The sequence below is a fragment of the Paucibacter sp. KBW04 genome, assembly GCF_003852425.1.
GTDB lineage: Bacteria > Pseudomonadota > Gammaproteobacteria > Burkholderiales > Burkholderiaceae_C > Paucibacter_A.
In genome coordinates, this window is sequence record NZ_QAJN01000002.1 from 1 (window position 1) to 57341 (window position 57341).

Here is a 57341-nt window from a genome sequence, read left to right on the forward strand (position 1 = left end):
GTGATTCTGGCCGGCCGCCGTATCAACGACGGCATGGGCAAGTTCATCGCCGAGCAGACCATCAAGCAGATGATTGCCGCGGGCTGCGCCATCAAGGGCGCCAAGGTCAATGTGCTGGGCCTGACCTTCAAGGAAGACTGCGCCGATCTGCGTAACTCCAAGGTCATCGACATCATCCATGAGCTGCAAACCTATGGCGTGGAAGTAATCGTGACCGACCCGGATGCCGACGCGGACGAGGCCGTGCATGAGTACGGCGTGCGCCCGGTCAAGTGGGCCGAACTGCCCAAGGCCGACGCCATCGTCGCGGCGGTTGCACACAAGAGCTACAAGGCTTTGAGCGCGGCCGACTTGGCGGCCAAGGTCGTCGCAGGCGGCGCCTTCATCGACGTGAAGGCGGCCTTTGATCAGAAGGCGCTGGAGGCTGCGGGCCTGCGGGTCTGGCGCCTGTAACTGAGCCTCCCAAAATTGCCATTGATTTAGCAAGGCTGCTCCCATGACCATCCTCGTCACCGGCGCAGCCGGCTTTATCGGCAGCAACTTCGTGCTGGACTGGCTCAAGTCCTCGGATGAGCCCGTCGTCACGCTGGATGCGCTGACCTATGCCGGCAATCTGGAGAACCTGGCCTCGCTGCAAGGTGACGCCCGCCACACTTTCGTGAAGGGCGATATCTGCGACCGCGCTTTGGTGGATCAACTGCTGAGCCAGCATCGCCCCCGTGCTCTGATCCACTTTGCAGCCGAGAGCCATGTGGACCGCTCCATCAGCGGCCCCGGTGCCTTTATGCGCACCAATATCGAAGGCACTTACACCCTGCTAGAAGCGTCGCGAGCTTACTGGAGTGGCCTGAGCGATGCCGACAAGGCAGCCTGGCGCTTCCATCATGTCTCGACCGACGAGGTCTACGGCTCGCTTTCGGCTGAAGACCCTCCCTTCGCTGAAACCAAGACCTACGAGCCCAACAGCCCTTACTCGGCCAGCAAGGCCGCCAGCGACCATCTGGTGCGCGCCTGGCACCACACCTACGGCCTGCCGGTGCTGACCACCAACTGCAGCAATAACTACGGGCCCTATCACTTCCCCGAGAAGCTGATCCCGCTGATGATCGTCAACGCCTTGGCTGGCAAAGCCTTGCCCATCTATGGCGATGGCAAGAATGTGCGGGACTGGCTCTTCGTCACCGACCACGCCAGCGCCATCCGTGCCGTGCTCAAGGGCGGCCGCGTGGGCGAGACCTACAACATCGGCGGTTGGAACGAGATGACCAATCTGGAGATTGTGCACACCGTGTGCGAGCTTCTTGATGAGTTGCGCCCCGATGCAGCCGGCAGCTACAAGCGCTTGATCACCTATGTGAAGGACCGCCCCGGCCACGACCGGCGCTACGCCATCGATGCCCGCAAGATCGAGCGCGAGCTGGGCTGGCGCCCGGCCGAGACCTTTGCCACAGGCATCCGCAAGACCGTGCAGTGGTACTTGGACAACCCTGAGTGGGTGGCACGCGTGCAAAGCGGCGCCTATCGCGACTGGATCGCTCAGCAATACCAAGCCTGAGCGCTGCCTCCATGAAAATTCTTCTGCTGGGCAAGAACGGCCAAGTGGGCTGGGAGCTGCAACGCGCCTTGGCCCCCTTGGGCGAGGTGATCGCGCTGGACCGCAGCGAAGGTGCGGACCTCGCCAAGCCCGAAGCGCTACAAGCCAAGGTGCGCGAGATCGCCCCTGAAGTCATCGTCAATGCCGCGGCCTACACAGCCGTGGACAAGGCCGAGTCAGAGCCAGACCTAGCCCTGGCCATCAACGCCCATGCGCCAGGGCTGCTGGCCCAAGAGGCCAAGCGCTTGAACGCCTTGTTGGTTCACTACAGCAGCGACTATGTGTTTGACGGCAGTGGCAACACGCCTCGGACTGAGGAAGCGGCCACCGGCCCCTTGAGCGTCTACGGTCGCAGCAAACTGCTGGGCGAAGACGCGATCCGCGAGAGTGGCTGCCAACACCTGATCCTGCGCACCAGCTGGGTCTACGCCGCACGGGGTGGCAACTTCGCCAAGACCATGCTGCGCCTGGCGGCCGAGCGGGATCAGCTCAAGGTCATCGCCGATCAGATCGGTGCGCCCACCGGCGCCGATCTCTTGGCCGACCTGACGGCCCAGATGCTGCCCACCTTGCGCGCCCGGCCCGAGCTCAGCGGCACTTACCACGCCGTAGCCAGCGGCGAAACCAGCTGGCACGCCTATGCGCAATACGTGATCGAATTCGCCCGTGCCCGGGGTCAGGTCTTGCGCGTGGCTCCGGACCAAGTGCTGGCCATCCCCACCCGCGACTACCCCACACCGGCCCAGCGCCCCCTGAACTCCCGCCTGTCCACAGCCAAGTTGCAAGCCGCCTTCGGCCTGCGTCTGCCGCATTGGCAGCAAGGGGTGGAACGCATGTTGATGGAAATCCTCTGAGCGCTAAGAGGCTCGGTCACCATCGACTCACCAAGGAGAGAACCATGACGAATAAAAGCCGCAAAGGCATCATCCTCGCCGGAGGCTCTGGCACCCGTCTGCACCCCGCCACCTTGGCCATGAGCAAGCAGCTGCTGCCGGTCTACGACAAGCCCATGGTGTACTACCCGCTGGCCACCCTGATGCTGGCCGGCATCCGCGACATCTTGCTGATCAGCACCCCGCAGGACCTCCCACGCTTTGAAGCCCTGCTGGGTGACGGCAAGCGCTGGGGTATCAATATCAGCTACTGCGTGCAGCCCAGCCCCGATGGACTGGCGCAAGCCTTTGTTCTCGGCAAAGACTTTATTGACGGCGCCCCGAGCGCGCTGGTTCTGGGCGACAACATCTTTTACGGCCATAACTTCCAAGGCTTGCTGGCCAATGCCAATCAGGCCAAGACAGGCGCCACCGTCTTCGCCTATCACGTGACCGACCCCGAGCGCTATGGCGTGGTGGACTTCGATGCCAACAAGAAGGCCTTGTCCATCGAAGAAAAGCCCGTCCAGCCCAAAAGCAATTACGCCGTCACCGGGCTTTACTTCTACGACGAGCAGGTCTGCGATATCGCTGCCAACATCAAGCCCAGCGCGCGCGGTGAATTAGAGATCACCGACGTCAACGCCCAGTACTTGCGCCAAGAACAGCTGCAGGTCGAGATCATGGGCCGCGGCTATGCCTGGTTGGATACGGGAACCCACGACAGCTTGCTCGAAGCCGGCCAGTTCATCGCCACACTAGAAAAGCGCCAAGGCCTCAAGGTGGCCTGCCCGGAAGAAATCGCTTACCGTGCGGGTTGGATCAGCGCTGATCAATTGGCCGCGCTTGCCCATCCTCTGGCCAAGAACGGCTACGGCCAGTACCTGCAAAAGCTCTTGGCTGACAAAGCCTTCTAAAAATGAAAATCACACCCGCAAACCTGCCGGAAGTCCTGATCCTCGAACCCCGTGTGTTCGGCGACGCGCGTGGCTTCTTCACCGAGAGCTGGAACGAACAGGTCTTCAACAAGGCCGTGGGTCAGGAAGTCCGCTTTGTGCAGGACAGCCACTCACGCTCGGTGCGTGGTGTGCTGCGCGGTCTGCACTACCAGATGGCACCGCACACCCAGGGCAAGCTGGTCCGTGTCGTGAAAGGTCTAGTCTTTGACGTAGTCGTGGACATGCGTCGCTCCAGCCCCAACTTCGGCCGCTGGGCCGGGGTGGAGTTGAGCGAGGACAACCACCGCCAGGTCTGGGTGCCACCGGGCTTCGCGCACGGCTTTCTGGTGCTGAGTGAGTCGGCCGACTTCCTCTACAAGACCACCCACTTCTACGCGCCTCAATCAGAAGCCAGCGTGCGCTGGGATGACCCGGCGATTGGCATTCAGTGGCCAGATGTCGGTGGAGCTCCGCTGCTGGCGGAAAAGGATGCCAAAGCGCCTTTGCTGGCAGAGGCGAAGACCTTTGACTGAACAAAGGCGTTTGAGCTGAGATCAAGAAAGGGCCGAGCGGCCCTTTTTCGTCAATGTTGGGACTGGCCCCGCCCAATCCCCCAATGCTCAATCCCCAGCGCCTTCATCAGCGTTGGCTCGTATTGATTGCGGCCGTCGAACACGACGGGCTGCTTGAGGCTGGACTTGATCAGATCAAAGTCGGGGCTCTTGAACTCTTTCCATTCGGTCACCAGTAGCAAGGCGTCCGCGCCCTCCAAGGCCTGATCCGCGCGCTCGCTAAAGCGCAGGCGATCTGAGGCCAGTTCTTTGGCCAAGAGGCGGCGCGCTTCGGGCATGGCGACCGGGTCGTAGGCGGTGATGGTGGCGCCCAGCTTGAGCAGCGTTTGCACAATCACCAAGGCCGGCGCCTCGCGCATATCGTCGGTATTGGGCTTGAAGGCCAGGCCCCAGACGGCGAAATGCCGGCCGCTCAGGTCGGCACCAAAACGAGCGGTGACCTTGTCCACCAGCAGCATTTTTTGCCGCTCATTGGCTTCCTCCACCGCAGTCAGCACGCGCAAGGGAATGCCTTCGCCTTGCGCGGCCTGGATCAAGGCCTTCACATCCTTGGGGAAGCAGGAGCCGCCGTAACCAGCGCCAGCATACAAAAAGCTATAGCCGATGCGGGGGTCGGAGCCGATGCCTCGGCGCACCAGCTCGATGTCGGCGCCTACCTTTTCGGCCAGCAAGGCCATCTCATTCATAAAGCTGATGCGGGTGGCCAGCATGGCGTTGGCGGCGTACTTGGTGAATTCGGCGCTGCGCAGGTCCATCACCACCAGGCGGTCGTGATTGCGGGTGAAGGGGGCGTAGAGCGCGCGCATCAGCAGCGTGGCTTGCTCGTCCTCGCTGCCCACGATGATGCGGTCGGGCTTCATGAAGTCCTCCACCGCCGCGCCCTCTTTCAGGAACTCGGGGTTGGAGACCACGGCGTAGGCCATCTCGCTCAAGCCGCGTTTAGCCAGTTCCTCGCCTACGGCGGCACGCACCTTGTCTGCGGTGCCCACGGGCACGGTGCTCTTGTCGACGATGACCTTGTAGTCGGTCATGCGCTGGCCGATGGAACGCGCGGCCGCCAACACATACTGCAGATCGGCCGAACCATCTTCATCGGGCGGCGTACCGACGCCGATGAAGAGGATGGTGCCGTGGTTCACCGCCAAGTCCACATCGGTGGTGAACTGCAAGCGACCAGCCGCCACATTGCGGCGCACCACCTCCAGCAGGCCGGGTTCGTGAATGGGGATTTCGCCGTTGTTGAGGATGCGGATCTTCTCCGCGTTCACGTCCAGGCAAACCACATGGTTGCCCATCTCGGCCAGGCAAGCGCCCGTCACCAGGCCCACATAACCCGTACCAATGGCGGTAACTTTCATTCCCTGAAATCCTCTTTAAGCAAACGAAAATTCATCCATCAAACCGGCAGATTGGCCAAGCTGGCCCCGAGTCAAACCTTGAAATACTCGCGATACCAGGCCACGAACTTGGCCACGCCGTCCGGCACCGGCATGGCGGGGCGGAAGTCGGTCCATGCCGCCAGCTCTTCCACATCGGCATGGGTGGCGGGCACATCGCCGTCTTGCAAGGGCATGAAATTCTTGACCGCCTCTTTGCCCACAGCCTTCTCAATCGCTTCGATAAAAGCCATCAGTTGGATGGGCGCATGGTTACCGATATTGAAGACGCGGTAAGGCGCGTTGGAATGCGCGGGGTCGCTCTTCATCGCGTCATAGCCCGGCTCGGGCGTGGCCACACGGTCCAGCACCCGCACCACGCCTTCGGCGATATCGTCCACATAGGTGAAGTCGCGCACCATCTGGCCGTGGTTGAAGACATTGATGGGGCGGCCTTCGATGATGGCCTTGGTGAACAGGAACAAAGCCATATCCGGCCGCCCCCAGGGGCCGTACACCGTGAAGAAGCGCAGACCTGTGGTGGGCAGGCGGAACAGATGGCTGTAGGTATGGGCCATCAGCTCGTTAGCCTTTTTGGTGGCCGCATACAGGCTCACCGGGTGATCCACGCTGTGATGCTCGGAGAAAGGCATCAAGGTGTTGCCACCGTAAACGCTGGAGCTGGAGGCATAGGCCAGATGCTCCACCTGGTTGTGGCGGCAGCCTTCCAGGATGTTGGTGAAGCCGACGATATTGCTCTCGATATAAGCGTGCGGGTTCTCGATGGAGTAACGCACACCGGCCTGCGCGGCCAGATGCACCACGCGGTCGAACTTCTCGGTCTTGAACAAGGCCTCGATGCCAGCGCGATCGGCCACATCCATCTTCACGAAACTGAAACCCGGTAGCGGCGTCAGCCGGGCCAAGCGATCCAGTTTGAGCTGCGGGTCGTAATAGTCATTCAGATTGTCCAGGCCCACCACCTGATCGCCGCGTGCCAGCAGGAGCTGGGCCACATGCATGCCGATAAAACCGGCAGCGCCGGTAATGAGAACTTTCACGCAATCTCCTTCATTCGATGACCTAACTTGCCGCATGCCCAAAGATGGGTTGGCCGCGCAACTTAACTATTCTTCACGCAAGAGCGGGTGGCCGATGACGTTGGCGCATTCTCTCCCAGTCTCTTGCTCGATCAGCGCAAACCCTAGCCCTCATTCAAGCGGGATGCCTTGGAAATAACGACAAGGATAGTCTTGCGACATGACAAGCCGTGAAGAATCACGCTGGGCAGCTCGTCCTTCGGCAGACAAGCCCATCGAGCCGGTAGGTTTAGTGTCAAACCTAGCCCATAGAATCCAAGCCAACTCAAGCCTCCCACCGGTTCACGGACTGGCGGGCGCCCATAGACGATTCTTTCGAAACTTGACCCGATGACCCGACCCTGCATCCACCTCATCGCCGGCGCGCGCCCCAACTTCATGAAGATCGCGCCCATCGTGCGGGCCCTGCAGGCCGACGGCCGCCTCGCCTGGAAGATCATCCACACCGGTCAGCACTACGACCGCGATATGAACGAGGTGTTTTTCGAAGAGCTGGGCATCCCCGCACCCGATGTACGCCTAGGTTGCGGCGGCGGCACGCATGCTGAGCAAACCGGCAAGATCATGGTCGCTTACGAGGCCCTGGTCGCTGCAGACAAACCCTGTTTGCCTGGTGGTCGGCGACGTGAACTCCACCGCCGCCTGTTCCATCGTGGCCAAGAAAGCCTGCATCCCCGTGGCCCACGTCGAAGCCGGCCTGCGCAGCGGCGATATGAGCATGCCCGAGGAAATCAACCGCCTCGTCACCGACGCCATCACCGACTGGTTCTTTGTCACCGAGCCCAGCGCCCGCCAACACCTGGCACACGAGGGCAAGGACATGAGCGTGGTCTGGGACGTTGGCCATGTGATGGCCGACAACGTGCTTTACCAAGCCGAGAAGCTCAAGCTAACGGCCGACACCAGCGGCCTGGAAGGCGATGCCTACAAACGCCGCCACGCCCGCTATGGCGTCGTCACCCTGCATCGCCCCAGCAATGTGGACAGCGCCGAGGCCCTGGAGCGCATCGCCGCGGTGCTGCGCGCCGTCTCCCAAGAGCTGCCCCTGGTCTTCCCCGTCCACCCCCGCACCCGCGCCAATATCGAGAAGTTCGGCATCGATCTGGGCCCGGGCGTCGAGCTGATGGGCCCGCAGGCCTATATGTCCTTTTTGCACCTGTGGAAGGACGCCGTCGTCATCCTCACCGACAGCGGCGGCCTGCAAGAAGAAAGCACCGCCCTGGGCGTGCCCTGCATCACCATGCGCGAGAACACCGAGCGCCCCATCACCGTCGATGAAGGCAGCAATGTGCTGGCCGGCACCGATCCCGCCGTCATCATTCCCCTGGCCCTAGACACGGTCCGCAACGGCGGCAAGCGCGGCCGCAGGCCCGAGCTGTGGGACGGCAAGTCGGCCGAACGCATCGTCAGCATCCTGGCGGAGCGCCTGGCATGACCAGTAACAACACCCGCCCCCGCATCCAAATGATGGGCTGCACCATCGACAACCTGTCGATGGAAGACACCTTGCAAACCATCGAGGGCTTTATCGCCAGCGGCAAACCCCACCAGCATGTGGTGGTCAATGTGGACAAGCTGGTCAAAGCGCAAAAAGACCCCGAACTGCGCCAGATCATCAACGACTGCGCCCTCATCAATGCCGACGGCATGCCCGTGGTCTGGGCCTCGCGCCTGCTGGGCAAGCCGCTGAAGGAACGCGTGGCCGGTGTCGATCTGTTCGAAGCCCTGATGGCCCGCTCGGCCGACAAAGGCTGGCGCGTCTTTTTGCTTGGCGCTAAGGAAGACATCGTCTCCCGCGTGCGCGATCTCTACGCCGCCAAATACCCCAATCTGGTCTTCGCCGGTTACCGCAACGGCTACTGGAAGCCCGAGGAAGAAGGCGCCATCGTCCAGCAAATCGCCGACGCCCGCGCCGACCTGCTCTTCGTCGCCATCAGCTCCCCCAAGAAAGAGCAATTCCTGGGCGCCTACCAAGCCACCATGAAGATCCCCTTCGCCATGGGCGTGGGCGGCACCTTCGACGTCGCTGCAGGCAAGGTCAAACGCGCGCCAGTCTGGATGCAAAAGACCGGGCTGGAATGGTTCTACCGCTTCTTGCAAGAGCCACGCCGCATGTTCAGGCGCTACTTCATTGAGGACATGGCGTTTTTTGGCTTGCTGCTCAAAGAGTGGCGGCAGCCGCGCTGACTCCACTATGGACCCTGGAAAAAGAACACGCCATTTGTCCCTGGCAACCGAGACAAATGACTAGTGCGAGCAAGCCCACTCTGAGATATGACAGAGGCCAGGGGCAAATCATTTCAGCTTTTTCAGGCGGCTACTTTTGCCAAATTTGAGAAAAAGTTGGGCTTAAGCAAACCCGCGCGATGCCGAAGATGCCGTTTAGATCTCTGGCTTGAAAGCAGTACAGAGCCGATCAGCCATGCCCTGTGCGCCAGAACGCACGGGGCAGCAGCCAGCGTAGTTCCAGCATCATGAAACTCCCCCCACAGCCCAAGTTGCCAAACCCTGTGTACAGCCTTTTACTCATATGCACTGTCATCAGTGCCTGCGGTGGCGGTGGTGGCGGAGACAGCGCCGAAAAGGCAGCCATTGCGTCCATTCAACCGGCCGGCCCGGCCGCGTCAGAAGTTTCAGCGCCAGCACCTGACACCTCGGCCTCTGCTGCCAGTGCGCCGGAGGCGGCCAGCGCGGCCAGCGGACCAAGCGCCCATGCCCTGGCCAGTATCAGTGCAGAGGGCGCCAAAGCAGCCAGCCCAGCGGTGGCAGTGACCAAGGCAAGCCCTTCGACCTCTGCCAGCCAAAGCAGCGCGACTGCCCAGCCAACCACCGCTACGGCCACGACAAAAGCGACTACAGCCTCCCCAAGCACGGGTGGAGGCGGCAGTGTCCCCCCCCCCTCCAACAGTTCGGCAGCTGCGGCCACGCAGCAAGGCTCCCCCAAAACCACGACTTTGGCGTCTTCATCTGGGACATCCGCGCAAGCCCTGACCAGCGCGGCCGCGCCGGTTAGCGCTCCCGTCATGTCCTTGCTTGGAACTGGGGTCGCTGGAACCGCGGCGACAGGGTGCACAGCCAAGATTTACACCGATTTCATTGACACCATGCAATGGAATCGTCGTCGGGTCCAACCCGGTGACTGCGCGCTGGTGCGCGTCAATCCGCCCCTGTTCGTCTGGCCCCAACCTGCCGACCGGAACACCAAGGTCGCTTGGTCGTTTTCAGTCAGAAAGGCCAATGCTGGCGCCACTGTCCTCACCCGGACCTCAACCGTTCCCCGCGTCGATACAGGCAATGCGCCCTTAGCCGCTGGAGACTACGAATGGAGTGTGAGCTACGCCACCACCTCAGGCAGCACCAAGGTCAGCGCTTGGCGCCGCTTTACCATTGCCAGCGACGCCATCAACTTTGTGATGCCCACCGGCGATGCCTTGGCCGCCTCGGTAGCCAATAAGGTCAACCCGCGCGCACTTCCTGCAGGCTCAAGCTTCGCAGCCATTGCTGCCGCCGCGCAAGCCGGCGACTACAAGAACGCGTATTTGGCCTTGATCAAGCAAGCCAATTCGACCAAAACTGCAGCCATCCCTACGCCACCGGACGCTCGCGCCACCCTGCCCTCCCCCGACAGCTTGATGAGCCCGGCTCGCGATGAACGCAAAGCCATTGAGGCCCTCGGCTTTGCAAGTTACTTCACCAACGATTCGAGCTACCGAACTGCAGGCATCAATCGACTAATGAGCCTGGCCAACTGGTCGCCTACAGGCCTCAGCAGCGATGCGAATCAAGACCAGGTCAACCGCGAGATTCACCTGGCACTGGCTCAAGGCCTGGATCTGTTCCGCGCCAATATGACGACGGCACAAAGAACTACGGTGGCCAATGCCTTGAAGGCACGCATCAACCAAGTCGTTTCCAAGTTCTCCAACTTTGATGCTGACCCCTACGACTCTCACTTGGTCAGCGCTGTCAATTTCGCCACGGAGTCACTGCTCTACGTCACTGGCCTGCCAGAATTTCCCGAGGCCAGCGCATATTTGTCCCGCACCTGGGACACCTACAAATTCGTCATGAATACTTGGGGCGGGCAAGACGGCGGCTACGGCGGTGGCGTCCCCTACGGCTGGTACTCCTTCACCCAAATCCCTCGCACGCTTTCAGCCCTTCGCATCATTGGCGGGGTGGATATGGTCAAGCACCCCTACAACAGCATGTGGGGCGACTACCTGATTGCCTTTACCGCGCCGGCATCCACCCTTTACAGCGCATTTGGAGATGGCCTGGACACCACCAGCCTCTACAGCTCTTACTCCTGGGATGAGTTCCGCCTGTTCGCAGCCTTGACCAAAAAACCTTCCCACGAATGGTACTGGCGCGCACTTTCAACCAATCCAGGAAACACCATGTACATCAGCCCCTGGCATCTAATGCTGCTAGGAACCGGGGCTCCAATAGCAATGCGTTCGGTGGCAGCAAGTACGGACGACGCCTGGGCCTCGGTGGATACGGGTCAGGTTGCCATCCACTCCAAGGCAGCCGATCCACTCCGCTCCAGCCTCTTCTTCCGTTCCAGCCCCTTTGGCAGCGACGGCCACGCCTTTGCCGACCACAACGCTTTCACCTTTGACTCCCGTGGGCAGAACCTGCTGATCAGTGCTGGCTACTATCCCTGGTACAAGTCGGCGCACCATGTGACGGTTAACCGAGCCACTCGCTACAAGAACGCCCTCACCTTCAACGGTGGCATTGGTCAATCCGAGCCCGGCACCAGCGCCAGTGCACAGCCCATCACGCCCGGCAATCCTGCATTCTCAATGGATGCACGAGGCGAGATCATCAACTTCGCCGACACAGGCGTTTGGGCCGCCGCCACGGGTGACGCCACCTTGGCCTATCGCACCATATTCGCGGCAAAGCCAGCTGCCACACTCTTGACGACAGCCATTCGTAGCGTCGCCTACAACCGCACCGAGCGCGTGGCACTGATCTACGACTGGGCCACAAGTGCAACGCCACGAAGCTGGGAATTGAACTTCCACGCCTTCAATACCTTCGACTTTGTAAACAAGTCGGTACGCGTGCAGAACAAGGGCTCGAGTGCCTGCTTCGATGTCTACAACCTGCCTGGCTCCTTCAATCAAGTCACAGGCTTTGCCGTGGCGCCTGAGAACGCCAAACCCAAGCAATGGCATGGCCGCTACACCGCGGCTTTGCCCAGTACCACGCTCACGGCAGTCACCGTCATTCGTGAAGACTGCCGCACGGTCCCCATCACAGTCAGTACCAGCGGAAGCAAGGTAACTGTAGGCGTGGGCAGCACGGGCAGTATCGTGTTTGATCAGCGCAGTATTACGATGCCACAGTAGGCACGTACAGCGACCAAAGAGACTTCAAACCAGGGGCTGCGCCGGACATCCGACGCAGCCCTTTTCCCTGGTTGACAAGTCCTGCACATGAGAAGGGGGAGCCCGGCTTGCCTCTAAGCTGGAGACTAAGAAACGCCAACAAGGCGCGGTAAGCCAAGACGAACGGTCTTCGCACCCTAGCTTCATGCGATAGAGAAGCAACAGAGTCTCCAGCACAATGCGAAAAACAGTCGGAGGCAAACAGGCCCATGATCACTTCACTTCAGGCCGGTCGGGCCATCGCCGCATTTTCAGTAGCTGCATTTCATCTATGGCTTGGCCTCGGCAGCCCGAGTGCCCAGGGCTGGAGTGGCAACACCTTTTTAAGCATTTGGTCTCAAGGCTTTCTGGGGGTCGACTACTTCTTCGTCCTCAGCGGCTTCATCATCTTGCAAGCCCATTTCCGCGACATTGGGCAGGCACATCGCACAGGCAAATACCTGGCCCGTCGAGCAATTCGAATTTTCCCCATCTACTGGATCTATCTCAGCGCCTGCATCCTAGGTATGTGGCTAGTCAAGAGCGACCACTTGCAATTGGGCGGCGCGCTGGACTGGTTCACAAGCTACAGCCTAATTCGGCTGAGCAACGTTGAGCTGCCCTTAGCCCAGGCCTGGACGCTGTTCCACGAGATCGCGTTTTACGCCATCTTTGCGCTGCTAATTCTGAATCGCCGATGGGGCCTCGCTGCCTTCATTGCTTGGATGCTTGTTGTTGCCTTCAACTTTCACTATCCATCCAACGCCTCGCAAAACCTGCTCAGCGTACTGACCGGTGCCTACAACCTGAACTTCTGCATTGGCATGTTGTCATTTCTTTTGGTCCAACGCCTAGCCAGCAAGGCGACAGCATCTTTGGCTCTGCTGCTGGGCCTAGCCCTTTTTGCCGCAATGCTCGCATTCCGAGCCAATGGCGGTGCAGTATGGAGTCCCCTCGGTTGCGCAATAGCCTTTGGATTAGTGATGAGCGGTGCGGCCGCTCTCGAACTCAAGGGAGGCCTGCGGGTGCCAGTTTGGCTCAGCTTGCTGGGTGACGCGTCCTACTCAACCTACTTGCTCCACGAGCATGTAGAAAGCTACAGCCTGCGCGCGCTGAGCAAATTGGGCTTCGACTATCTAAACAGCCCGGTCATCACATTCTTTGGCGTGATGGCAGTAGTCTTGAGTGTCGGCCTGGCCGCCTACCTAGGCCTGGAACGTCCCTTGATGAAGCGGCTGCGCCCTTGGGTGGATCGGCATTTTTCTGGCCAACCAACCCACAGGCAGGCTTCCGCTAACTGAGAGCAATGGGCTCTGAGAGCCACACATAGAATCGACTGCAGAAGCGGCGGCCAAGTCCGTCTCGTCGGTTCAGTTTGTCGAAAGACTTCGCTGAAAAAAAGGTCCTCGAGACAAGCCGAGCTTGTTGGGCTCCACCTGATCCTGCAGCGCCAACGCTCTGGCATTCACCAAAAGAAGCCCCCCCCATCTACCGGAACCCGCCCATGTCCTTGCGCACATTCGCCAAACGTGTTCTGCCCTATATGCCGAGCTGGCTTCAACGCAAACTCAGGCAAAAACTTGAAAAAGAACGCCTAGCCCAACATGCCGCTCGCAAGGCCAGAACCACAGTGTCAGTGGCCTCGGTGCTCGCGCAACTTAAACAAATGAACTTGAGCCGTGACCTCATCGTCCACGGATCCATCTCCAATATCGGTAAGTTGGATCAGCCGGTTACGACCTTGGTGGACTCATGGCTTGCAAGCTTGGACCTCAGCCAGCAAACCCTGCTTGTGCCGGCTCTGCCCTACAACACCACCATGAAGGAATACCTGGACAGCAGCCCGAACTTTGATGTCCGCTCGGCTCGCAACGCGATGGGGGCCATCTCCACCATCATCATGGCCAAAGCTGGCGCGCTGCGCAGCGTGCACCCCACTCACTCCGTCGTAGCACTTGGGGCGCGCGCCGCTAACTACACCAGCACTCACCATCAAGACGGCACCCCCTTTGGCCCCGCAAGCCCGTTTTGGCATCTGACGAAACACCGGGGCCAGATTTTGATGATCGGTGTGGGATTGAACTCGGTGACCTGCTTTCACGTCTACGAAGACTTGCTGGCTGAACACCTGCCCTTCCCCGTCTACCTCGCAGAGACCTTCAACGTGCCCTGTCTAGATACGAACGGCGTGGCACTCACCGTCAACACACGCTGCCACAACCCCAAGCAATCCGTCATCCGTGACTGCGAGCGCGCAAGACCTTGGCTTGAGGCTGCTGGGGCCATCCACACTTTCAAACTGGGGGAGTCTGAACTTTCCGTCATCGACGCCTACAAGTTCACCCAGACCCTGCTCGAACGCTTGCTTCGGGGTGAGTCCATTTACGGGAAGGTAGGGCTGAACGCTGATCAAAAAGCCGCTGTCAAACAAGCCTTGCTGAAACTGGAACAAGCCAGCGCATGAAAACTCTGCTCACGCTCGACTACGAACTCTTTTTCGGTCGCAACACCGGCAGCGTCGAGGCTTGCATCATCAAGCCGACCAATGAGCTGCTGGACATCGTTAGGCCGCTGCGCGCCCCCCTGGTCTTCTTCGTCGATGTGGCCTACATCGCAGCCTTGCGCCGCGAGATGCACAAACACGCCCAGCTAAGAAAGGACCATGACCTGATTTGCCGCCACGTGGAGATGCTGGCGAACGAGGGTCATGAGATCCAACTGCACATCCACTCCCACTGGGAAGACTGCCGATGGACGGGCGACGGCTGGGACATGAACACCCAACGCTACCGCCTGCACGACTTCAGCCTTAACGATATTTCTAGCCTGGTGCAGGGCTACGTCAGACTCTTAAAGGAACTGGCTGGGCCGGATCATGGCTATGCCTATCGAGCCGGCGGCTGGGTGATTCAACCCTTCGAAAAAATTCGGCAGGCCCTGCTGGACGCTGGCGTCTACATCGACAGCACCGTGTTCGCAGGCGGCAAGGCCGAAGGTGCGGAGCACCTCTTTGACTTCACCCAGGCGCCCCGGCTCGGTCATTGGCAGTTCGACACCGACCCATGCGTTCCTTGTGCCAAGGGCCCATTTCTCGAAGTGCCTATTGCCAGCATCGATGTGCCTCCCAGCTTCTATTGGCGCTTTGCGGCCCACAAAAAACTGGGTGACGCGAGCAGCCAGCCCTTCGGCGATGGCAAAGCCATAGGTCCGGGCAAAGCAGATTTGTTGAAGAAGATGTTGACGAGGACTAGCAGCGTTGTCTCCATGGACGGATACAAAAGCACGCTCTTGGAAAAAGCCTACGAGCAATACAAGCAACAGAACCAAACAAGCTTTGTGGTGATTGGCCACCCGAAATCGTTATCGCCATTTAGCCTTGGTAATCTTGAAAATTTTCTGAAAAAACTTCCTGATGAAAGCCTCCAATCATTCAAGAATTTCAGAAATTTCTAATATCTTCAGACCCATATACTATCACCTTGTTATCCTATCGAGATAACCAAATCTAGAAAAAAACTTCCTCTGAATAAAAATCGGCACACTCAATCCGATTAACCAAAGAGCAAGCACAACGGGCACAAACCTCCAATCATCCCAGCCCCATGTCTTCACAAATATTGATCTAGCCAAACCCATCGCAAGCGAATTCATCAAATAGATGGTAAAGGAGTTTACGCCGAGAAATATAAACCATCCAGCCAACTCCTTTTCGCATAGATAGCGCGCCAACGCCATCAACGCGAACACGCTCAACACCGCACCAATTGTTGGCAAAACCGACTTAGGCGCAAGCGCCATAAAAACAAGAAAAACAACAATAAAGCCCCATCGCCATTGATCAAGCAGGGCATCAAATCTCGGCCTATATTCGACAATCAATGCGCCAGCAACGAAGAATGGCATGTATCTAAACATCCACTTCAGTGCAAACAGATCCGTCACGTAGCCATTGACAGCCATCAAATGGAATATCCATGACAAGGCAAAAGCAAGCCACAGGTTTTTCCGAGGCAAAAAACGTAGCAGCCAAGGCACTAGTATTTGCAACTCTAGCAAAACAACAATAAACCACAAATACTGTGCCGCACCTTGCGATGGATACAGAAATTGCAAAAGCACATCGGTCCATCCGCCACCCACTCTTGCATTGACGGGCATAAACCTCGCAGCCGCGCCCTTCAACAAGAACACAATCGCGGCAAACAAAAGATAGGCAGGAATAAGACGTCTAGCGGTCTTCTTCCATCGTCCCCACCAGTCCCCATCAGAACTCAAGAAGTAGACGACACCTGCGAGAAAAAAGAAAAAGGCCATATGGAATTCATACAGCCTTGAATTTAAAACGAAGTACCAGTCGTTGCCTACCGGTTTGACAAAATCTTTTGAAACAATGTGACCCCACACAACAAGGGAGATGGCCACCCCTTTAGCTGCATCCAATTCCAGCGATCTACCGGTATTTTTCATAAAATAAAGCACCTACAATCGTTGGTCACTAGAAAACACTTTACATTTACAGCTTTCATATTTTTATTAGCTTGCAAATCAAGAATGAGGACTTTGCAAAAATTAAAAAAGAAAAATCTAAGTAGGCCACCTCAGATGCCATTTACCTCTTAGGCTTCGCTAGGTACTCTCTAGCCTTGTGCCTACTTCAATCTGCGTAGTAATTTCAAAATCCCTAGCATGTGCACTGACTCGGACGGTAGTACAAACCTCCTTTTCGCCGTAGGCACTTGAATACCAACCCAGGGGCTGATCCTCTCGCCCGGAAATCAGCTCGATGGCTAGCGGCGCTTTTGATTGGAAGTTGAGCTCAAGGCGTTTTCCCGGCTTGAAAATTACAACATCCCCTTGATCCAAACTTGCCTGCCAAGAGGGATGCACATGCCAATGCAGTTCGATCAAACCCGGTTCTTGGCCTTGAACAAGGTCTTTGACCACCAGTTCTTGTTTGACGCCTTTGAACAGGACTTGTCGGCTGTGCTTGAAACGCCCACGCAAGCGTGTGTAGCCATCATGCCAAGCAGAGAGCTCAAAGCTGCTGGCGTCGGGTCGACTGACCTTCACGTCAAAGACCCTCGCCTTGCGCGTCCACATGAAGCGACCGCCGCTGACGGATTGGTCCAACTCATTGATCCGTACGGTGTTGTGAGCCGAGGTGCCACGGAAGTAGTCGCGCCATTTTTTGTCTGCTCGGTAGGAGTAGGTGCCGGGGTCAACCAGCACCGGATCCCCATCGACTGCCAGGCAGACTTGCAAGGCGTCGGCATGGCCATGCGCGGCAATCCCCAAATAGCCTAAGGGCCCAGCATCCACAAAGCCTTCGATGTGAGCTTGGCCTGGCGCTTGGGAAGCGAACTTGAAGTAGCCGCCCTCAGGGAAGTCAAGGCCGGGCGGCTCGTTGGATTGCACCAGTTTGGGCAGATGCTCCTGGCTCATCCAAAGCAGATCATCCCGTTGGCTCTGGTCCTCGAGGGGACCTTGGTGCTGGAACAAGCATTGCGCCTTGCTCAGCATGCTTGCAAACGCATCCCTGCCGGTTCGAGGGTCGAGCCGGAAGGCTTCAGCCCCATCCGCATCGCCAACCATGGGCCACTGGCCCGTCGAAGTCCGCATGGCGGCAAAGAACTGGCTCATGGCACACATGCGCTCGACAAAGGCCTTGGACACCGGCTCACCCGCCATGGCCGCGCAGCGCTCAACAGCCAAGAAGAAATCGAAGGTAAAGGTCGCGTACTCAAAGGCTTGCTCTTTCAGCACGCCGTCGGCATAGACCTGGGCCTGAATCTCACGCTCAAGTTCTCGGCGGGCCTTGGCATTCAGCGTTCCAAAGCTAGGCCAAAAGGGCCAAACATGGGTGGCGACAAACACGCCGGCCAACTCACCCAGTAAGTGGTTGTTGGCCGAGGAGTGGCGAGAGTAGTTGCGCGCAATGGTTCGCACATGCTGATTGATCGAATTCAACCAATCGTCTTTGAGTCGGGCGCCCGCAGGCGAGGCGAACAGTTCAGAGTCAGCGCCGCCGATCAGCTGCCAGATGACCGACCAATTCAAAAGCCGAATGGCTAACTCAAGACTGCTGGTCCAGTTCGGGCCTTGGCCGCAGGGGCATTGCTGCAACCAACTCGCAAGCTGAGTCCGCAAGGATTCGAGGTATTGCGCATCACGGCTCAGCGCCCAGGCTTGCGCGATGGCTACCAGATGGAGGTGGCGGTTCAGCTCCCAGACGTACTTGATGTCGCCCACCAAGGCTCGATCGGTCAATGAGATTTTGTAGCTGGGCCAGTTGGGCCCTTCCACGCCCGTCAGCGGGCACCGGTTCCAGCGCGGCAAGGCGCCGACGTCAAAGCGCTGCGAAGCAAAGAGCCTGACCTGGCCGCTCGCAATCAAACGGGCTTCTTCGATGTAGTGTTGAGCATCGAACGGCTCCCCTTGCATGCGGGGCACACAGACCCATTGCACGCCCGCCTTCGCACCGTGGCGAGCTTCGGGCCGGACGGTGGCTGTGCCAGTCCACTGCTCCATTCGATTGCGCAGGGTGACGACGGCGCGATGCCCGACTTCCGCAGGGCTCATGCAGCTGAGCCGACTGAAGAACCATTGCCAGCGCCCTTGAGCTTCTTGGCTACTCATCGCATCACCTTCTCTTCCACACCCATTTCTCGATACAAGGCCGAAAGACCACCCAGCACAACGTCTGTGCTGAAGCGCTCCTGAACTCGAGCGCGCGCCGCCGCCCCTAGCGACAAGCGCAGCTCAGCGTCGGACAGCAGACGTGCGATCGCTAAGGCCAGGCCGTCCACCTGGCCCACCGGCACAAGCAATCCTTGCTGCTCATGCTGAATCGCCTCTGGAATGCCCCCCACCGGCGTCACCACCACGGGCTTCGCCATGGCCATCGCTTCCAGCATGGCCATGGGCAAGCCCTCGTTGTAAGAGGGCAAAACAAAGACCTCGGCCTGAGCATATTGGGCGCGCTTTTCGTTCTCGCCTACCCAGCCCAGTACAAGCAACTGCTCGCTCAAGCCCAGCTTGGCCGCGTAGGCACGCACGGCGTCAAGATCACCGTCACCACCAAGCGCCAGCTTGAGGTTTGGCCACTGCGGCTTCAAGATCGCCATAGCATCCAAAAGGTCAAAGATGCCCTTGGCCTGCGAGGCTCTGCCCATGAAGAGAAGACGGCCGGGCTCGACGTTCGCGCTCGTCGGCTGAGCCGGAATGAACACTGGGTTGGGGACGATCTGCACCTTCACCGAAGGGGCCAAACCATGCACATACTCGGCCCAGGCGCTGGAGAGCGCAATCACGCAAGAAGAGCTCGAAAGCGTCTTCACGATCCAGGCCCGCAGCCTTGGAGAGGCGGTTTGGTCTGTGAAGGTGCGGAAGCCTCCACCGTGAAGATGAAACACCGTGGGCACGCCAAATGCCCTGGCCAGGGCAAGATAAAAAGACTTGCGCTTGAAGCTCGCGTTAGAGGCCGAGTGCGCATGCACAAGCGCAACTTGCCCACGCATCAACATCCACAAGACCTGAGCGAAGGCACGCATGGCGCATGTCAATTTGGTCAATCGCCCGCCTTCACGATGGGTCGCGATATATCGAATCGGGAAGCGATTGAACAGCCCTTGCGCGATGTAAACAGCGACCACGGCAGCGACTCCGCCCTTGCCTTCAGGCGCGGTGCCTATCATCAATATGGACTTCTTTTGCACAGGGCAATGCCTTCAGTAACGCAGGGGCTGCCCATACGACTGTGCTCCTGTGGGAGCGACGGTCAGGCCAAACCCATTCAATGGGGGGATGGGTCTTGGGTGTCGCCAGCCATGCTGGCACCAAGGAAAGACTCGATGGAAAGATGCTGGATCAGCAAGCGCTGTTTGCCTCGCTCGGTGACTGGGATGTTGTTGACTTCCTCAATCTGCACCACGCATCCTCCCTGAGTCTTGTGCTGAACAGAAGCCTGTATTGCTTGCTTGTCTTGCGCCGACAAGGGGCGCAAAGGCATCACTCGCAACAGCAGGACACCGGGCTCCTTTTGCTCGAACTGAATGCGCAGGCAATGCTCCAACTGCTCAAAATGAGCCGCGCCCAAGGTGGTGATGGTGATCAAGCGGCGGTCGCGGCAGACAACAAACTCTTGCACCCGACCCTCAATCCGCTCACAGACCGGGAAGCCTTGCCAGCCTGAGTCCGCAGAGGCGCCAAGGACAGCGTAGTCACCGGTCCGGTAGCGAACAAAAGGCATGGCCGCATTGTCAAAGCTGGTGCCCACCAACTCGCCCACCTGACCAACCTGGGTCACGGCTTTGCCATCGCTGCCGATCAACTCCATATGCCCGTAGTGCGGCCAGAAGTGATAGCGCGGGTCATCCGCCAGGGTGTGCGCAAACAAGACTCTTTCGGAATGCCCGTAGTGGACGATGACGGGGCATGCGAAGAAGGCTTTGAACGCGGCCAAATGATGATCAAACACCGATTCAGAGGTCAGCAAAACCCCTTGCACATCGGCCAGCAGATCTGCACGCCCTTCTGATTTCAGCCAAACCAGCAAGGGATACAGGGCCGAAGGAAATGCATGGATGTAACGGGGTCGCCACGTTTTCAGCGCCTCGGCATAACGACGCATATGCTCGGGTTCCAAATGGTCGCTGCTGAGTATCAGATGCCGCTTGATGGGCTCGTACATCCACAAGCGGGGCTCGCGCCCTTCGGCGCCGCGCACCGACCGCCCACGCATAGCCAAGACGACGCCATCGCCATCGGTGTTGAGTCGTTGCGCCAGCACATGCGCAGCCGCCCATTCCTTTGCACGGCTCACTCCCTTTTGCAAATAGAAGGCGATGGGCACGGAGGTCGACCCCCCGGTAAACACCCGCAGACGCTTGGACGCCGGTAGTGAGGTAGAAACATGGCCTGCGAGATTGAGCTTGATGTCTTCTTTGCTCATCAAGGGCATTTCAGCCAGAGCCTCGAAGGGATGGCTGCGCGCTTTGTCCAACAAGCCGCGATAGGCCTGGAAAGCAGGTACCGACTGCAGCGCCGTCTGCAGCGTCTGACTCAAGCTCTGCTCGATCTGACTGGCAGACACCGGCGCTTCAAACCGACGCCGATAGCCCTCATAGCCGGCCCCAAACCGAATACGCGGAGGCACCAAAGCATAGGCGCCGCCAAGTACGCTCTTGATCCACTGAGGGGCTGCTACATAGCTACCGACGAAGCGGTGCAAATGATCGTCAAAGGGCATGTGTTTCCTCGCCTGAAGAGGCGTCTTGCCTTGCACGACCCCATTCCTGCACAACCCATTTGAACTTCCCGCTTGGCAGATTTGGAATCTCGGAACAGAGCCGAATACTAGCGTTGAGGCGTTGCGAGACCAGGGTGGAAAAGTTGGCCAACAACTGCTGAACGCATGCGTCATTGAAGTCATTGGCGGGCACGAGTCGCAGCTCCCATTGATCAGCGGCGGTCTGCGCGACTTGGGATTTGGCAATGCCCGAGACGCCTTTGAATGCGAAGGTGATGACACTCGGGCTGATGGCATTGCCATCCAGATCAAACACCTGATCCTCCAACTTGCCGGTCTCGACTTTGATGACCGGGTAGTTGCGACCGCAAGGGCAAGGGCTCGGGTCCCAGCGCCCAAGATCGCTCAAACGGTAGCGTAGCAATGGCATCACCTGATTCAACAGCGTGGTGCCAACAATCTGCCCCAGCCCATCAGTTGGCTGGCCAGCGTCATCCAGAATCTCCACATGCGAATAGAAAGGGTTCAGGTGCATTCGACCATGCTCGCACTCCATACCGAGCGCCACACGCTCAGCCATGCCGTACAAATCAAACACCTGGGCCCCGAATGCTGCTTCGATGGTTTGGCGCTGCAGTGGATGCAAGCCTTCCGAACTCGTCTGCACCGACTTGAAGCGAATGGGCAAACCGTGAGCCAAAGTCAATTTGGCCAACTCGAATGCAGCAGAGGGGTAGGCCCTCAGCATCTTGCCCTGATACGACTCAATTGCTGCCGCTATCGCTGCTGCGTGCCGCTCACAGACATGGCGCGTAGACACATAAAGGCTGCGGCCCAATTTGTCCTCGACCCAAAACGGGCCCTGGGTCTGAGCCGCCGGGACGACCACATCGCCACGCAACACAACCTGGCGATCGCCGGCTGCTTGCCCTGCCCAAGCCCAGTGCTGATAAGCAAACGCTTGTTCCCAAAGCACGGAGTCAAAGGAGCGAAAAACCTCCAAGGGCATGCCCGATGTACCACTGGTCTTGCCCAGCGCCCACCAAGGAAGGGGCCGCCCCGCGCGCGGGTAATACGCATCGCGTCCATGGCGCAAGGCAGATTTGTCGAGCACAGGCACTTCTTCGCGCAAAAACTTGGCCAAGTCTTGCGCAGGCAAGCGACCACGCAGGGAGGCGTAGGCAGGCAAGCGCGCGATGGCTGAGGCCAGAGTTCGACGAAGGGCCGCGTCCACCCACTTCGCATGTGCTGAGCTTGAGTCCTTCTCGTGGGCGAGCAGCCAAGCAGCGCGGCGTCGGGCCATGCCGCCCCCGCGCATCCAATGCCTCACCGCATACCGGGCCTGCACACTCAGTTCCATGATTCAGACAGCCATTTCCTCAACATCAGCATTGCCCCACAAACGCTCAGCGTGCCCGCCAGCGCATATAAGCCAAGTAAAAGCGACCCAGCAGCGTTCGAGCAACCGTCACATTGCGCTCCACTCGAACTGCCCCGCCAAACGCCTGCTTGAAGCGATTGATGCTTAAGAGTTGCTCGTCGTCCTGACCGGCGTACCAGCCACCAAAATCGTACTCGCGGCAGCCTTTGGCCTTGAACTCCAGCATGTCGAACCAATGCAAACCACGATTGGCTCGACCAACCAGAGCTCGATGAGACTTGTCCGTCGAGTCACGAAACTGAGAGGCGGAATAGAGCAATCGCGCACGACCATGCTCCAAGACATAGGCATGCCAAACCTGAACCATTTCGGCTGCGATTGCGCGAGTTAACACCAGCACACCCGCACGCGAACGCGCCACCATTTGCGCCGCAGGCACTGGTTTGAGTCCTTTGGACAGTGCAAACGCGTCGTAAAACTCGATGAACGCCTGAACCTCAGCGTCAGTTGGCGCAAAAAGAGCCTCAAACCGGCACCCGTCTTTGCTGCTTGAGCGCCGAATTTCATAGGCCGTGCCGGAGTCCAAACCCGCTTGCAGGCGCTCGACTTCCGGGAGCAAATCCACCACCAATGTGTGGAACTGCTCGCCCTCATCCCCTGACGGAAGCTCGGCCCACTGCCGCAAATGAACCACGTCCAAAACCGGGCCCACAGAGAAATCGTGGTCGAACCACAGTTCCGCCACTCGAGGCCGGGACTCACGCATCAGAATCATCGGGACTCCTTTGCAGCACCGCGCGCTTGATCCACCAAGTGCCGTGCATGGAACTCAGCCAAAGTCATCCCCACATGCGTCCTCGCGACTTCTGCAAACACTCGTTCAAGATCGTCATACAAACGCTCAATAGAAGCTGCATCCCGGAACGTCGGGCTTCCACCCGGCATGAATTCCGAGGAGTGCAACATGAACTCGACATAACTCGCGTTTCGCCGCCGTGCCCAACTGAGCACACGCAACATCTCAGACACATTGCCACCCTTGGGGCGAAACCAGTCCAACTCTCTGGACCTGAATCGGCCAATTCGACCAAGCGTCTTGCGATAAAGCGCAGGAGAAATACGAGACAAGGTATTGCGACGAATCGACATGGGTAGCTCCAACAAACTAGAGTTACCTGGCTTGGAAATATCATCCAAGTCAATGAAGTACTCGTCTACCGGAAATTGCGAATAGTCGGTCCCAAACCGTCCTGGCGCTCCGGGCATTGCCGCCCATGAGTGCCCTGGCGTCACGGAGCAATCAACGGTATAGCCCGCCCGAACCAACTCACGGGCATACAGCTCATTGAACGACCATCGACCCGCCCGGTGACTGAGCATCTTGACCTCGAATGCGTCCTCTAGCAGATCGGTCAGAAACACAATCTTTTCTCGAATCAACTCGGGGGAGTAATCGATCAGGTAGGGGTAGCAACGATGATCATCTACCGTCAGATGCTGCACCGGCGGGCTATTCCAAGCATGGATATGCAAGCCCACCTCAGCGGCCTGGCGCTGAACCGCATCTTTTGCAAACTCCCGATAAACCGGGCACACCGCCATTTCATAGTTGGTGAGATACGTCGGCTTGAAGCCATACTTTTCGCACAAAGTCTGAAATCTCGGCAAAAAAGCCGAATTGCGTGTGCCAACCGTATGGCTGCGATCACCCCAAATATTGTCACCTTCGGTGTCAATCGTGATCAAAAAAGCTGGGCCGGTGTTCTTCACGAAATTGATTCAATCAAAAGAGCCAATAGCAGGCTCAGTCAGCTGCCACGCCGCTGCGCTGCCAAATCGACTCATACTTGTCTACACAAGACTCCACCGTATGGTTCACAAGAAAGTAGTTTCTGGCCCGTTCAGCAACCGCAGCATATGCCTCAGGCTCTTCCATCAGACGAAGAATTGCCGCCTCCATCGCTGCCTCGTCAGTGCACACAACACCAACGTCATGCCCCTCCATACGGGCACCCACATCAACAAAAGAAAGCGTCGGCACGCCCCGAGCCCAAGCTTGCAAAAACGTGTTTGGGAACCCTTCCCGATCCGATGTATTCAAAAAGAGCTTGGCCTGCAAAAACTTTCCATCGGCTAACTCATAGGGCAGAAAACCGTCGTAACTCAAATTAGGCAAACGGCTCGATGCCCCCACTAAGACTTCCACAACCTTTTTGCTGTACTCACTCGAATCGGCGCCACCGACTACTCGGAAGAAGTATTGTGGCAAGCGTCGCGCCAACTCAAGCAAGATTTCCACGCGCTTGCCTGGCCTCAAGACACCACACCACAGAATTTCACGCCTTTCACCCGCTGCCAAAGCTTGGCTGGGCGGCACGAACACGCTAGGAATCAATCGAGCAATACCACCATAGTTCTTTTCAAACAACGCCAACTGCGTTGGGTTCTGTACCACCACATGAGGAGTGCGCCTGAGGCCATATCTAAACATTGCCCGATACCAAACCGCCTGAATCAACTCCTGACCAGGAACAAAGTCAAGATCAGACGCACCAGCAAATATATTGGTTCGCCCAAATTTCTGGCAAAAGCGCACAACCAAAGCCAGTGACATCGTAGCGCACCGGTTGTAATACACATCAGCGTCCGCGAGCTTCAGCGCCCGCCAAAGGCCACTCATCCGGGGATGAAATGCTCGAATAACTGGCAAACCAGCAGAGTTCTCAAACATCCGAATAAATCGAACGCCTTCAACTTCGCACTCAGCCCCCTGCCCAAAGTCCGAACTAAGCACACTGACGGAATAGCCTCTACGTGTAAGTTCTCGAACAAGAAAATTCTGCTGGACCTCAGCGCCCCCCACCAAGGTGGAGCCCGCCAACCTGGCGAACACAGGGTAAAGATTGGGTGCTACAAAACAAATCCTGAGCAAACTCATCGCAACACCATATCCACGCAGAGCATTCGCTACCTCAGCAAAGTTCAAGAGCTTGCAGCAAGATCTGCAATGAGCGCTTGATAGCGGGTCAACATGACCCCCTCAGAAAAATGAGACTCGACCTTGCTCCGCGCCAGCGCGCCCATCCTGCCTGCGAGCCCAGGCACGGCCATTTTCTCTAGGCAATATGACAACTCCTCAACATTGCCATTGCGGAATAAGAAACCGTTGACGCCATCGTCGACCTGTTCAGACGCCCCTCCGATGTCACTCATGATCATCGGCTTAGCCATCGCCATGGCTTCCAGCGCGCCAATTGAAAAGGTTTCAACCGCCGTCGATACCAAAGCCATTGCATCCACCGCACTCACGGCTTCACGCACATCAGAAAGAAGTCCAGCAAAGACAACCTTGCCCACCAAGCCGAGTGACGCAACTTGCGCTTGAATATTGGCTCGCTCCGGCCCGTCGCCAATCATCAAGACTTTCCAATTCGCGCCACGCTCAGCGCAGCTTGCAACAGCCCGCAACAGCAGGCCATGCGCCTTTTCTGGGCGCATGACAGCAAGTATGCCGATCACCAAGTCATTGGCCTCAAAACCGAATTTTGCGCGCGCGGTCAAAACAGACTCAGATGACTCGATGGGAACAAACTTACCCAGATCAATGCCATTGTGGATCACTGCTGATCTCGGATGATTTAAACCCTCAGACAGCCAATGCTTCTTTTGGTTTTCACAGACATAAACCATCCGATCGACACCCCGCAGCAGTAGCTTGTATAGAACCATCTGCAGGGATTCACGCTTAGACCGAAGCAAAGTCGAATGGAATACTTCGATCTCCTTGACTCTCTTCCACCCAAACAATCTAGCAGCACCGCCATACAACAACGGGTATAGATTCGTATAAACGACAACACGAACATCGTGCTTCTTAAAGAGTTGCGCGAGTTTCATTGCTGCCGCAAGATCAAGCATGCCGGAGGCATTCAGACAAACGAGCTCTTTGAGCCGGGACTGATCAATGCTGTCAATCAATGGGGCAGCATTGCGCAAATAGGCCACCACGACGGGACGGTCTTTGCTGACGCTATTGATCAAAGTAATGGTGTGCCTCTCGGCACCACCATGGGTCAAAGAACTCAGCAAAAATAGTACGGTTTCTGCCCCCACAAACTATCCTTCAAAAACCCTGCAACATACGGAAGAAAAAAGGTAAATCTTGCTTCATCGAAACGTTCGTGTCTCGCTAGCCAAATTCATAGGTTTTATGCCCCAGGCATACCTCCTGCCTTCGCCTCTCTTTTTCCGGTTTACAGCGACCTCTGACCAGTACGCCAAGGTAATGCCAAAGGTCAACCACAGGAACGACTGCTCCGGGTGGGGGACCCACTGACCGCCTGAAAGTGCCATAAACATCATGCCAACCAGTGAAGCCCAAGCACCACCAAAAAAGGCGCGCAATAAACTAGGGACAGTTTCCGTCTGTGCAAGTGCCCTGAGCGCCTTACCAAAACGGTAATAGAAATACAAAGCCACACAAAAACCAAGCAAGCCTACATCCATTAGCAATGCAAGATACATATTATGCGGGTGACTCGGCAAATAAAGCCCCTTAGAAACTGCATAACTCCAAGCGGTAGACCCAGTTCCACTACCCCAAATTGGACTCTTTAAAACCTCGGGGAAGAGCATCAAATTTCCGGCAATCCGGCCGGCTGTCAACTTATCATTCGCTTCACCAGTTTTTGTTGCTGAGATACTGGCCGAATCGGTTCCGGTGGTGACACGATCAACAACTGCTTTCGGCGCAGCCACGGCCAAGACCACGACCAAGCTTACAGCCCCCAAAATTAATCCCACCTGCTTTCTTTGCCAAAGAAAGATGACTACTGTAATAAAAACAGAGATGTATGCGGCGCGAGTAAATGTAAAAATAATTGCTGCCAACAAAATTGTCAGCGCAAAAACAAACCATGTTCTGGCTATTCCCTTGCTAGCAAATGCTGCAAATAACAAGGGCCCAAAAGCAAACGCCAACAACTTGCCAAATTCATTGCTATGCAAGCCAAACCCGCTCAGGAAGCCTCGCTGTGACTGCAATACTTCCAAATTCGCACCGGCCAGGGCGACCGCGAGAAACACCACCGCCGAAGGCACCAGCGCCGCAACTGAGAACAGGAAAACAAATCTCTCCGGTCGCTTACTTTCTTTCACAGCATTCGCCACCAAGAATGCGAACATCAAAAAGTAGAACGGCCGCAAAATGTATTGCTTCAAAAATGGGAACGTCTCATAGGTCGAAGCAAACTCACGTGCGCCCATGTTTTGTCGTGCCACCCCCAAGTGAGGTACCGCTAGAAGCGCACCGAAAACAATGGGCACCATCAAGATCAAGGCGATATCAAGCGGCGGCCATACCGTCGGCACTGACTTGAATGCATTCTTGATAACTAGAACCAAAAACGCGCCGAAAATTGCGTACGAAATTGGATTCAAGCCCTGGGCTTGCGGCAACAAAGCTGAGCTACTCAAAGAAATCGCAAGGGCAAGGAAGACGACGGCAATTCGGTAATCAAAGACGAGACCTATCACCATTGCAAGCGGCAAAAATGCGACCAAAACAATGGGCCCGGCAAATGCGGTAGCTAGGCCCATAAAAAGCGCCAGAAAGGCCATGCCCAAAACGACAAACCATTTCATGTCAATTCACCTAGTCAGACGCGATTGCTTCTGAGAAACACAACATCTCTCAGCGCGAAGATTGAAACACTCAATTGGGCAAACATGGCCAAAGCGTAGGCCAAGTTCACTGACTTCACTCCATGGCTTGGCAGCCACCACATCGCCAACCCGACAAACAAGGCTGAGCGAAGCACCTCCGCACCGACAAACCACGCACTCGCCATTCGCGCGGTCAAGGTCATCGCCAGCACCCAGGCAGCCATCTTAAAAACATCACCAATCAGCTGCCATCCCAGCAAGTCGACCACGGGCAAAAAGGAGGGGGCTAAGACGATTTTCACAATCCAATGCCGCAACAGGAAGATCATCAATGCAGCACCACCAGTCAAGGCAACGACGGCAAACAAGGTCTTGCGCACTTCTGCAGCGAAGAGTTCGGGCTGCTTGGCCAATGCACCCAGCTTCGGCATGTAATACATGGAAACAGCCGTCATGAGCAGCGCCAAATAGGTATCCGACAACCGCCAACCCGCTTGCCAATAGCCAGCCGCCTCAAGACCAGCTTGCGACATCATGAGATTTCGAACGACCAACATAGTCAGCGGCAAAAGCGCCGCATGAACAATCAGCATCGGATAGAAAGCAAGCACCTGCTTGATTGAAGATCTGTTGGGCTTCGCATTGAAGTCCACCACACGCAGAGGCGATCTGCGCAGCATGAGTACTGAAGTCATGGCCAGTCCAATGACATAGCCAAGTACCGAACCGATCAAGGCGCCATTCACGCCCCAAAAATATGCACCTGGGACAAATAGCGCAAATCCAGCGAGCGTCGAAAGCACCTGCAATTTAGCCATCAAGGCCAACTCGCCGATTGAATTTAGCGCGCTGACCAGCACGATATTCATCGCCACGGCGACGATAGCAAATGCTGAAACTCTGACAATCGGCGCGTACAAGACATCGGAAAGCAAGAACTCGCTTAACCAAGGCGCGGCAATCAATAGAAACAATGCCGTAACGCATGCAGCAATCAGCACCAACTTGAGCGCAGTTGAGTAAATTAAGTTTCGTGCTTGTTCATCGTCATGATGTTCAGCCCCGAGACGCACAATTGCTGTGCCAGCAGGATTCGCCAAGACGCCAGGAACCAGAGAAATAAAATTATTCAGTTGGGCAACCAGTGCCAGACCGGCAGGGCCGATGCAAACGGCAGTCACCTTGATGCTGGCAAACCCCAGCACCAAACGAACAATGGATTGCAACGCACCTAGGCTTAGGCTGCGCCCTAAACCTAGCTTCGAAAGCTTGTTTCCTGTCATTTAGTACGTTCGAAGCTTAGGCGCCGAAAAAGGCTCTCGTACTCGTCAGCAACATGATCAAGTGCAAAATTTCCACTGAAAAAAACTTTTGAATCCGCAGAGTGCTGCTGCCAGTGAGGCAAGTCATTTTTCAGCCGCCGCAATTCAGCCGCCATCTGCTCCATATCTTCAACCACAACGCCAACGGGTCTCCCGTTCACCTTTGCAGCCGGATCAAAGAAGGACAGAGATGGCATGCCGCGCGACCACCCCTGTAGAAACGTATTTGGGAACCCCTCAGATGGAGATGTATTCACGATGACAGAAGCATCGTCAAAATACTGCTCGACTTCCGCGTAAGGCACAAATCCAAGTAAGTCAATATTACTCAGGCCGGCGGCTTGCTCGTTCAAGGCGCGGGTCAATTCAGGCTCTCCTCCACCGACCATTCTGAAACGAAACTCAGGGCATCGCTTGGCCAGCTCAACAAACAAATCTGGTCGTTTGATTTTTGCCAAGCGGCCAGACCAAAGCACCACCCCGTCTTGGTTGGAAAGTGCACCTTGATGCCCGTAGCAACTCCGGATAACTTCGCTCTTCAGGCCGAAGCTATCCTGACAGGCTGCAACTTGCCGCTCCGATTGAGCAATGATCGCGCTGGCCAGTCGCAAACCCAAACGGAAGAAGAATTTCTCTTTCTTTCGATGCAGGCGGGGAAGGTTTCTGACAAAATCCTCGTCACTTGCGCCACAGTACATTGCCAACTTACCGTTCAGTCGTGCGTAACTTGCCACATACCCCGTAAATGCACTGCAGTTTTGCTGATAGTACAAGTCAGCATTCGCCTTGGCCATCGCTTTCCAAATGCTCTTGATGACGCCTAGCGTGCCAATTTTGGGTGCTTCTAGGCCTGTTTTGTAGGCTTTATAGATGGTGACACCGTCAACCTCCATTCCCTCTCGTTGCCCGTAATCCAGGCAAACCATAGAGACCTGGTAACCCCGCCGAACAAATTCACGCGCAAGAATGGTTTGCTGAACCTCAGAGCCTCCCACCACCTTGACGCTTGCATCTCGAACCAAGGTGGGATAAGCCCAGGGAGCGACAAAACAAATACTCCTTATTCCTCGCGCAGATTTACCCACTTGCAACTGCCTATATATGGTGACCAAAGGACCAGGGCCTCGAAGAGCAAGGAAATTCTAAACTCCACCAAAAAGATGCGCCGCAATTGCGGCGCATCAGCCCTATCGTTAAGAACAGCGGCAACTTAACTATTGCCAGTCAATCGTCGTCGCAGATCGGGATTCAACGTCGGAAACAACTGATTTGCGAACGCGATTTGCTTATCAAATGCAACTTGACCTTCACTCGATAAACTTGATATCCGCACCAAGTAGCCATCAGGAATATAGCCGGACATGGCAAATTTCAGTTGTGCCCACTCACGTTCAAAGTATGTCAACACCACCTGATCGCCCATTGTGAACCAATAGGTAACGGGCTCCACCCGCTGCCCTTGGGTCGCCACCATGCGCGTGCTAGGAATGGTTCCACCTGCGATTGTTAGCGGCAGGCGCTCCAAGCCACTGATTTTGAACCCTTGGGCCGAATAACAAACTTCTTGCCGGTGCGCCCGCATTTGCTGATTCTGACGCGAACCATAGGTGATGGACAGCATGATCCGCTCACCCTTGCTATTAACATAAGTACGACTCAATATCTGGTCGTAAATGGCATTCAAAACAGACTGTTGATCTGGAGAAGGAGGCAGGGGTACGCTGGTCGTATCCACCTTCCAGTCGGCGAACTCCTTAGGCACCGACTCTTCCAGGCTGAAGCTTGCCCGAGTGTCTGAAATTCGCGCGTCTGGAATCGCAAGTACGCTTAACGCTGAGGCACCCAACATCAGGGCCAGGACAATTGCTGGACGAACAAATATGGAACGCATCACTTCACCTCCTTCTTGCGAAAGAAGAAGGACAGGATGGAGTCAATCACCATCATCAATCCAAGTGCAACCACAAACAGCAGCATCCCTGCTGCACCGTGCACGATGCCTTGTCCGGCTTCATCACCAAAATGATAGGTAACCAAAATCAGGACAATCACGCGTACTACGTTAGCTGTAAAACTCATGGGAACAATGAGGATTGCCAGCAAAACATTACGCAGTCGATTCGTGTGGCCGACGATATTCATATACAGCAAGCCCAGCGCTTCCAACGTGAACATTGAGTTCAAACCCGCACAGGCATCGGCCACGAGCAATTGATAGGGCCCAACCATCAGAATCACGCCACTGCGTGAAATAGGGTAACCCGCGCGCCACATGATCTGTTCCGCGACCCAAGAAACTGCATGTTTGAGCGGGGATGTCAACGCATCAACAACCGGGCCGGGCAATGGGACGGCAAAGATCAAGAAGAAAATGGGGAAGGAAGCAATTCTTACAACGGCCCAGCCAAACACGACGGCCAAAGAACCAATCAACAGAGGTATCAAGGCCCCCATTTGGAACATCACAATGTTCTGAAGGCGGCCAACAAAGTAAAGTGCCAGACCAAAGGCGAGCCAAAACCAAGCCAAGGCTCCGGCAGGTTTGGCTTTAGTAACCGCTGCAGCAAACTGCTCTCTCCGCTGCCAAAGTAACCAGCAGACTACCGCCAAGATGATGGGACCGTGCCCCTGTTCATCCGAAGCCCAGACCGTGTGAACCAAAGTGTTGAAAACTGGTCCAAACATGACGAGCAGACCAAAGGCCAGCATTGCTGCCGGCGCCCAAGTCTGCACAGTGGAGTTATTGCGCATAGTGGCTTGCCCTAGCATTTCGCTGCCTTCAATACTCGTTCATTACCACGCCAGCAAAACGCACAGGGCTGCCGGACATCACTGCCACCATGTCTTGCAAGCTCGCCACGCGTGAAGCGTCTTTTCTCGCTACAACAATTGCCGCGCCGCAACGGGCTGCGATGACAGAAGCATCCGCCCCTAGTTCGGCCGCAGGTGTATCCACCACAACATGGTCGAACTTGCTGCAAAGTTCCCGAATCAGCAATGCGAAGGCCGGACGCTCGACCAATTCGAGTGGATTAGGAGGCGTGCTTCCCACGGGCATGACGAACAAGCTTGGGACACCCACCACTTGCTGAATGACGCTGGACTCGGCTCGCCCTGACAGGATGCCAGACAAACCAGCGTTGTTATTCAGATTGAATACGTCATGTTGTCTTGGCGAGCGCATATCCGCGTCAACCAGCAAGGTACGACCACCGAGTTGTGCCAAGACTACAGCCAAGTTGGCAGCGAAATAGGTCTTGCCATCACCGATTTCAGGGCTAACCACGGCCAACGCACGACGGGGTTCGGAATCGCTCCAGACCCGCATGGTGATTTGACTGCGAGTCGCACGAAAAGCCTCGGATTGAAGCGAGAACGGTTGGTTGAAAGTAACGAGCTCGGGGCTTAGTTTGCGCTGTTCTTCTGCGGCGTAGGGGTAATGGAACTGCTGAGCCAAGGCGAACAACACGTCATCGGCACTGGCAAAGCCAAGCGAGATCGCCGCTTCACCAAACCGCACGCCCTTCTCAAGCTGATACGCAAGAATGCGCTCAACCTGGTCGGCAGAAAGGTTACGGGTTTCACTGATGATTGCGCCAATTGAACGGTCGCGGACTTCTGTTTGATTGCCTGGCATATTGCGCTTGCTATCCATATCACTCACTTTGAATTCTGCGTGCGAGGTGCTGATCAGGCGGAGCGTTTAGGCGCAGGCAGACTCTTGATCAGTCGTTGTTGCATCAATGACAGGGGGGAGACTCCTTTGCCGCGCTTCGCGTTGGGCTTGGGAATCAGGCCCAGCACGGGCAGACCAACCGCCGCTGCAATGTCTTCTACTGCACGCACCCGTCGATCCATCAACTCCAAGGCCATAGCCGAGGCAATGGCTAGAACAGCCCCGATCACCACCGAAAGCAGGGTGTTGCGCAACACCTTGGGAGACGACGCTTCAAGCGGCTGCGTCGCCTGAGTCAATATGTTCACATTGCTTTGCGTGGTCTGGCTTTCAAGATTGGTTTGCGTCAGACGGCTGAGTACAGCGTCATAGGAGCGCTGAGCGTTTTCAACATCGCGAACGATCACAGAGCCTTCGTCACGCACTGCTTTCAGATGCAAAACCTTTTCGCGCTGTGCTTCCAAAGACGCGCGCACTTCGGCTAAGCGCTGCTTGTTAATGGTGTTGCTAACAGTAACGCCACCAGTGACACGGTTGGTTTCGGATTCGATGCGCTTGCGGGTTTCCGCAATATTGGCTTTGATTTCGATAACCTGAGGGTGGCTGTCGCCAAGTTTGGAGCTGAGTTCCTGCAAACGAGCCTCGGAACGAGCCTGTTCAACCTTCAAATTGGAAATGATTGGGTTATTCAGCACTTCCTGAAGCTTGTCTCCCGAAGCGCCTTGCGCCTGCGCCTGTCGGCTACCCGATTCCGACGACACCGCCTGCAAGGCCACCAACTGGGAAGACAACTCATTCAAGCGCGAGTTCTCCACGTCCAAACGCTCGTCATTTGCGATGATGCCCTTCTCACTTTGAAAGGCGGACAAGCGTGCTTGCGCAGCTTCCAGTGCCGCTCTCGCCTCTTTGGATCGTGTGTCAAAGAAGTTGGAGTATTGCTTGGCAGGATCAACACGCAATTCAAGCGTTGTGTCCAAATAGGCCTGCACAAAGGCATTGGCCAAGCCTGTGGCAAAACGGGGGTCGGGAGCCTTGTAGCTGACGCTGATCACATTCGACTCACGCGACGGCTTCACATCCAAGCTTTTTTGGAAGGTCTCGGCCAACCATGCTTCGACTGAGCCTTCACCCTTGGTCGCGTCCAGCCATTGCTGTCGAACCTGAGGGTTCTCGGTCAACTTCAGATTCCGGACGACCTTCTGAGCCACGCGATCACTCTGAATCACGTCGACCTGGGTCGCCATATAAGTTGGCATCATCATGCCGGGGAAGGAACCTGACAAAAGGTCAGGCTTCATATCGACCACAACAGACGCCGTCGCGACGTATTGCTTGGGCATCAAGAGGCTGATGACCAAGGTCGTCAAAACCGTCAAGCCGAAAATCAGCGCCGCAACCCACCAACGCGCTTTGAGAATTGAAATAAATTGCCCGAAACTCATTGCGGCGCCCTCTTAGAACAAACTCTCTTTGACATACACAACATCACCATCTTTCAACGGCGCGTCCATGGGCAATTGCAGGGTTTCGACCTTGCCTTCACTGTCTTTGCGGTTCACGCGGATGCCTTTTTCGGTGCCGCGCAAGGTGATGCCGCCGCCTGTAGCCAGGCTTTGCATGACAGTCATGCCGCGCTCCAACTTCATGGGGCCGGGGCGTTGCACCTCGCCGTAGATGTAGACCATGGGGGCGCGGTCCACCCAGACGACGTCACCGTGCTGGATGAAGATGTCATTGGCCGAGCCGCCGGGGGCGAAGATGGCGGGCAGGTCGATTTCCACGCGGTAGGGCTGGCCGTTGCGCTTGCCGCTGACCACCAGAACTTCGGCGCCCGTGCTGGCGACGCCACCGGCAGTGGCGATCAGATCCGTCAAACGCATATCAGCGGTTTCAATCGGATAGCGGCCAGGGCGATTCACATTGCCCAAGACGCTGGCCTGGTTGCCCTTGACCTGCAGCACGACGATGGTGGTCTGGGGGTTCTTGACGAAGTTGCCCTTCTTCAAGCCCTCGGAGATCAGGTTTTCAGCCTGAGTCACGCTCAGGCCGCCCACCTTGATATTACCCAGCAAGGGGTAGGACACCAGGCCATTTTCGGAAACGCGGGTCTCCAGGGTGAGGTCGGGATTCTGATAGACGGTGACGCGCATCACATCACCCGAGCCCAGGCGGTATTCGGCGCTCTGGGTTGCTGCGCTGGCAGGCGCGGCAGCGGCTGTTTGAGCGGCGGCCGGGGCCGCCGACATCGCCAGCACAAGTGACAGGCTCAGGGCCAGGCCGCTGAGGCCCAGCGGGCGAATCGTGCGGGCGTTCTCTTGCTGCATGCGCGTCAACATCTTCATCGATCCCTTCCTCTTCAACTTCATTTCAGGCCCATGCCCTTGGAGATGTCAGCAGCGTTCAAGCCGCCAGCACTGGCGGGCGCGGGTGCGGTCACGGCCGCCGGAGCGGCGCTGGCTGCGGCCGGAGCTGCCGTTGCGGCGGGTGCCGAGGCGGCACCGGGCGCGCCTTCGGCAAACTTGCCGACGTACTCCACCTTGGCTGCATCACGCAATGCCTTGATGTCTTTTTGAACCTGCTCGCCCTTGCGCTGATTGAGCAAGAAGGCTTCGATGGCGGGCTTGGCGCGGGCTTCGTCCACCGGCTGGCTGCGCGAGCCCACCAGGAAGAGCACGGTCAGGCCGGTCGGGGTTTGCGACACGGCGGAGTCGCCGTCCTTCATGCGGGCAATCGCATCCAGCCCAGCCAGAGGCAGTTGCTCAGCGGCGCGCACGGCTTGGTTGCCGGTGAACTTGAAGTCATTGGCCTTCAAGAACTCGGCAAACTCGGCCATGCTCTTGGCGGTTTGCAGCTTGCTGCGGATCTGCTCGAACTGCTCGGGCTTGGCCTCGATGGAGACTTCTTGCAGGCTGTAGATGCGGCGATCCTTGAAGAGCGCGGGCTTCTCGTTGTAATACTTGGAGATTTCGTCGTTGCTGGGCTTGGCCACCGACTCGCCGATGCGCTCGACATAGGCACGCGAGATGATTTCGCGCTTGGCGGCTTCGATCTGCTGCACCACACGGGGGTCGCGGTCCAGCTTCAGTTCCTGGGCCTTTTGCACGGCCAGCTCCTGATCGATCAGACGCTCCAGCACTTGCTTGCTGGCGGCCTCGGCCTGCTCGGGCTTGAGGCCTTGCTGGCGTTGCAGCACGTAGTTGATCTGATGAACGGTGATCTCTTCCTTGTTGACCTTGGCGGCGGTCTGCGAAGCCTTTTCAGACTTCTTGCCGTCCCCGCAACCGGTCAGGGCCACGGCCACCACGGCGAGCGCCACGGCAGCGACTCGGAAGTTGGCAAAAGCACTCATGGCATGGATTTGTTTTTGGTCGTTCTTCAAGTACATGGCAACTTTCTCTTTTCTGCACGAAGCGCCGGGTTCTCCAGCGCAACACATAGATGCTGCAAAGCAGCGCCCAGCCCAGCCTTCATAGGACGGCCGAGTGTAACTTTGGAAAATGACAAATGCCCTCCCCAAACTCCCTCTTTCGTCCGGCCCAAACTCACGGTTTACCCGCGGTCGACCCGAGGATTACCCGCAATTACAAGCCCTTGCCTGACGGCCAAAGCCGCCCGGGCAAAGGCCTGAGGGAGGACGATGCAGACTCGGCCCGCAGGCTGCCGGCGAAGCAAACCCACGATGCTTGCGTGCCCCAGGGCAAACGCCGAATCTGCACGCAATCCACCGGCGGCTCAATCCAGCGCCCAAAGACGCCAAGCCGAGGCTCGCCCCGACGCTTTTCCAAGCGCCTTGACCATATCGGGTTTCGAGGGGGCTCTACCCCCACGACTAAGGGGGGCAGATGTGACGGAATGTGAGGATGCGCAGGCTGTGTTCGCTGGGCGGCCCCGGCACGGAGCCAGGGCGGCGGTCAAAGGCCGCGAGGATGCGGCCTTGAACTGAGCCTGACGGCATCAAGCGATGCCGTTTCTTGCGGTTTGTCTACTACTCAGGGCCTCAGCACTTGATACCGGCATGCAGGGCCACCAGGCCCGCGCTGAGGTTGTGCACATCGACATGGCCAAAGCCGGCCGTCTTCATCATGGCCTTGAGCTCTTGCTGGCCAGGGTGCATGCGAATGGACTCGGCCAGGTAGCGGTAGCTGTCGGCATCACCCGCCACCCACTTGCCCAGGCGGGGCAGGATGTTGAAGGAATACCAGTCGTAAGGCTTTTGCAGGGGCGCGGCCACCTTGGAGAACTCCAGCACCAGCAAGCGGCCACCGGGCTTGAGCACCCGGCACATTTCGGCCAGGGCTTGGTCCTTGTGGGTCATATTGCGAAGACCGAAGGACACGCTGACCAGATCGAAGCTGGCCGATTTAAAGGGCAGCTTCTCGGCATCACACAAGCCGGTGGGCAGCACCAGGCCTTCGTTGAGCAGGCGGTTGCGGCCCTCGCGCAGCATGGCTTCGTTGATATCGGTGTGCACCACCATGCCGGTCTCGCCGACTTTGCGGGCGAAGGCACGCGTCAGATCGCCCGTGCCGGCAGCGATGTCCAACACCCGCTCGCCCGGCTTCAGATTGGCCACGGCCACCGTGTAAGCCTTCCAGGCCCGGTGCATGCCCATGGACATGAAGTCGTTCATCAAGTCGTAGTTGCTGGCCACGGAGTCGAACACGCCGCGCACGCGGCTGGCCTTCTCACGCTCGTCAACGGTCTGGAAGCCGAAATGGGTGCTGCTCATAGAAGAATCTCTTTAACGGTGGTCCGGGCTTAGTGGCTGCTACAGGCGCCGGAAGACTTGATGGGCATGGCATCGTCGCGGCCCAATCCGGCGGCGGCCAAGCGGGCTTCGTAGTCGCGCCACAGTTCGGCCTGGCGCGCGCCCAAGTCGTACAAATACTCCCAGGAGTAGAGGCCGCTCTCATGCCCGTCGGAGAACTGCGGCTGGATGGCGTAATGCCCGACCGGCGCCAAGGCGGTGATATTGACCTCACGCTTGCCGGTTTGCAGAGTCTCTTGTCCAGGGCCATGGCCCTTGACCTCGGCCGAGGGGCTGTAGACCCGCATCAGCTCAAAGGGGATGCGAAAGCGCGCACCGTCGCTGAAGGCCACCTCCAACACCTTGGACTGCTGGTGCACGGTGATCTCGGTGGGCGTGGGCGTGTTCGCGGAAAGTCCGGCCATTTTGAGGAGGATACGAGAAGGAAAATTAGGAAGACCCGGGCGCCATCAGGCTCAGCCGGGCCGCCAGTGTAGCGCCGGGGCCGGGCCCCGCCCATGGGCTGGGGGCGCCCAGCGGGCGTGAAAAAGCCAAGCCGGCATGCCTGGACAGGCATACGCAAGCTTGGCTTGCTCGTCTTCTCGGACCTGCGCCGGAGGCCGGCGCCTTGGCCTTACTTGGCCTTCTTGCTGCGATCCGGAACCACGGTGGTGACCGTGGGCATCACGGCGCCGGAGGAGATGGGCTTGGGCGGAGAAGTGTCTTTCTTGGGCTTCTTCGCTTCTTTATTGCTTTTTTGCTGTCCTTTGGCCATGAGCTTCTCCTAGGTTGCTGTGCCTGACGCACCGATGGTGAGGGGCTGAATCCGCCCCTGGTGACTCAGTGTGCCATGCGTTCCGGGCCACTCAGGGCTGCAGGCCTGCGCCGGGCTCAATAAACGCCCATGTAGTCCTTCTTGCCCAAGTCCACGCCCTGGTGACGCAGGATGTTGTAGCTGGTGGTGATGTGGAAGAAGAACTGGGGCAGACCGTAGTGCAGCAGATAGTCCTGGCCCTGGAAGCGGCGCTCCTTGGGCGTGCCGGGGCGCACGATGATCTCGCGGCTGGCGGCATCAGTGAACTTGGCCGCGTCCAGGCTTTCGATGAAGGCCAGGGTCTGGGCAATGCGCGCCTGCAGATCGGCAAAGCTCTGCTCCTTGTCTTCCACCGAAGGCACTTCGACGCCGGCCAGGCGGGCACACACGCCCTTGGCGAAGTCGCAAGCCACCTGGACCTGCTTGGTCAGGGCAAACATATCGGGGAAGAGGCGGCCTTGCAGCAGCACGGCGGGCTCAAAGCCGCGCGCCTGGGCATGGGCCTCGCCCTTAGCCAGAACGGCAGCCAGGCTGCCCAACATTTGTTTGAAGACGGGCACGCTGGCTTGATACATGGCTTGGCTCATGGCTTGAGGCTCCGCAGGGTCGGAGAAAAAGAGAGAAAGGGAAGAATCAGTAGGGGGCGACATCGATTGCAGCCGCGGCCCGCATTCTGGCAGCGCCAGCCGCTTGCTGCTGAAGCCGCAATATGCCCTTGCCCGCTCCAGGGCTTGAAGACAAACGCGTCCTTGTCCCCTAAAAAATCAGTCGGCTCCGTACAACAAGGCAGTTTGGCGGGCGATCGCCGCACAAAGCCAGCCTAGGATTAGCAGGTTTCGCCCGGACCCAGCGTGGCCGGGTGTCCCTTGTTTTGTTGTTCGCCTTTGAAGGAAAAATCATGAGCAAATTCCTGAACACCCTGGCTGCCCTGGCTATCGCCGCCAGCCCCCTGTTGATGAGCGTGGCCCAGGCCGCCGAGCCCACCGACCCCGTGGTGCAAAACCGCGCCAAGATCAGCAAGGCCAACAAGGTCAAGAGCGCTGAGCTGAGCGCCGCCCGCAAGACCCGCAACGAAGCCCGCGCCACCGCCAAGAAGGAATTGGCCGCCGCCAAGGCCGAGAACGCCGTCAAGGCCAAGGCCGCCGCTGCCGAAGGCAAGGACGCCCTGGTCGTCAAGCGTGAACTGGACACGCAATCCAGCGCCGCCTACAAAGACAAGCTCAAGGCCGCCAACGACCAGTACAAGGAAGTCGAAACCCGCGTCAAGGCCGAAGCCGCTGCCAAGAAGGACAAGGCCAACGCCACGATTGCCAAGGAAATGAAGAAGGCCAACGAAGGCCAGAAGAACTAAGCAAACCCCGGCTTGAATGGGCGAACGGCCCGCCACCGATCAAGGTGGCGGGCCGTTTCTTCTTCAAAGTGAGGCTCCCGCCATTCACTGCGCGTCTGGCTGCCCCGGTGCCTGACCGGCCAGGGCCACATGGCCGCCGCTGATGGCGTCGACCTCGACCACCAGCTCAGGGAAGCGCAGCAAAAACTCGGAGAAATTCGTACAGCCCAAGGCCTGCTCATCAAAGCTGGGCAGCAAGCGCTTGATGAAGACCTTGAGCGCGCTGCGGGACACATAGTTCTCGCCATTGCGGTCCACCAACTGCTTGAGCGCGCGCTGCAGGGCCAGCTTGGCTTCGTCCAGCGAGGGGGAGCCCACCACCTCGGCATCGTCGCGCGTCTCGACGACCGGCAGGGCTTGCACCGGCAAGGGCGGAACTGCGGCCGAGCCCAGGTCCACGCCCGCCGAGGTGGCCGAGGTGGCCAGCAGGTTTTGGTAGAACTTGAACTCGTTGCAGCTGGCCGTCCAGAAGCGGTTGCTGAAGCCCGCCACGCCCACGCCGGCGATGAAGCGCCCCGCCTGCTTGACCTTCTGCGCCAGGCTGATGAAGTCGCTGTCGCTGGAGATCACCACCACATGGGTCAGATGCGGGTGGTTGTGCACATCGCTGAGGGCGTCCAGCGCCATGCGGATGTCGGCGCTGTTCTTCATATTCGAGCCGCGCGGGAACATCTGAATCAGATCCACTCCGGCCTCATTCAGGGCATGGCGGTAGTTGGCGAAAAACTGCCAATTGCCATAGGCGCGGTTGATGATGATGTCGCCCAACGAGGCCGCGTACTCCAGAATCGGCTTGAGGTCCACAAACACCGGCTGGGGCTGGAAGCGGTTCTCGCGGTAGGCGCCGTCACCATGGGCGTTGTTGGCCAGCACGGCATGCAGATTCTCAAAATCCCAGTAGATCGCCACCTTGGTGGCCTCGTTGCGCTGCGGGTTGTAGGAAGACATGGGGACCGGAAGAATGTGGAGAAAGAAAAACAACTGAAAAATGGACGCCAGCCAAGGCTGCCACCTGCGGCCGAGCCCGCAGGGCTAACAAGCCAAGGGTGCGGCCCTGGGCCGATGCGCAGGCGGGAGCTTAAGCGAAGCGCCTGACGGAGGGCTTTATATTGTTTTGAAGATAAGCAATCTACCAATCAATAGTTTGCTTATATAACCCTCTTCCTTACAGTGCGAGGCTTCGGTTAGCCCTGGGGCAGCCTCACCGCCTCACAAGGGTTTTATGGACTGGTTAGCAATCGCAAGCGGATTTGGCGTCGGTGCCATCGTCGGGGTGACCGGCGTGGGCGGCGGCTCGCTGATGACACCCTTGCTGCTCTCGGTCTTCAAGCTCAACCCGGCCGTGGCCATAGGCACCGATCTCTGGTTTGCCGCCATCACCAAGATGTCGGGTTCGGCCGCCCATGCGCGCCACGGCCATGTGAAGTGGCGCATCACCGCCTTGCTGCTGGCCGGCAGCATCCCGGCTGCAATCGCCACCGTGGCCTTGATGCACCTCACCGGCCTGACCAAGGGCTGGGCCAGCACCCTCACCTTTTCGCTGGGCATTGCCCTGCTGCTGACGGCCGTGGTCGTGGCCTTCAAGAAGTCTTGGCAGGCCGTGGGCTTACGCCTGGAGCGTTTCATCCCCGAGTCGCGCAAACCCGCGCTGACCGTCGCCTCCGGCGTTGTGCTGGGGGTGCTGGTGTCTCTGTCCTCCATCGGTGCGGGCGCGATTGGCGCCACGCTGATTCTCTTGATCTACCCGCGCCTGGAAACCCGCTACATCGTCGGCAGCGATATTGCCCACGCCGTGCCCCTGACCCTGGTGGCGGGCATAGGCCATGCCACCCTGGGCCATGTGGACTGGGCGCTATTGGTGCCGCTGCTGATCGGCTCCATCCCCGGCATCTGGCTGGGCGCCCAGCTGACCCGCCGCCTGCCCGAGTCTGTGGTGCGCGGCCTGCTCTGCGCTTCTCTTTTGATGGCTGGCTGGAAAGTCATTCACTGATTGCTTCGAACTCTCGAAACTTCTTCGCATCCTATGTACGCCTATACCGACTTCGACCGCCAATTCGTCCGCGCCCGTGCGGCCCAGTTCCGTGACCAGCTGGAGCGCAATATCGCGGGCACATTGACCGACGAAGAGTTCCGCCCCCTGCGCCTGCAGAACGGCTGGTATGTGCAGCGCCATGCACCCATGCTGCGCGTGGCCGTGCCTTACGGCGTCTTGTCGGCCAAGCAGCTGCGCCAGCTGGCCAAGATTGCGCGTGAGTTCGACCGCGCCGAGTCCGGCCCCTTTGAAGGCCAGGGCGGCTACGGCCACTTCACCACCCGCCAGAACCTGCAATACAACTGGATCCCCCTGCACAAATCGGCCGATGTGATGGACGCCCTGGCCGAGGTGGACATGCACGGCATCCAGACCAGCGGCAACTGCATCCGCAACATCACCAGCGACGCCTTTGCCGGCGTGGCCCCCGACGAGATCGTCGACCCCCGCCCCTACGCCGAAGTGCTGCGCCAGTGGAGCACCCTGCATCCCGAGTTCGCCTTCTTGCCACGCAAGTTCAAGATCGCCATCTCGGGCGCGGCCGAAGACCGTGCGGCCATTGCCTGGCATGACATCGGCCTGCAGCTGCTGAAGAACGAGGCCGGCGAAGTGGGCTTCAAGGTGCTGGTGGGCGGCGGCATGGGCCGCACCCCCATCATCGGCCAGGTCATCAACGAGTTCCTGCCCTGGCAGCAGATCCTCGTCTACATCGAAGCCATCGTGCGGGTTTACAACCGCTACGGCCGCCGCGACAACGCCTACAAGGCCCGCATCAAGATTCTGGTCAAGGCCGAAGGCCAGGCCTTTTTCGACGATGTGAACACCGAGTTCAAGCAGATTCTGGAGCTGGACCACGGCGGCCGCGAGCACCTGATCCCCCAAGCCGAGCTTGACCGCGTGGCGGCCAGCTTTGTGATCCCGGCCGGTGTGCAAGCCACTGCCGCTAGCGACATCTTCGCCGGCGTGCAGCCCGGCGCCTACAAGCGCTGGCTGGAGCGCAATGTGCACGGCCACCGCGTCAGCGGCTACCGCTGCGTGACCTTGTCGCTCAAGCGGAACGACATTGCCCCCGGCGACGCAACCGCCGAGCAAATGGAAGACGCCGCCGAGCTGGCCGAGCGCTTCGGCCTGGGTGAGCTGCGCGTCAGCCACGACCAAAACCTGGTGCTGACCTGGGTGCGTGAGGCCGATCTGCCCGCCGTCTTCGAAGGCGCCCGCGCCAAGGGCTTCGCCACACCGAACATCGGCTTGCTGACCGACATGATCGCCTGCCCCGGCGGCGACTTCTGCGCCCTGGCCAATGCCCGCTCCATCCCGGTGGCGGCGGCCATCACCGAGCGCTTTGAGGACCTGGACGAGCTCTACGACATCGGCGACATCGATCTGCACATCAGCGGCTGCATCAATAGCTGCGGCCACCACCACAGCGGCCATATCGGCATCCTCGGCGTCGACAAGGACGGCAAGGAGTGGTACCAGATCTCGCTGGGCGGCTCGGACGGCGCCACGCTGTCGGGCAATGCACAAGCGGGCCGAGTGATTGGCCCCTCGTTTGCGGCGGACGAGGTGCCCGACGTCATCGAATCGGTGATCCAGACCTACCGCGCCCAGCGCAGCAGCGAGGCCGAGCGCTTCATCGACACCGTGCGCCGCGTGGGCCTGGAGCCCTTCAAGGCCCCCGCTAACGCCGTTCGCACCCTCACCGGCGCGGCTCAGTAAATGACACAGATTGCCCAGACGACCATGAAGTTCATCGATCCCAAACATCCGCAATGGCATCACGTGCTCGGCGAAGACGGCCCCAAGCCCGACCCCGATCCCGCGCCCAATCTGCTGTTGAGCCTGGAGCAATGGCATGCCGTGCGCGATCACTGGCCGGCCGGCCTGCCCACCGGCGTCGAGCTGCCGAATGATTTCGCGGTGGAAGACATCGCCGCCGACCTGCCCCGCCTGGCCCTGATCGTGTTGCAGTTCCCCAAGTGGGTGGATGGCCGCGCCTACAGCCAAGCCCATCTGCTGCGTTCGCGCTACCGCTTCGCCGGCGAGCTGCGCGCCGCCGGTGAGGTCTTGGTCGATATGGTGCCCCTGCTGGCACGCACCGGCTTTGACGCGGTGCAGCTGCGTGCCGATCAAAGCGTGGCCGCGGCCGAGCGCACCTTGGGCTTCTTCCAGGCCCATTACCAGGGTGATGTGGCGGCTACCCAACCGATCTTCGCCCGTGGAGCGCAGGCGTGAGCGGAGAAGTCTCTTCGCTGAACTTCGGTGCTGCGACTGCGGCAGCGCCGCAAGCCTCGGCCATCGCCCTCTATGCCCGTGAGACCGCCGGCTTTGAGACGCGCCTGGCCGAGACCCTGGCCCTGCTGCAAGACGCGGTGCACACCCACGGCGCGGGATTGATCCAGTCCAGCAGCCTGGGCGCGGAAGACATGGTCATCACCGACCTGATCGCCCGCCACCAGCTGCCCATCACGATCGCCACCCTGGACACCGGCCGCCTGCACGCCGAGACCCTGGCGCTTGTGCCCCAGATCGAGCAGCGCTACGGCCTGAAAGTCCAGGTCTACAGCCCTGTGCACGACCAGGTGATTCACTTTGTTCGCGCGCGCGGCGAGAACGCCATGTACGAGAGCCTGGCCTTGCGCAAGGAATGCTGCGGCATCCGCAAGCTGGAGCCTTTGAAGCGCATGCTGCACGGCCGCACCGCCTGGATCACCGGCCTGCGCCGCGAGCAATCCGCCAACCGTGCCGAGGTGCCCTTCATCGAAGCCGACGGCCCGGACCGCGTCAAGCTCAACGCCTTGGCGGCCTGGAGCTGGGCCGATGTCTGGCACTACATCCAGCGCTTTGAAGTCCCCTTCAATGCCTTGCACGACCAGTTCATGCCCAGCATCGGCTGCGCGCCCTGCACCCGCGCCATCGCCGTGGGCGAAGACTTCCGCGCGGGACGCTGGTGGTGGGAGGACGAAAGCGCCAAGGAATGCGGCTTGCACGCCAGCAAAATTTCCAAAGATCAAGACAAGAACGGAGCCCAGGCATGAATGCCCCCATGAATCTGCAAGAGCTGGTGGCCACGGTGGACCAGCGCCACCTGGATCATCTGGAAGAAGAAGCCATCTTCATCCTGCGCGAAGTGGCGGCCGCTTTTGAGCGTCCGGGTCTGCTGTTCTCCAGCGGCAAGGACTCTTGCGTGGTCTTGCGCCTGGCCGAAAAGGCCTTCAAGACCCGCGTGGCTGGCAATGAGTTCAAGGGCAAGCTGCCCTTCCCCCTGGTCCATGTGGACACCGGGCACAACTTCCCCGAGGTGATCGAGTTCCGCGAACGCCGCGTCGCCGAGATGGGCGAGCGCCTGATCGTCGCCCACATGGACGAGTCGATTGCCAAAGGCACCGTACGCCTGGCCCACCCGCTGGAGTCGCGCAACGGCCACCAGACCGTCACGCTGCTTGAAGCCATCGAAGAACACCGTTTTGATGTGCTGATCGGCGGCGCCCGCCGCGACGAGGAAAAGGCCCGCGCCAAGGAGCGCATCTTCAGCCACCGCGACGCCTTCGGCCAATGGCAGCCCAAGGAGCAGCGCCCCGAGCTGTGGAATCTGTTCAACACCCGCATCCGCCCGGGCGAGCATTTCCGCGCCTTCCCGATCAGCAACTGGACCGAGCTGGACGTCTGGCTCTATATCGCCCGCGAAAACATCCCCCTGCCCAGCCTTTACTTCGCGCATCAGCGCCCCGTGATCCGCCGCAAGGGCTTGCTGGTGCCGCTGACGGAGGTGACGCCGCCCGAGGCAGGTGAAACGGTGGAAACCGCCACCGTGCGCTTCCGCACCGTGGGCGATATGACCTGCACCTGCCCGGTGGAAAGCACTGCCGCCGACGCCACCGACATCGTGGCCGAGACCCTGACCGTCACGGTCAGCGAACGCGGCGCCACCCGTATGGACGACAGAACTTCGGAAGCCTCGATGGAGCGCCGCAAGAAGGAAGGCTATTTCTGATGAGCACCGCATTGAACACCGTGATTCACGACAGCGATGTCGACACCCACCACCGCGCCCTGCGCTTCCTAACCGCAGGCAGCGTGGACGATGGCAAGAGCACCTTGATTGGCCGCCTGCTGTTTGATTCCCGCGCCATCCTGGCCGACCAGCTGGACACCTTGGCCAAGCGCGCCGCCGGTGAGCCCATCGACCTGAGCTTGCTGACCGACGGCCTGGAGGCCGAGCGCGAGCAAGGCATCACCATCGATGTGGCCTACCGCTACTTCGCCACCAAGACCCGCAAATTCATCATCGCCGACGCCCCCGGCCACGAGCAGTACACCCGCAATATGGTGACCGCCGCCGCCGGCTCGGACGCCGCCGTGGTGCTGGTGGACATCACCAAGCTGGACACCTCGGTGGACGCCGTGGACTTGCTGCCCCAGACCCGCCGCCACAGCCTGCTGGCCCATCTGCTGCGCGTGCCCAGCATCGTCTTCGCCGTCAACAAACTGGACGCCGTGGCCCAGCCCGGCCCCGCGTTTGAGGCGGTGAGCAAGGCCTTGCGCGCCTTTGCCGAGCAGGCGGGCATCAGCATCACCGCCATCGTGCCGGTCTCGGCCCTGCGTGGCGACAACGTCACCCAGCCCCTGGATGCCGATTGGTATAACGGCCCCTCTCTGCTGCAGGTGCTGGAAAGCCTGCCCGGCGTGCAGGAGCGGGTCGAGGGTCAGGTCTTGATCCCCGTGCAATACGTGGCCAAAGACGGCGAGGGCACGGGCCACCAGGCCCGCACCCTCTGGGGTCGCATTGCGCACGGCCAGATCAAGGCTGGCGACGAGATCCAGATCCTGCCTAGCGGCGAAACAGCCCTCGTGGCCGAAGTCCGCCGTGCCGGCAGCACCGTCAGCCACTGCGTCGCCGGTGAATCCGCCGGTGTGGTGCTGGACCGCCAGTTGGACGTCTCGCGCGGCGACTGGATCGTCACGCCCGGCTCGGCCAAGCCCACGCAGAGCTTCGAAGCGACGCTCGCCTGGCTGGACACCGAGCCCGCCGTGCCCGGCCGCAAATACTGGCTGCGCCACGGCAATCGCTGGGTGCAAGCCCGCATCAGCGCCATCGAGCACCGCCTGGACATCCACAGCCTGCAAGAGCAGGAGGCGACGCAGCTGAACGTCAACGAGATCGGCCATGTGCGCATCGAGACCCAAGCCGCCCTGCCGGTGGAGCCCTACACCAGCAACCGCGTCGGCGGCAGCCTGATCGTGGTGGACCCGACGAGCAACCGCACCAGCGGCGCCTTGCTGGTGCGCTGAGCCGCGACAATCGCGATTCATAACCGAGAAACTCAACAGCACGCATCATGGGAAAAGTCATCTTCGTCAGCGCCGGCCCCGGCGCAGCCGACCTGATCACATTGCGGGGCGCGCGCGCCCTGGCTCTTGCCCAGGTGGTGCTGTTCGACGCCCTCACCGACCCGGCGCTGCGTGAGCTGGCCCCCAAGGCCGAGTGGATCGACGTGGGCAAGCGCGGCTTTTGCGACTCAGTCAAACAAACCGCCATCAACGCAGCCCTGGTCAAACAAGCGCAATCGCATGAGTTGGTGGTGCGTCTGAAGGGCGGTGACGCCAGCGTCTTTGGTCGCCTGGAGGAGGAGTTGATCGCCCTGGCCGAGGCCGGCATAGCCTGCGAGGTTGTGCCCGGCGTGACCGCGGCGATTGCCGCTGCGGCGCAAACCCGCAAGCCCCTGACCCGCCGCGGTGTGGGCCGCAGCGTCAGCCTGACCACCGCCATGACGCAGGACAGCGAGTTGCAAGCCCGCGGCGCCGCGGCGGACACCGAGGTCTTCTACATGGCCGGCCGCCAGCTCGCTGCCCTGGGGCGCAAGCTGCTGGAGGCAGGCTGGGCCGAGGACACGCCGGTCAGCGTGGTCTCAAGAGCAGGCTGCCTGGACGCCTTGAGCAGCGAGCATTCGGTGGCCCAATTGGCCGCTGCCAGCCTGCTGCACAAGGGCCGACCGACTGTGGTGGTGGTGGGCGCAGGTGCTCGCCCCGTGCTGCCGCAAAACCACGGCACGCCAACAAATTCCAGCATCACCCCTGGACTTGCGCGGCATCAAGCCCAGAACACAAGCCTGACCGATTAAAATCACGGGTTTTGCGACGCTGCACTTCAAGCCCTAGACCTTCGGATCGCAGCCGCCACATTCCCGCATTCTTTCAAAAACGAGCTGATCTATGACCCACGTCGTCCTCGAATCCTGCATCCGCTGCAAGTACACCGACTGCGTCGATGTGTGCCCGGTTGATTGCTTCCGTGAAGGCCAGAACTTCCTCGCCATCGACCCCGACGAATGCATCGACTGCGCCGTGTGCATCCCCGAGTGCCCGGTCAACGCCATCGTCCCCGAGGAAGATGTGCCCGGCAATATGCAGCACATGATCAAGCTGAATGCCGAGCTGTCCCAGCGCTGGCCCAGCATCACCAAACGCAAGGGCGCCCTGCCCGACGCCGAAGACTGGAAGGATCGCACGGACAAGCTGTCCGAGCTGATTCGATAAAACTCCCCGGCCTGCGCCTTATCGGCACCGACGGGCCGGGATCAACCCAATGGAACCTCAATTGAACGCAGAGATTGCCGTGACGGCCGCAGACAACCCCACGCCCGGACCGAACGTGATTGAAACCGATGCCGTTATCGTCGGCGCCGGCCCCGTGGGCCTGTTTCAAGTGTTTGAGCTGGGTCTGCTCGAGATCAAGGCGCACATCATCGACTCGCTGGCTTACCCCGGCGGTCAGTGCATCGAGCTCTATCCCGACAAGCCCATCTACGACATCCCGGCCGTGCCTATCTGCACCGGCAAGGAGCTGACCGACAACCTGCTCAAGCAGATTGAGCCCTTTGGCGCGACCTTCCATCTGGGCCAAGAAGTGACGACCGTTTTGAAGCAGGCCGATGGCCGCTTCTTCGTCGCCACCTCCAAGGGCACCGAATTCCTGACCAAGACCATCTTCATCGCCGGCGGCGTGGGCTCCTTCCAGCCGCGCACCCTGAAGGTGGACGGTATCGAGAAGTTTGAGGGCACGCAGCTGCACTACCGCGTTCGCAACCCCGAGCAATTCGCGGGCAAGAACCTGGTCATCGTCGGCGGCGGCGACTCAGCCCTGGACTGGGCGCTGAACTTCTGCGCCGGTAACGAAGACGGCGGCGCCAACAAGGCCGAAAGCGTCATCTTGCTGCATCGTCGCGACGGCTTCCGTGCCGCCCCGGCCAGCGTGGCCAAGATGCGCGAGCTCTGCGAGGCCTACGAGATGCAATTCGTGGTCGGCCAGGTGACCGATATTGTCGAGGCCGATGGTTCGCTGAATGCGGTCAAGGTCACCGGCGGTGACGGCGTCACCCGCGTCGTGCCTTGCGACCAAGTGCTGGTGTTCTTCGGCCTGTCGCCGAAGCTGGGCCCAATCGCCGAGTGGGGCCTGGCCCTGGAGCGCAAGCAGATCGTGGTCGACACCGAGAAGTTCGAAACCAGCGTGCCCGGCATCTTCGCCGTGGGCGATGTGAACACCTACCCCGGCAAGAAGAAGCTGATCCTGTCTGGCTTCCACGAGTGCGCCCTGGCTGCTTTCGCCGCCGCGCCCTACATCTTCCCGGAAAAGCGCATCCACCTGCAGTACACCACCACCAGCCCCAAGCTGCACAAGGTGCTGGGCGTGGAATCCCCTGTCTTTGATTGACCACCCCCGTAGGCGCTTCGCGCCACCCCCTCAAGGGGGCGAGATCAGCGGCCCGGCAAAGCCGGTTCCGCGATCTCCACTGGGTTTGAATCACACCTACCCCTAAAAGCCCGCTGCCCAGCGGGCTTTTTTCATGCCATGGCTACAATGGCCCATCGCAAGCGGCTTCACAGCCGCTTGTGTTTCTTCGCTAGGGGTGCTGGCTCATCAAATGAGCCGGCTGAGATAGTCCCTTTGAACCTGATTGAGTTAATCCTCGCGCAGGGAAGCCAGCTCGCATGCGGCCCGTGATCAGACCTCGCTCATCTCGCGTGGGGACTGTGGCCCCTATCTCGCTTGCTCCCTGCCATCGCTTGAAGTCCCGATGGCATACCCACAAAACTCCCGCTCCTTTGTTGCCGCTGCCGCCTTGCTGAGCTGCTCGGCCGCCGCCCTGGCTCAGTCCACCCTGCCTAGCGTCACCGTGACCGGCCGCAGCGCCGACACCCCCGTCAGCGTCGGCGGCTTTGGCGAGACACCCATCGCCAAACTGCCCATGCAGGCCAGCATCTTGAATGCCGAACGCCTGCAGGACCTGGGCCTCAGCAATCTGGCCGGTATCACCGCCCTGGACGCCTCGGTCGGCGATGCCTACAACTCCAGCGGCTATGTGTCCTATTTGAAGATTCGCGGCTTTGATCTGGACAACCGCTTCAACTACCGTCGCGACGGCCTGCCCATCAATGCCGAGACGGCACTGAGCCTGGGCAATAAGACGGGCCTGGAAGTTCTCAAAGGCAGCAGCGGCATTCAAGCCGGCACCAGCTCGCCCGGCGGCCTGGTGAATCTGCTGGTCAAGCGCCCCACGGCCAAGGATCTGACGGTGCTGGGCCTGAGCGTGAGCGAGCGCGGCACGGTGGATGGCTCGGTCGATCTGAGCCGCCGCTTCGGCGAGTCCCAGGCCTTCGGCCTGCGGCTCAATGCCAGCGCGGCCCAGCTCAAGCCCCAGCTCTACGACGCGGACGGCAATCGCCAGCTCTTCGCCTTGGCAGGAGATTGGCGCGTGTCTCCGAGCACCTTGCTGGAAGCCGAGGTCGAGTGGAATCGCCAAAGCCAGCCCAGCCAGCCTGGCTTTAGCTTGCTCGGTGACAAGCTGCCCGATGCGAAAGCAATCGACCCGCGCATCAATCTGAACAACCAAAGCTGGAGCCAGCCAGTGGTGTTCAACAACCAGCACGCCTCGCTGCGCCTGACGCAAAAACTGAGCGCCGACTGGACGGCGCAAGCTCATCTGGGCGTGCAGCGCCTGAAGACGGATGACCGCCTGGCCTACGCCAACGGCTTGTACGACCCCAACACCTACGACTGTGATCCCTGCGACCGTTACAGCTCGACGGGGACGTTTTCAGTCTGGGACTTCCGCAGCGAGAACGAACGCCGCAACAGCGATGCCCTGGACCTGAATCTCAGCGGCAAGTTCAGCACCGCCGGACTCAAGCATCAACTGGGCACCGGCGTCTTGTTCAGCCGCTTCAACAGCCGCTTCCAGCGCCAAGCCTATAACTTGGTCGGAGTCGGCAATATTCAGGGCACTGCCCAGCTCCCCTCAGACCCCAGCCTCAGCGACGAGAACACCAACCGCGACGAGCGCAGCACTGAGTTCTATCTGCGCGACAGCGTGCAGCTGGGCGCGGATTGGCAGGTCTGGGCCGGCCTGCGCCACACCCGCTTGCAGCGCGACAGCGTGCGTACCGACGGCTCGCGTGCCACCAGCTACTCACAAGCCTTCACCACGCCCTGGCTGGGCCTGGGCTACAACATCAACTCGCAGCTGATGGCTTACGCCAGCTGGGGCGAAGGTGTGGAGAGCGAAGTGACGCCCAATCGCAAGCGTTACGGCGACCAGGCCGGCCAAGCCCTCGCGGCCTTGAAGAGCAAGCAGCTGGAAGTGGGCTTGAAGGCCGGCAGCAACACGGTGGACTGGTCATTGAACTGGTTTGATGTGCAACGCCCCAGCTGGCGCGACATCGGCATCTGCAAGGACGCCACCCCGGGCAGCTGCGAGCGCCGCGCCGATGGCAATGCCCACCACCAGGGCTTTGAGGCCCAGGCCGATCTGAAGTGGAGCGGCGGCGGCTTGCTGGCCAGCGCCATGAAGCTCAAGGCCCGCCGCGAAGGCAGTGCCGATGACTCACTCAACGGCCTGCGCCCCGCCAACGTGCCCGAGAACAGCCTGCGACTGCAAGCCCGCCAAAACCTGCCCGCCTTGCCAGGACTGCAAGTGCAGCTGGGCCTGGTCTACGAGGGCCCGCGAGCCGTGCTGCCCGACAACAGCATCAACATCCCGGGCTGGTCCCGCATCGACGCTGGTGCGCGTTACGAACAACTGGTGGGCAAAACGCTGCTGACCTGGCGCGTGGGCGTGGACAATCTCAGCAATCGTCGCGCTTGGAAGGAATCGCCCTTCCAGTTCGATCATGTCTACCTCTATCCCCTTGCGCCTCGCACTTGGCGAACAAGTTTTGAAATTAGCTTGTAAAGCTCTCAAAATCTGTACTACAATGCAAGGCTCAGTTCCTCGATAGCTCAGTCGGTAGAGCGCCGGACTGTTAATCCGTAGGTCCCTGGTTCGAGCCCAGGTCGAGGAGCCAAAAACTTGGCTTTGATGCAGAGAATGAAAATTCAAAGCATCGCTAAAAAGCTCAGAAAGCCGCTGATTCGCAAGAGTCAGCGGCTTTCGCCATTTATGTAAGCCTACTCTTTTTGAGCAGGCCGAATTTGAAGGCAGGCAAGGCGTTTCATGTCGATACGCTAAGTCAAAAATTTGAATTTGTACCGATCAATTCCTCGATAGCTCAGTCGGTAGAGCGCCGGACTGTTAATCCGTAGGTCCCTGGTTCGAGCCCAGGTCGAGGAGCCAAATTGAAAGCCCTGATGCCGCAATGCATCGGGGCTTTTTCTTTGTCCGCGCAACACGAGGCAAGGCAGCGAGCATGAACACTCTGGAGCAATTGCGTACAGGTCAGCTGTTAGGCACCAAACAGCTGAAGCTGGCCTGCGGCCTGAGCGAGTTCCCGACCGAGATCTTCGAGTTGGCTGAGACACTCGAAGTACTGGATTTGTCCGGCAACGCACTGAGCACCCTGCCTGCGGATCTGCCCCGCCTCAAGCGTTTGCGCATTCTGTTTTGTTCCGGCAATCGCTTCAGCGAACTACCTACCGTGCTGGGCCGCTGCGAGGCACTGGAGATGGTGGGCTTCAAGAGCAATCAGATCCACCATGTGCCAGCGCAAGCCATCCCGCCTCAGCTGCGTTGGTTCATCCTGACCGACAACCAGATCGCAACCCTGCCCGCCGTGCTGGGCCAATGCCAGCGCCTGCAAAAACTGGCCTTGGCCGGCAATCGCCTGAGTGCCCTGCCGGCCAGCATGGCCGCCTGCACAAGGCTTGAGCTGCTGCGCATCTCGGCCAATCAGTTCAGCGAACTGCCCGACTGGCTGCTCAAACTGCCTCGCCTCAGCTGGCTGGCCTTCGGCGGCAACCCCATCAATCTGGAGGCCGAGCGGCAAGCCCTGAGCGAGAGCCCGCTGCCCAGCGTGGCTTGGCAGCAGCTCCAGTTGGAGCAGAAATTAGGCGAAGGGGCATCGGGCGTCATCTACCGTGCGCAGCTTCGCGGGCAGCAAGCCGTCGCGCTCAAGGTCTTCAAAGGCGAGGTCACCAGCGATGGCCTGCCCAGCAGCGAGATGGCCGCAGCCATCCAAGCGGGCAGCCACCCCCATCTGATCCCGGTGCAAGCACGCCTGGTCGAGCACCCCGAGCAAGCGATGGGCTTGTTGATGCAATTGGTGGCCAGCGATTTCCAGAGCCTGGCCGGGCCGCCCAGCCTGCAGTCCTGCACCCGCGATGTGTACGCAGACGATCTGCGCATTGACTTGGCCCAGCTCTTGCGCCTGGCCGCGGGCATTGCCTCGGCGGCCCAGCATCTGCAGGGCCAAGGCCTGCTGCACGGCGACCTCTACGCCCACAATATTCTTCATGACAGACAGGCTGCGGCCTTGCTGGGTGACTTTGGCGCCGCCTCCTTCTTTGATAGCAAGAACCCAGCACTCGCCCAGGCCTTGCAAGCCATCGAGGTCCGCGCCTTTGGCTGCTTGCTGGAGGAGTTGCTGGAGCGCTGCGAGCCCACCGACAGCCATCAAACCGCATTGGGACAGTTGCGGAGCCTGCTGCAGGACTGCCTCAACGATGAGCCGGCCCAGCGCCCCAGCTTTACCCAGATCGTTCAGCAGCTTTTGCTCTTGTCCTTCGAGACCAGCTAATCGCCCTCAGGCGGGGCGCGGCACGCGATACAGCGCCCTCACCAGATCAGACAGGATAAGTTTGCCCGCCTGGCACTGATGTCCTGAGCTCTAGCAGGATCAGGCGCCGAAAACCTGGGCCGTGGCACGCACGACTACACCGGTGCAAGCCTTTCCGCAGGCAGACGCACAAGAGCTCGCACAAGCGCCTTCGCAGCGCCCGGCGCAGCCTGCCTTCATCAAGGCCTCGTCAAACACCTCACGCGCACAATCGAGGCAGCAGGCACAGGCCGAAGCCACTCGGGTCTCATCCTGAAGAATCTCAAAATTGCGAACACCGGACTCCACGCTGCGGCGGATGTCGCGGTCAGAGACGCGGTGGCACAGACAAACAATCATCGGGGACTCGCCAGCGGTTGGTTCGGGCTGCACCTGGGGTGCGATGGCTCGAATACTAACGCAAATGCGAATCCCTCTCAATAGCAATGGATTTGGGCGGCTTGCGATCAAGACCGCCCAATTTCGCTCAGGATGCCGCGCCGCCCACCTGGGTCTGTAGCCAGTTTTGCTCGCCGAGCTGGGCCACCAACTCGATCTGGGTTTCAAGATGATCGATGTGCTCCTCGGTGTCGGACAAGATTTCTTCCAGCACCTCACGCGACACATAGTCACGCACCGTTTCGCAGTAGGCGATCGCCTCCTTCAGCAGGGGGTGTGAACCCACTTCGATCTTCAGATCACAGTGCAAAACTTCGACTGCGGACTCACCGATATAGAGCTTGCCCAGGTCTTGCAGATTAGGCAGGCCCTCCAGCATCAGGATGCGATCCATCAGCTTGTCGGCGTGCTTCATCTCCTCGATGGACTCCTCGTACTCATGCTTGGCCAGGCGCTCAAAGCCCCAGTTCTTCAGCATGCGGTAGTGCAGAAAATATTGGTTGATGGCCGTCAGCTCGTTCTTCAGCTGGGCATTCAGATACTCAATGACCTTGGCGTCACCCTTCATGGCAGGCTCCTCTTTGTTGGGACTAATACGTGGCGCCGATTGTGGCCGCAGCCTGGGCCACTGCTTGGCAAATGCCCTGTATTTCACTTTGCATGCGAAGCGTTCGCATGCAAATCCCAAAAAATGCAGGCTGGTCACTGTTAGTGGGAATCATTCTCATTTAGAATTTAGGAATGGACGCCCTACTCAAGCACACAAACGCCTCTACACCCCGCCCCGAAGCAACCGAGGCATCAAGCCGAGCTGCGCTTACTCAGTCGGCCAGTCAGCGGACAGCAGAGCTTGCCACGCTGGCCCAAAACTCTGGCCGCTCCGCACTGACAGGGGTGGCAAGACAAACGCCAGCCACAGCCGGCCTGCAGCGCATCAATAGCGAGCAATTGCTGAATGGCGCCCGTGAGATGGAAATCGAACATGGCGGCAGCCTGTATCGCCTGCGCCTAACTGCCTTGGGCAAGCTGATCCTGACCAAATAGCCCTGCCCCGGCCGCTCGCCAGGGCTCTCGCCCACCATCCAAACATCGCACAAAGTGAGTTCAAGACATCTAGACAGGGGATTCGTGCAAACCGCACGAACCAATAAAATACCAATTTGAAGATGAGAGAAGAGCCCGGGCTCGCTCCCTAGAATGGGAAAGACGCCAGGGGGATCTCCTGTCGTGCATTCAGCAAACCAATAAACAGGGAAGCTTTTGATGAACAGCAAGTCCTCCAAGCGAGTGAGTGGTTTCAAACTGGTATCTGTCGCAGCCATGTTCTGCCTGGCCTCGGCCGCCCATGCATTGCCGGTGTTGGACTTCGGGCCCGCCAGCCAGTACAGCGGTTTCTTCTTCTCCAATGTCAACGCGGCCGCTGACGTGGAAGGTCGTCTGGCGGTGGGCGGCAATCTGACCTCGGGCTTTGACGTCGGCTACCGCAACCCTTACGGCAGCACTGCCCCCTCCTTGGTCGTTGCAGGCAATGTGTCCATGACCAGCCAGTGGGGTAAGGCCGGTTCTATCTACAACGGACCGACTTACAACACCGACACCAACAAATCCATCGGCCCCAGCACTGCATCCTGGATTGGCGAGAACAAGCTGGCCGCAGGCAATTTGGTCTACGGTGGCAGCTTGACCGCCGCAGACTGGCAATATGCCAAGGCGACCAAGAATGCCAACTTCATCGACTTCGCGGCCGCCAAGACACAGCTGAGCGGCTTGTCGACCCAACTGGCTTCGGCCAAACAAGTCGGCAGTTGGATCACGGGCAATAGCGGCGTGCAACTGACGGGCGACGGCACTTCTGACATCCAGATCTTCAATCTGGGCAACACCGAGCTGAAGAACATCTCGCTGAGCAATATCAAGGCGGGCGCTCACATCGTGATCAACAGCACCCTGAGCAATGTGGTGTTCTCGGGCGATCTGGGCGGCAATCTTGGCAACTCCACCAACGGCTTGGCCAGCTTCCGCGACCGCGTGGTGTTCAACCTCAGCAATGCAAGCTCGGTCAATGTCGGCACCTTCTTGAATGGCAGCGTGCTGGCCGTCAACGCCGACGTGGTGGGTTCAGGCCACTTGGAAGGTACCTTGATCGCCAACTCCCTCAGCAAGGGCGAAAATGGCAAGCTTGAACTGGGCTACGAGACCTTCAAGCCCTTTGTGCCCCCGCCGATCACGACCTCGCCCGTACCTGAGCCCGAAACCTATGCCCTGATGTTGGCCGGTCTGGCTGCCGTGAGCTTTATCGCTCGCCGCCGCAAGCTGGGCTGAGGCAAGACCGCGAGGCGCTGAGTTCCAGCGCCTCCACCCCGGCGCCGACAAGAGCTTAGGCCTTGTCGGCGTCTTGCATTTGCGCGACTCAAAAGTACAGCCGCAGGGCTGCAAGAACAACAAAGGCCTCTCGAGAGAGGCCTTTGTCAATTACGCCAGCGCAAGCTCGCTGACCCAACTTCAGTCAGGGCGGCGGCGACGAGCGACGAAGCCGAGCGCCGCCAAGCCCCCCAGCAGCATAGCCAAGCTGGTCGGCTCCGGCACCGCCGTGGCCACCACCAAATCCTGGAAATTGGCGTTGCTGAGGCGGCTGATGGTGTAGAGATCCGCCCCCTGGTAATCGACGGCCGCATTCAGATAGCTGTGCACCTGATTCACAAACGCCGCATCATCCTGCGCCAAGCTGCCGGTCAGTCCACTGAAGAAGAACGAGCCCTGATTGGCCGCCACGCTGTAAGGCGTACCAGCACTTTCATGGGTGATCTCC

General features: G+C 59.2%; 52 protein-coding genes, 2 tRNA genes, 1 pseudogene and 1 riboswitch (1 of these 56 running past the window's edge). Of the genes and pseudogenes, 28 read left to right on the forward strand and 27 right to left on the reverse strand.

The window, feature by feature from the left end; all coding sequences use genetic code 11:
- From DBR47_RS03545 to rfbC, 5 genes are all read left to right on the forward strand, one after another.
- Nucleotides 1–453 (forward strand): UDP binding domain-containing protein (locus DBR47_RS03545; RefSeq protein ID WP_305037010.1); only part of this gene is annotated, 453 nt, incomplete at its 5' end.
- Between the two features lie 43 nt (nucleotides 454–496).
- On the forward strand, nucleotides 497–1555 hold the full coding sequence (gene rfbB, locus DBR47_RS03550) for a dTDP-glucose 4,6-dehydratase (protein ID WP_124447025.1): 1059 nt from the start codon (nucleotides 497–499) through the stop codon (nucleotides 1553–1555).
- A gap of 11 nt (nucleotides 1556–1566) precedes the next feature.
- Nucleotides 1567–2448 carry a dTDP-4-dehydrorhamnose reductase gene (gene rfbD, locus DBR47_RS03555; RefSeq protein WP_124447027.1) on the forward strand — a complete coding sequence of 294 codons (882 nt, stop codon included), beginning with the start codon at nucleotides 1567–1569 and terminating at the stop codon, nucleotides 2446–2448.
- A gap of 44 nt (nucleotides 2449–2492) precedes the next feature.
- Entirely contained in the window at nucleotides 2493–3383 is an 891-nt protein-coding gene (gene rfbA / locus DBR47_RS03560) for a glucose-1-phosphate thymidylyltransferase RfbA (RefSeq protein WP_124447029.1), read from the forward strand.
- 2 nt (nucleotides 3384–3385) lie between these two features.
- Complete coding sequence (gene rfbC, locus DBR47_RS03565; protein ID WP_124447030.1) at nucleotides 3386–3937, forward strand: dTDP-4-dehydrorhamnose 3,5-epimerase; 552 nt, start codon at nucleotides 3386–3388, stop codon at nucleotides 3935–3937.
- Nucleotides 3938–3987: 50 nt separating this feature from the next.
- Here the strand turns inward: rfbC and DBR47_RS03570 are convergent, their stop codons facing one another.
- Nucleotides 3988–5334 (reverse strand): UDP-glucose/GDP-mannose dehydrogenase family protein, encoded by a 1347-nt coding sequence (locus DBR47_RS03570; protein ID WP_124447032.1) that lies wholly within the window; start codon nucleotides 5332–5334, stop codon nucleotides 3988–3990.
- A 71-nt stretch (nucleotides 5335–5405) separates the two neighbouring features.
- Nucleotides 5406–6413 (reverse strand): NAD-dependent epimerase, encoded by a 1008-nt coding sequence (locus tag DBR47_RS03575; RefSeq protein WP_124447034.1) that lies wholly within the window; start codon nucleotides 6411–6413, stop codon nucleotides 5406–5408.
- 417 nt (nucleotides 6414–6830) lie between these two features.
- Between DBR47_RS03575 and DBR47_RS25420 the strand changes: the two are divergent.
- The 7 genes and pseudogenes from DBR47_RS25420 to DBR47_RS03605 form a co-directional block, all read left to right on the forward strand.
- Nucleotides 6831–6995: pseudogene (locus tag DBR47_RS25420) on the forward strand (UDP-N-acetylglucosamine 2-epimerase); the annotation flags it as partial.
- Between the two features lie 82 nt (nucleotides 6996–7077).
- Nucleotides 7078–7887, forward strand: a complete 810-nt coding sequence (locus DBR47_RS03580; RefSeq protein WP_370454860.1) for a UDP-N-acetyl glucosamine 2-epimerase — start codon at nucleotides 7078–7080, stop codon at nucleotides 7885–7887.
- The gene (locus DBR47_RS03585; RefSeq protein WP_231512114.1) at nucleotides 7884–8639 is read left to right on the forward strand and encodes a WecB/TagA/CpsF family glycosyltransferase; all 756 of its coding nucleotides are present in this window, start codon (nucleotides 7884–7886) and stop codon (nucleotides 8637–8639) included. The genes DBR47_RS03580 and DBR47_RS03585 overlap by 4 nt, the downstream gene beginning before the upstream one ends.
- Nucleotides 8640–9556: 917 nt before the next feature.
- Nucleotides 9557–11815, forward strand: coding sequence for a DUF4962 domain-containing protein (locus DBR47_RS03590; RefSeq protein WP_197046852.1), 2259 nt, complete (start codon nucleotides 9557–9559; stop codon nucleotides 11813–11815).
- Nucleotides 11816–12063: 248 nt separating this feature from the next.
- Nucleotides 12064–13134, forward strand: a complete 1071-nt coding sequence (locus tag DBR47_RS03595) for an acyltransferase (protein ID WP_124447038.1) — start codon at nucleotides 12064–12066, stop codon at nucleotides 13132–13134.
- 203 nt (nucleotides 13135–13337) lie between these two features.
- Nucleotides 13338–14297 (forward strand): AAC(3) family N-acetyltransferase, encoded by a 960-nt coding sequence (locus DBR47_RS03600; RefSeq protein ID WP_124447040.1) that lies wholly within the window; start codon nucleotides 13338–13340, stop codon nucleotides 14295–14297.
- Nucleotides 14294–15286: a hypothetical protein gene (locus DBR47_RS03605; protein ID WP_124447042.1), complete on the forward strand. Its 993-nt coding sequence runs from the start codon at nucleotides 14294–14296 to the stop codon at nucleotides 15284–15286. The genes DBR47_RS03600 and DBR47_RS03605 overlap by 4 nt, the downstream gene beginning before the upstream one ends.
- 21 nt (nucleotides 15287–15307) lie before the next feature.
- Here the strand turns inward: DBR47_RS03605 and DBR47_RS03610 are convergent, their stop codons facing one another.
- The 21 genes from DBR47_RS03610 to DBR47_RS03710 all read right to left on the reverse strand — a co-directional run bounded on the left by DBR47_RS03610 (nucleotide 15308) and on the right by DBR47_RS03710 (nucleotide 39271).
- Nucleotides 15308–16300, reverse strand: a complete 993-nt coding sequence (locus DBR47_RS03610) for an acyltransferase (RefSeq protein WP_124447044.1) — start codon at nucleotides 16298–16300, stop codon at nucleotides 15308–15310.
- Nucleotides 16301–16459: 159 nt separating this feature from the next.
- Nucleotides 16460–18469, reverse strand: a complete 2010-nt coding sequence (locus tag DBR47_RS03615) for an alginate lyase family protein (RefSeq protein WP_124447046.1) — start codon at nucleotides 18467–18469, stop codon at nucleotides 16460–16462.
- Nucleotides 18466–19527 carry a glycosyltransferase family 4 protein gene (locus DBR47_RS25225; RefSeq protein WP_124447048.1) on the reverse strand — a complete coding sequence of 354 codons (1062 nt, stop codon included), beginning with the start codon at nucleotides 19525–19527 and terminating at the stop codon, nucleotides 18466–18468. Before DBR47_RS25225 ends, DBR47_RS03615 begins: the two co-directional genes overlap by 4 nt.
- A 98-nt stretch (nucleotides 19528–19625) precedes the next feature.
- Nucleotides 19626–21254 carry a phenylacetate--CoA ligase family protein gene (locus DBR47_RS03625; protein ID WP_197046853.1) on the reverse strand — a complete coding sequence of 543 codons (1629 nt, stop codon included), beginning with the start codon at nucleotides 21252–21254 and terminating at the stop codon, nucleotides 19626–19628.
- A gap of 1232 nt (nucleotides 21255–22486) precedes the next feature.
- Complete coding sequence (locus DBR47_RS03635) at nucleotides 22487–23236, reverse strand: hypothetical protein (protein ID WP_124447054.1); 750 nt, start codon at nucleotides 23234–23236, stop codon at nucleotides 22487–22489.
- Complete coding sequence (locus DBR47_RS03640; RefSeq protein ID WP_124447056.1) at nucleotides 23233–24231, reverse strand: deacetylase; 999 nt, start codon at nucleotides 24229–24231, stop codon at nucleotides 23233–23235. The genes DBR47_RS03635 and DBR47_RS03640 overlap by 4 nt, the downstream gene beginning before the upstream one ends.
- A gap of 34 nt (nucleotides 24232–24265) precedes the next feature.
- Entirely contained in the window at nucleotides 24266–25447 is a 1182-nt protein-coding gene (locus tag DBR47_RS03645) for a glycosyltransferase family 4 protein (protein WP_124447058.1), read from the reverse strand.
- Nucleotides 25444–26574: a glycosyltransferase gene (locus DBR47_RS03650; RefSeq protein ID WP_124447060.1), complete on the reverse strand. Its 1131-nt coding sequence runs from the start codon at nucleotides 26572–26574 to the stop codon at nucleotides 25444–25446. Before DBR47_RS03650 ends, DBR47_RS03645 begins: the two co-directional genes overlap by 4 nt.
- A 54-nt stretch (nucleotides 26575–26628) precedes the next feature.
- Entirely contained in the window at nucleotides 26629–28104 is a 1476-nt protein-coding gene (locus DBR47_RS03655) for an O-antigen ligase (RefSeq protein WP_124447062.1), read from the reverse strand.
- A gap of 14 nt (nucleotides 28105–28118) precedes the next feature.
- Entirely contained in the window at nucleotides 28119–29408 is a 1290-nt protein-coding gene (locus DBR47_RS03660; RefSeq protein ID WP_124447064.1) for an O-antigen translocase, read from the reverse strand.
- Nucleotides 29405–30469 (reverse strand): glycosyltransferase family 4 protein, encoded by a 1065-nt coding sequence (locus DBR47_RS03665; protein WP_197046854.1) that lies wholly within the window; start codon nucleotides 30467–30469, stop codon nucleotides 29405–29407. The genes DBR47_RS03660 and DBR47_RS03665 overlap by 4 nt, the downstream gene beginning before the upstream one ends.
- 188 nt (nucleotides 30470–30657) lie before the next feature.
- Nucleotides 30658–31338, reverse strand: coding sequence for an exosortase-associated protein EpsI, B-type (gene epsI, locus DBR47_RS03670; RefSeq protein WP_124447068.1), 681 nt, complete (start codon nucleotides 31336–31338; stop codon nucleotides 30658–30660).
- Nucleotides 31338–32198 carry an exosortase B gene (gene xrtB / locus DBR47_RS03675; protein WP_124447070.1) on the reverse strand — a complete coding sequence of 287 codons (861 nt, stop codon included), beginning with the start codon at nucleotides 32196–32198 and terminating at the stop codon, nucleotides 31338–31340. Before xrtB ends, epsI begins: the two co-directional genes overlap by 1 nt.
- A 28-nt stretch (nucleotides 32199–32226) precedes the next feature.
- On the reverse strand, nucleotides 32227–33102 hold the full coding sequence (locus tag DBR47_RS03680; protein ID WP_124447072.1) for a polysaccharide biosynthesis tyrosine autokinase: 876 nt from the start codon (nucleotides 33100–33102) through the stop codon (nucleotides 32227–32229).
- Between the two features lie 35 nt (nucleotides 33103–33137).
- Nucleotides 33138–34565, reverse strand: coding sequence for a chain length determinant protein EpsF (gene epsF, locus DBR47_RS03685; protein WP_124447074.1), 1428 nt, complete (start codon nucleotides 34563–34565; stop codon nucleotides 33138–33140).
- Nucleotides 34566–34577: 12 nt separating this feature from the next.
- Nucleotides 34578–35465 (reverse strand): polysaccharide export protein EpsE, encoded by an 888-nt coding sequence (gene epsE / locus DBR47_RS03690; RefSeq protein WP_231512115.1) that lies wholly within the window; start codon nucleotides 35463–35465, stop codon nucleotides 34578–34580.
- A 20-nt stretch (nucleotides 35466–35485) separates the two neighbouring features.
- Nucleotides 35486–36508 (reverse strand): EpsD family peptidyl-prolyl cis-trans isomerase, encoded by a 1023-nt coding sequence (locus tag DBR47_RS03695; RefSeq protein ID WP_231512116.1) that lies wholly within the window; start codon nucleotides 36506–36508, stop codon nucleotides 35486–35488.
- Between the two features lie 612 nt (nucleotides 36509–37120).
- Nucleotides 37121–37852: a bifunctional demethylmenaquinone methyltransferase/2-methoxy-6-polyprenyl-1,4-benzoquinol methylase UbiE gene (gene ubiE, locus DBR47_RS03700; RefSeq protein ID WP_124447076.1), complete on the reverse strand. Its 732-nt coding sequence runs from the start codon at nucleotides 37850–37852 to the stop codon at nucleotides 37121–37123.
- Nucleotides 37853–37881: 29 nt separating this feature from the next.
- Nucleotides 37882–38295, reverse strand: coding sequence for a gamma-butyrobetaine hydroxylase-like domain-containing protein (locus DBR47_RS03705; protein WP_124447078.1), 414 nt, complete (start codon nucleotides 38293–38295; stop codon nucleotides 37882–37884).
- A 209-nt stretch (nucleotides 38296–38504) separates the two neighbouring features.
- A complete protein-coding gene (locus DBR47_RS24660; protein WP_197046856.1) occupies nucleotides 38505–38645 on the reverse strand; it encodes a hypothetical protein in 141 nt (46 codons plus the stop codon).
- A 116-nt stretch (nucleotides 38646–38761) separates the two neighbouring features.
- On the reverse strand, nucleotides 38762–39271 hold the full coding sequence (locus DBR47_RS03710) for a DUF1993 family protein (protein WP_124447080.1): 510 nt from the start codon (nucleotides 39269–39271) through the stop codon (nucleotides 38762–38764).
- A 311-nt stretch (nucleotides 39272–39582) separates the two neighbouring features.
- On the opposite strand from DBR47_RS03710, the gene DBR47_RS03715 reads away from it, so the two are divergent.
- Nucleotides 39583–40035 carry a hypothetical protein gene (locus tag DBR47_RS03715; protein WP_124447082.1) on the forward strand — a complete coding sequence of 151 codons (453 nt, stop codon included), beginning with the start codon at nucleotides 39583–39585 and terminating at the stop codon, nucleotides 40033–40035.
- 84 nt (nucleotides 40036–40119) lie between these two features.
- On the opposite strand, the gene DBR47_RS03720 is transcribed toward DBR47_RS03715, so the two are convergent.
- Entirely contained in the window at nucleotides 40120–41022 is a 903-nt protein-coding gene (locus DBR47_RS03720; RefSeq protein ID WP_124447084.1) for an NYN domain-containing protein, read from the reverse strand.
- A gap of 274 nt (nucleotides 41023–41296) precedes the next feature.
- Here DBR47_RS03720 and DBR47_RS03725 point away from each other — a divergent pair, with 274 nt between their 5' ends.
- The 13 genes from DBR47_RS03725 (at nucleotide 41297) to DBR47_RS03785 (ending at nucleotide 54115) form a co-directional block, all read left to right on the forward strand.
- Nucleotides 41297–42064 carry a sulfite exporter TauE/SafE family protein gene (locus tag DBR47_RS03725; protein ID WP_124447086.1) on the forward strand — a complete coding sequence of 256 codons (768 nt, stop codon included), beginning with the start codon at nucleotides 41297–41299 and terminating at the stop codon, nucleotides 42062–42064.
- Between the two features lie 33 nt (nucleotides 42065–42097).
- Nucleotides 42098–43825, forward strand: coding sequence for a nitrite/sulfite reductase (locus DBR47_RS03730; RefSeq protein WP_124447088.1), 1728 nt, complete (start codon nucleotides 42098–42100; stop codon nucleotides 43823–43825).
- Nucleotides 43826–44341 carry a DUF934 domain-containing protein gene (locus DBR47_RS03735; RefSeq protein ID WP_231512117.1) on the forward strand — a complete coding sequence of 172 codons (516 nt, stop codon included), beginning with the start codon at nucleotides 43826–43828 and terminating at the stop codon, nucleotides 44339–44341. It begins immediately after the preceding gene.
- A complete protein-coding gene (locus DBR47_RS03740; RefSeq protein WP_231512118.1) occupies nucleotides 44338–45144 on the forward strand; it encodes a phosphoadenylyl-sulfate reductase in 807 nt (268 codons plus the stop codon). The genes DBR47_RS03735 and DBR47_RS03740 overlap by 4 nt, the downstream gene beginning before the upstream one ends.
- Nucleotides 45141–46100, forward strand: coding sequence for a sulfate adenylyltransferase subunit CysD (cysD, locus tag DBR47_RS03745; protein ID WP_124447090.1), 960 nt, complete (start codon nucleotides 45141–45143; stop codon nucleotides 46098–46100). Before DBR47_RS03740 ends, cysD begins: the two co-directional genes overlap by 4 nt.
- Complete coding sequence (locus DBR47_RS03750; RefSeq protein WP_124447092.1) at nucleotides 46100–47398, forward strand: sulfate adenylyltransferase subunit 1; 1299 nt, start codon at nucleotides 46100–46102, stop codon at nucleotides 47396–47398. The genes cysD and DBR47_RS03750 overlap by 1 nt, the downstream gene beginning before the upstream one ends.
- A gap of 47 nt (nucleotides 47399–47445) precedes the next feature.
- Nucleotides 47446–48228, forward strand: coding sequence for a uroporphyrinogen-III C-methyltransferase (gene cobA, locus DBR47_RS03755; RefSeq protein ID WP_124447094.1), 783 nt, complete (start codon nucleotides 47446–47448; stop codon nucleotides 48226–48228).
- 91 nt (nucleotides 48229–48319) lie between these two features.
- Entirely contained in the window at nucleotides 48320–48643 is a 324-nt protein-coding gene (gene fdxA, locus DBR47_RS03760; RefSeq protein WP_124447096.1) for a ferredoxin FdxA, read from the forward strand.
- Nucleotides 48644–48692: 49 nt separating this feature from the next.
- Nucleotides 48693–49817 carry an NAD(P)/FAD-dependent oxidoreductase gene (locus DBR47_RS03765; protein ID WP_124447098.1) on the forward strand — a complete coding sequence of 375 codons (1125 nt, stop codon included), beginning with the start codon at nucleotides 48693–48695 and terminating at the stop codon, nucleotides 49815–49817.
- A gap of 182 nt (nucleotides 49818–49999) precedes the next feature.
- A riboswitch (TPP riboswitch) is annotated at nucleotides 50000–50101 on the forward strand.
- An 80-nt stretch (nucleotides 50102–50181) separates the two neighbouring features.
- On the forward strand, nucleotides 50182–52335 hold the full coding sequence (locus tag DBR47_RS03770; protein WP_124447100.1) for a TonB-dependent siderophore receptor: 2154 nt from the start codon (nucleotides 50182–50184) through the stop codon (nucleotides 52333–52335).
- A gap of 36 nt (nucleotides 52336–52371) precedes the next feature.
- Nucleotides 52372–52447: transfer RNA gene (locus DBR47_RS03775), tRNA-Asn, on the forward strand.
- Nucleotides 52448–52640: 193 nt separating this feature from the next.
- A tRNA-Asn gene (locus DBR47_RS03780) sits at nucleotides 52641–52716 on the forward strand.
- Between the two features lie 73 nt (nucleotides 52717–52789).
- Nucleotides 52790–54115, forward strand: a complete 1326-nt coding sequence (locus DBR47_RS03785) for a protein kinase (RefSeq protein WP_124447102.1) — start codon at nucleotides 52790–52792, stop codon at nucleotides 54113–54115.
- A gap of 99 nt (nucleotides 54116–54214) precedes the next feature.
- On the opposite strand, the gene DBR47_RS03790 is transcribed toward DBR47_RS03785, so the two are convergent.
- Nucleotides 54215–54493: a bacterioferritin-associated ferredoxin gene (locus DBR47_RS03790; protein WP_124447104.1), complete on the reverse strand. Its 279-nt coding sequence runs from the start codon at nucleotides 54491–54493 to the stop codon at nucleotides 54215–54217.
- A gap of 127 nt (nucleotides 54494–54620) precedes the next feature.
- Nucleotides 54621–55100: a bacterioferritin gene (gene bfr / locus DBR47_RS03795; protein WP_124447106.1), complete on the reverse strand. Its 480-nt coding sequence runs from the start codon at nucleotides 55098–55100 to the stop codon at nucleotides 54621–54623.
- Between the two features lie 173 nt (nucleotides 55101–55273).
- Here bfr and hemP point away from each other — a divergent pair, with 173 nt between their 5' ends.
- Both hemP and DBR47_RS03805 read left to right on the forward strand, forming a co-directional pair.
- Complete coding sequence (hemP, locus tag DBR47_RS03800) at nucleotides 55274–55576, forward strand: hemin uptake protein HemP (RefSeq protein ID WP_124447109.1); 303 nt, start codon at nucleotides 55274–55276, stop codon at nucleotides 55574–55576.
- Nucleotides 55577–55795: 219 nt separating this feature from the next.
- Nucleotides 55796–56854 (forward strand): choice-of-anchor A family protein, encoded by a 1059-nt coding sequence (locus tag DBR47_RS03805; protein ID WP_124447111.1) that lies wholly within the window; start codon nucleotides 55796–55798, stop codon nucleotides 56852–56854.
- 180 nt (nucleotides 56855–57034) lie between these two features.
- Here the strand turns inward: DBR47_RS03805 and DBR47_RS03810 are convergent, their stop codons facing one another.
- Nucleotides 57035–57341 carry the end of a PEP-CTERM sorting domain-containing protein gene (locus DBR47_RS03810; protein WP_231512119.1) on the reverse strand. Its footprint extends 368 nt past the window's final position, so only the last 307 of its 675 coding nucleotides appear in the window; the start codon falls outside the window, past its right edge; the stop codon is at nucleotides 57035–57037.

Excerpts from the sequence above, each read along its gene's own strand:
- rfbB (WP_124447025.1), top strand. The coding sequence starts at position 497 with ATGACCATCCTCGTCACCGGCGCAGCCGGCTTTATCGGCAGCAACTTC.
- rfbD (WP_124447027.1), top strand. The coding sequence starts at position 1,567 with ATGAAAATTCTTCTGCTGGGCAAGAACGGCCAAGTGGGCTGGGAGCTG.
- rfbA (WP_124447029.1), top strand. The coding sequence starts at position 2,493 with ATGACGAATAAAAGCCGCAAAGGCATCATCCTCGCCGGAGGCTCTGGC.
- rfbC (WP_124447030.1), top strand. The coding sequence starts at position 3,386 with ATGAAAATCACACCCGCAAACCTGCCGGAAGTCCTGATCCTCGAACCC.
- DBR47_RS03570 (WP_124447032.1), bottom strand. The coding sequence starts at position 5,334 with ATGAAAGTTACCGCCATTGGTACGGGTTATGTGGGCCTGGTGACGGGC.
- DBR47_RS03585 (WP_231512114.1), top strand. The coding sequence starts at position 7,884 with ATGACCAGTAACAACACCCGCCCCCGCATCCAAATGATGGGCTGCACC.
- DBR47_RS03590 (WP_197046852.1), top strand. The coding sequence starts at position 9,557 with ATGCAATGGAATCGTCGTCGGGTCCAACCCGGTGACTGCGCGCTGGTG.
- DBR47_RS03595 (WP_124447038.1), top strand. The coding sequence starts at position 12,064 with ATGATCACTTCACTTCAGGCCGGTCGGGCCATCGCCGCATTTTCAGTA.
- DBR47_RS03600 (WP_124447040.1), top strand. The coding sequence starts at position 13,338 with ATGTCCTTGCGCACATTCGCCAAACGTGTTCTGCCCTATATGCCGAGC.
- DBR47_RS03605 (WP_124447042.1), top strand. The coding sequence starts at position 14,294 with ATGAAAACTCTGCTCACGCTCGACTACGAACTCTTTTTCGGTCGCAAC.
- DBR47_RS03610 (WP_124447044.1), bottom strand. The coding sequence starts at position 16,300 with ATGAAAAATACCGGTAGATCGCTGGAATTGGATGCAGCTAAAGGGGTG.
- DBR47_RS03615 (WP_124447046.1), bottom strand. The coding sequence starts at position 18,469 with ATGAGTAGCCAAGAAGCTCAAGGGCGCTGGCAATGGTTCTTCAGTCGG.
- DBR47_RS25225 (WP_124447048.1), bottom strand. The coding sequence starts at position 19,527 with ATGATAGGCACCGCGCCTGAAGGCAAGGGCGGAGTCGCTGCCGTGGTC.
- DBR47_RS03625 (WP_197046853.1), bottom strand. The coding sequence starts at position 21,254 with ATGACGCATGCGTTCAGCAGTTGTTGGCCAACTTTTCCACCCTGGTCT.
- DBR47_RS03635 (WP_124447054.1), bottom strand. The coding sequence starts at position 23,236 with ATGATTCTGATGCGTGAGTCCCGGCCTCGAGTGGCGGAACTGTGGTTC.
- DBR47_RS03655 (WP_124447062.1), bottom strand. The coding sequence starts at position 28,104 with ATGAAATGGTTTGTCGTTTTGGGCATGGCCTTTCTGGCGCTTTTTATG.
- DBR47_RS03660 (WP_124447064.1), bottom strand. The coding sequence starts at position 29,408 with ATGACAGGAAACAAGCTTTCGAAGCTAGGTTTAGGGCGCAGCCTAAGC.
- epsI (WP_124447068.1), bottom strand. The coding sequence starts at position 31,338 with ATGCGTTCCATATTTGTTCGTCCAGCAATTGTCCTGGCCCTGATGTTG.
- xrtB (WP_124447070.1), bottom strand. The coding sequence starts at position 32,198 with ATGCGCAATAACTCCACTGTGCAGACTTGGGCGCCGGCAGCAATGCTG.
- DBR47_RS03680 (WP_124447072.1), bottom strand. The coding sequence starts at position 33,102 with ATGGATAGCAAGCGCAATATGCCAGGCAATCAAACAGAAGTCCGCGAC.
- epsF (WP_124447074.1), bottom strand. The coding sequence starts at position 34,565 with ATGAGTTTCGGGCAATTTATTTCAATTCTCAAAGCGCGTTGGTGGGTT.
- epsE (WP_231512115.1), bottom strand. The coding sequence starts at position 35,465 with ATGAAGATGTTGACGCGCATGCAGCAAGAGAACGCCCGCACGATTCGC.
- DBR47_RS03695 (WP_231512116.1), bottom strand. The coding sequence starts at position 36,508 with ATGTACTTGAAGAACGACCAAAAACAAATCCATGCCATGAGTGCTTTT.
- ubiE (WP_124447076.1), bottom strand. The coding sequence starts at position 37,852 with ATGAGCAGCACCCATTTCGGCTTCCAGACCGTTGACGAGCGTGAGAAG.
- DBR47_RS03705 (WP_124447078.1), bottom strand. The coding sequence starts at position 38,295 with ATGGCCGGACTTTCCGCGAACACGCCCACGCCCACCGAGATCACCGTG.
- DBR47_RS24660 (WP_197046856.1), bottom strand. The coding sequence starts at position 38,645 with ATGGCCAAAGGACAGCAAAAAAGCAATAAAGAAGCGAAGAAGCCCAAG.
- DBR47_RS03710 (WP_124447080.1), bottom strand. The coding sequence starts at position 39,271 with ATGAGCCAAGCCATGTATCAAGCCAGCGTGCCCGTCTTCAAACAAATG.
- DBR47_RS03715 (WP_124447082.1), top strand. The coding sequence starts at position 39,583 with ATGAGCAAATTCCTGAACACCCTGGCTGCCCTGGCTATCGCCGCCAGC.
- DBR47_RS03720 (WP_124447084.1), bottom strand. The coding sequence starts at position 41,022 with ATGTCTTCCTACAACCCGCAGCGCAACGAGGCCACCAAGGTGGCGATC.
- DBR47_RS03725 (WP_124447086.1), top strand. The coding sequence starts at position 41,297 with ATGGACTGGTTAGCAATCGCAAGCGGATTTGGCGTCGGTGCCATCGTC.
- DBR47_RS03730 (WP_124447088.1), top strand. The coding sequence starts at position 42,098 with ATGTACGCCTATACCGACTTCGACCGCCAATTCGTCCGCGCCCGTGCG.
- DBR47_RS03735 (WP_231512117.1), top strand. The coding sequence starts at position 43,826 with ATGACACAGATTGCCCAGACGACCATGAAGTTCATCGATCCCAAACAT.
- cysD (WP_124447090.1), top strand. The coding sequence starts at position 45,141 with ATGAATGCCCCCATGAATCTGCAAGAGCTGGTGGCCACGGTGGACCAG.
- DBR47_RS03750 (WP_124447092.1), top strand. The coding sequence starts at position 46,100 with ATGAGCACCGCATTGAACACCGTGATTCACGACAGCGATGTCGACACC.
- cobA (WP_124447094.1), top strand. The coding sequence starts at position 47,446 with ATGGGAAAAGTCATCTTCGTCAGCGCCGGCCCCGGCGCAGCCGACCTG.
- fdxA (WP_124447096.1), top strand. The coding sequence starts at position 48,320 with ATGACCCACGTCGTCCTCGAATCCTGCATCCGCTGCAAGTACACCGAC.
- DBR47_RS03765 (WP_124447098.1), top strand. The coding sequence starts at position 48,693 with ATGGAACCTCAATTGAACGCAGAGATTGCCGTGACGGCCGCAGACAAC.
- DBR47_RS03770 (WP_124447100.1), top strand. The coding sequence starts at position 50,182 with ATGGCATACCCACAAAACTCCCGCTCCTTTGTTGCCGCTGCCGCCTTG.
- DBR47_RS03785 (WP_124447102.1), top strand. The coding sequence starts at position 52,790 with ATGAACACTCTGGAGCAATTGCGTACAGGTCAGCTGTTAGGCACCAAA.
- DBR47_RS03790 (WP_124447104.1), bottom strand. The coding sequence starts at position 54,493 with ATGATTGTTTGTCTGTGCCACCGCGTCTCTGACCGCGACATCCGCCGC.
- bfr (WP_124447106.1), bottom strand. The coding sequence starts at position 55,100 with ATGAAGGGTGACGCCAAGGTCATTGAGTATCTGAATGCCCAGCTGAAG.
- hemP (WP_124447109.1), top strand. The coding sequence starts at position 55,274 with ATGGACGCCCTACTCAAGCACACAAACGCCTCTACACCCCGCCCCGAA.
- DBR47_RS03805 (WP_124447111.1), top strand. The coding sequence starts at position 55,796 with ATGAACAGCAAGTCCTCCAAGCGAGTGAGTGGTTTCAAACTGGTATCT.